We start from the raw sequence: 55446 nt of genomic DNA on the forward strand, positions 1-55446 counted from the left end.
AACTCGCCGCCACCGGCGAGTTCGTGCACGTCTACGTCGACACCCAGACCCGCAAGCCGGTGCCGATCCCCGAGGTGATCCGCACCGCGGCCGCGGAACTGGTGACCGGCTAGGACGCGGTCAGCATCGACTGGAACCGGCGCATGCCCGCGAGCCAGCGGTCGTAGTCGGCGCCCTTGTTGCGATACATGTGCAGCACCTCCGGGTGCGGCAGGATCAGGAAGTGCTCGGCGGCCATCGCCTCGATCACCGTCTCGGCGACCTCCTCGGTCGAGAGCACCTTGCCCGCGGTCTTGACCGCCTTGATCGCCAGCGCGGCGGCCTCGGGGTCCTCCGGGATCAGGTCGCCGCTGAGCAGGCGGGTGTCCACGCCCATCGGGCACAGACAGCTCACCCGCACGCCCCGGTCGCCGTAGGTCACCGAGAGCCATTCGGCGAAGCCGACCGCGGCGTGCTTGGTCACCGAGTACGGCGCCGACCCGATCTGGGTGAGCAGGCCCGCCGCCGACGCGGTCGAGACGAAATACCCGCTGCCGCGCTCGACCCAGCCGGGCACGAGCAGTTCGGCGGCGCGCACATGTGCCAGCACATTCACCTCGAGCGCGGCCGACCACTGCGCTTCGGTGCTGTCGAGGCCGGGGCCGCCGCCGATGCCCGCGTTCGCGAAATACATGTCCACCGGGCCGAATTCGCGTTCGGCCGCCGCGATCAGTTCCGCGATGACCTTCCGGTCGGCCACGTCACCGCCCACCGCGATCGCCTCGGTGCCCAGCTCGGCGGCCACCTTCGCCGCCGCGTCGGCGTCCAGATCCGCCACCACCACCCGCGCGCCACCGGCCACCAGCCGTCGCGCCAGCCCCGCGCCGATACCCCCGCCCGCACCCGTGACGATCGCGACCTTGCCCTCTGTCTCCATACCCGCACCCTAACCGCGGCCGTCGCGGCGAGGGAAGGATTCCGGCTCAGGACCGACCGGCCAGCCGGTCCAGCAGCGGCCCGGTGCGCGGGCCGACCAGCTCGCGCATGACCAGGGCCATGTTCGTGCGCTCGACGCCGGGGATCTTCAGGATCTGGCCGGCGATGCGGTACAGATCGTCGGCGTCGCGGGCGACCACGCGCACGGTGAGGTCGGTGGAACCGGTCATCCCGCACACCTCGGTGACCTCGGGGACCTCGGCGAGTTCGTCGACCACGGCGTCGAGCCGGTGCTGGTCGACGACCACCGCCACGAAGGCGGAGAGCGGATAGCCGAGCGCTCGCGGGTCCACCCGCCGCTCGAAACTGCCCAGCACGCCACCGCTGTCCCAGCGGGCCAGCCGGGCCTGCACGGTGTTGCGGGACAGGCCCAGGCGGGCCGCGAGTTCGACCCCGGTGGCGCGGGGGTTGGCGATCAGTTCGCGCAGTAGCCGCGCGTCGGTGGCGTCGAGTGTCACGGCGTCGGGTTCGCGACTGGTCATACAACGCAGTATGACAGTGCTCGACCCGTCCAGACCATGCATTCTGCTCATTCCCGTGTCGATCGCTTGCGCAGTCGGCGTAATCGTGGATGCTGAGTGATACACATCGCACTCAGCGATTGTCGTACCCGCATCGGGCCCACAAGGCGCGATGGAGAGGAGGCGATCTCGATGTCGGAGAAGCAGACCTACCCGGTCCAGCTGGTGCAGCCCGACGGCCGTCGCGTGTTCGATCGCGAGCACGCCGCGCTGGTCGCCGACGTGGATGCCGGGAAGTTGCGGCAGCTCTACGAGGACCTGGTGGTGACCCGCCGGATCGACGTCGAGGCGACCGCGCTGCAACGCCAGGGCCAGCTCGGCCTGTGGCCGCCGCTGCTGGGCCAGGAAGCCGCCCAGGTCGGCTCGGCGCACGCGCTGCACCCCGACGACTACGTGTTCGCCTCCTACCGCGAGACCGCGGTGGCCTACTGCCGCGGCGTCCCACCCGAGCAGCTCACCGCGCTGTGGCGCGGCGTGGCCCACCACTGCTGGGACCCCGAGTCGGTGCGGATGACCAACGCCAATATCGTGGTCGGCTCGCAGGGCCTGCACGCCACCGGCTACGCCTACGCCGCCCACCTCGACGGCGCCGACATCGCCACCATCGCCTACTTCGGCGACGGCGCGACCAGCCAGGGCGATATCGCCGAGGCGCTCGGTTTCGCGTCGGCCTGGACCGCGCCGGTGGTGTTCTTCTGCCAGAACAACCAGTGGGCGATCAGCGAGCCGGTGGCGGTGCAGAGTCATGTGCCGCTGGTGCGCCGCGCCGACGGGTACGGCATGGCCGGGGTGCAGGTCGACGGCAACGACGTGCTGGCGGTGCTGGCCGTCACCCGGCAGGCGATCGAGCGTGCCCGCGGCGGTGGCGGCCCCACCTTCATCGAGGCCATGACCTACCGGATGGGCCCGCACACCACCGCCGACGACCCCACCCGCTACCGCACCGCCGCCGACACCGAGTACTGGGCCCAGCGCGACCCCATCGAGCGGATGCGGCTGCTGCTCGAGCGCGAGGGCCTGCTCGATCCGGACTTCGCCCGGCAGGTGGCCGACACCGCCGACGATGTCGCCCGCCGGGTGCGCGCGGCGACCCTGGAGTTCCCCGACCCGGACCCGGCGAGCATGTTCGACCACGTCTACGCCACCGAGCACCCGCTGATCACCGAAGAGGCCCAAAGGTTCTCGGAGTATCTCGCCGAAGGAGCGCAGTCATGATCACCACCTTCGCCGCGGCGCTCAACACCGGGCTGCGCCGTTCGATGGAAGACGACGCCAAGGTCGTGCTGCTGGGCGAGGACATCGGCAGGCTCGGCGGGGTCTTCCGGGTCACCGACACGCTCCAGAAGGACTTCGGCGACAACCGGGTCATCGACACGCCGCTGGCCGAATCCGGCATCGTCGGAACGGCTTTCGGTATGGCGCTGCGCGGCTACCGGCCGGTGGTGGAGATCCAGTTCGACGGGTTCGTCTACCCGGCCTTCGACCAGATCGTCTCGCAGGTCGCCAAGATCCATTACCGCACCGGCGGCAAGGTCAAGGCGCCGTTGACGATTCGCATCCCCTTCGGCGGCGGGATCGGCGCGGTCGAACACCATTCCGAGTCGCCGGAGGTGTATTTCGCGCACACCGCCGGGCTGCGGGTGGTCTCGCCGAGTTCACCCGCCGACGCGTATTCGATGCTGCGCCAAGCCATCGCGCTCGACGATCCGGTGGTCTTCTTCGAGCCCAAGCGCCGCTACTGGGACAAGGCCGAGGTCGACTTCGACGGCGAACCCGACCTGCCGCTGCACCGGGCCCGGGTGTGCGTCAGCGGCACCGACGCCACGATCGTCGCCTACGGCGGCACCGTCGCCACCGCGCTCACCGCGGCGAAGATCGCTGCCGAGGAAGGGCATTCGCTCGAGGTGATCGACCTGCGCAGCCTCTCGCCGCTGGACGTCGACACCATCGCCGGTTCGGTGGACAAGACCGGCAGGCTGATCGTGGTGCACGAGGCGCCGGTGTTCGCCGGGCTCGGCGCCGAGATCGCCGCGCGGATCACCGAACGCTGCTTCTATCACCTGGAGGCGCCGGTGCTGCGCGTCGGTGGCTACGACATCCCCTACCCCCCGGCTAAGCTCGAAAAGCACCACCTGCCCGACCCCGACCGCATTCTGGCGGCCGTCGATCGCTGTCTCGCGTGATCAGAAAGGTGCCCTAGTGCCGGAACAAGCCGACGACGGTCATGTTCTCGAATTCCGCCTGCCCGATCTGGGCGAGGGCCTCGCCGACGGGGACCTGGTGTCCTGGGCGGTCGCGGTCGGCGACCGGGTGGAACTGAACCAGACCATCGCCGAGGTGGAGACGGCGAAGGCTGTGGTGGCGCTGCCCTCGCCGTTCTCCGGGATCGTCGTCGAGCTGCTGGCCCAGCCGGGCGACACGGTGCCGGTGGGCGCGCCGCTCATCCGCGTGCGCAACGACCTCGAGGTGGCGCCGCCGCCGACGGCCGACAGCGTCACCCGCAACGATGTGCTCGTCGGCTACGGCCCGGAGGCCGAAAGTACTTCGCGCAGAAGGAAAGCCGCGCCCGCCGCGATGGCGGCCAGCACGCCGAGTACGCACCGGGCCGCCGCGACCCCCGCGGCCCGCAAGCTGGCCAAGGAACTCGGCATCGACCTCTGGTACGTCGCGGGCTCGGGGCCAGAGGGCGCGGTGACCGTGGCGGACGTGCGCTCGGCGGTGCCGGTCACCACGCCGCGGACCCCCGCCCGCAACGGGGAGGCCGCACCCGTCCCGCACACCCGCGTCACCGACACCGACGGCGGCCTGATCGAGCCGACCGCGCGCGAGGAACGTACCCCCATCTCCGGCGTGCGCAAACGCACCGCCGCCGCCATGCAGGCCAGTTCCCGCACCATTCCGCAGGCCAGCACGTTCGTCACCGTCGACTGCACCGCCTCGATGGAACTGCTCGACCACCTGCGCACCACCAAATCCTTCGAGGACCTCACCCTCACGCCGCTGGCCCTGGTCGCCAAGGCCACCCTCGCCGCCATCGCCGAACACCCGGCCATCAATGCGGCCTGGGACGAGGCGAACCAGGAGATCGTCACCAAGCACTACGTGAATCTCGGCATCGCCGTCGCCGCCGAGCGCGGCCTGCTGGTCCCCAATCTCAAAGAAGCGCAGACCCTGAGCCTGCGCGAACTGTGCCGCGAGATCAGCTGGTCGGCCGAGACCGCCCGCTCCGGCAACGCCACTCCCGCCGACCTGCGCGGCGGCACCTTCACCATCACCAATGTGGGTGTCTTCGGCGTGGACTCCGGCGTCCCCCTGGTCAACCCCGGCGAAGCCGCCATCCTCTGCCTCGGCTCGATCCGCAAGCGCCCGTGGGTCTTCCGCGACGAACTGGCCGTGCGCTGGGTCACCACCCTCGGACTGAGCTTCGACCACCGCATGATCGACGGCGAACTCGGTGCCCGCTTCCTGGCCACCACGGCCGGTTTCCTCGAGGACCCCCTGACCCTGCTCAGCCGCGTGTGAGTCGTTGTCGGCGGGCAGCCGTATAGTTCGGGTCATTCGTCATCGGGCAGTGGTCTCGTTCGGCGGGTGACATCGGAAACGAGGGGGGTGTTGTGGGGTATCCGTTTGGGCCGCAGCAGGGTCAGGGTTATCCGCCGGTCGGTCAGCAGGGGTACGCGCCGCCGGTCTATGGCGGGTATCCGGCGCCCGGGTATGCGCAGCCGCAGCCGGGGTACGGTCCGCGTCCGGTCAGCGGGGGAACCGGTATCGCCGCGGCCTCGCTCGCGCTGCTGATCTCGTTGGTCGGCGGAATCGTGCTGGCGGTCAGCTACAGCATCCTGGCGGATGCCGAGACGGGCCGGGTGCTCCAGCAGCCCGATGGAACGTTCAAGCCGGAGATGACGGGCCTCGGCGAAGGCGTGATGGTCGGTCTCGCCATCGGTGGCATCGCCTGTCTGCTGTGGTTGCTCGGCGCAGTCTTGCTGTTCCGCCGTACGACCGCGGGGCGCGTCATCGTCATCGTGCTGGCGACGCTGGGAGTGCTCGGTGGTCTCGGATCACTGGTGGTAGCGGCCGGAACGGCCTCGCCGGCGACCGTGGCGATCGGGGTGGTTCAAGCCGGGTTCGCGGTCTTGGTCCTGTGCTTGGCGGCGGCACCGTCGACGGGCCGCTGGATCCAGGCCGCCCGCATCCCACCCGCCTACCCACACGGTCCCTACCAGCAGTACTGATCGCCCGCTGCGCGTTCTTCGCTAGATCTCGATGACCGCGACCCGCGGCCCGCACAGAGCGGTGAGATCGTCCGGGTCGGAGGTGAGGACGGTGGTCGGCCCCGGTGCCGCGAGCGCGGTAGCGGACAGCATCGCGTCGATGGCGTACTTGTGCCCGTGCAAGCCGGCGTCGCCGAGCAGAAGCGCTGCGCGGCGGGCGATCTGCTCGGTGATCGGTTCGACCACGAGCCGGGACAGCACCCAGTCGAGAGCCGCGCGATTGATGCGCGGATGCATCACCTCGACGAGTGTCGCCGCCGAAGTGATGACACGCAGGTCGTCGGCACGGGCGAGCGCGAGCCACCCGGTGACGGTGCGATCACGAAGCACTGCCTTGGCCAAGCCCTCGCTGTCCAAGACCAGCGTGCCACCGGGTGTCGCGCCACTCACGCGGCGCCCTGGCCACTCTGCGCCGCGCGAACCTGCTGGAGTCGCGCACGCAGTGCCTGGACCTCCTCGTCGGTGACCGGACCGTGCTCGGCCTCGGCGACCGCGATGATCTCATTGAGGTTGTCTCGTTCGATCTGGCGGGCGACCGCGGCGGAAACGTACGCGGACAACCCGGAAGGCCCACTGCGTGACCGGGCAGCCTCCGCGATATCACGCGGCATCGTGATCGAATACTTGCCGGTGTTCTCGGTCATGCTTCTTATCCTACCGTGAGTCCTACCCGCGGGGGAGGAAGCGGCGGAGGGCCAGGCCGGCGAGGAGGGCCCAGAAGGCGCCGCCGATGCCGAAGAGGGTGGTGCCGGAGGCGGCGACCAAGAAGGTGACCAGGGCGGGGAGGCGGTCGGCGGGGTCGGTGAGGGCGCTGGAGAGGGCGGCGGCGAGGGTGGCCAGCAGGGCCAGGCCGGCGACGGTTTCGAGGGTGCCTGCGGGGGCGGCGGCGATGAGGGTGACCAGGGCGGCGGAGGCCAGGCCGAGGACGAGGTAGGTGGCGCCCGCGGTGGCCGCGGCGATCCAGCGGCGTTTCGGGTCGGGGCTCGCGCTGGGGGCGGCCGAGAGGGCGGCGCTGATGGCGGCGAGGTTGATCGCGTGGCCGCCCGCCGCGGCGCCCGCGAGCGTGCCGATGCCGGTGACCAGCATGGACGCGCGCCACTGCACCTGGAAGTCGAAGGAGCGCATCACGGCGACGCCGGGGATGTTCTGCGAGGCCATGGTGACGATGTAGAGCGGCACGGCGATACCGACCACCGCCTGCCACTGCCAGTGCGGGGCGGTCCATTCCACCGTCGGGACCATGGCCGCGAGGTCGAGGTGGCGATGGCTGACGGCGATGTCGATCCCGGTGCCGATCGCCGCGGTGGCGAAGGCGACCAGCACCGCCCACTTCGGCGCGAACCGCTGGAGCACCAGCCAGACCACGATCACCGGCACCACCACCGCGGGCGAGGTCCGCAGCGCCTGCACCGGCGCCAGGCACAGCGGCACCAGCACACCCGCGAGCATGGCCTGCGCCAGCGGCACCGGAATCGCGCCGACCAGCGCGCCCAGCCGCTGCCACAGGCCCGTGATCACGATCAGCACACCCGTCACCACGAAGGCCCCGACCGCACCGGCCCATCCCCCCGCGACCAGCCCGGTACTCGCCAGCAGCGCCGCGCCCGGCGTCGACCAGGCCAGCGTGATCGGAATCCGGTACCGGAAACTCAGTAGCAGAATGCCGATGCCCTGGGTCAGGCACAGCACGAGCAGTCCCGACGCCGCCTGCGCCGGACTGGCCCCCACCGCCCGCAACCCGCTCAACACCACCGCGAACGAACTGGTGAACCCCACCAGCGCCGTGATCGCTCCCGCCCCGAGGGGTTGCGCGACCCCCGCCCGCTCGGCGGGGACCTCGGGTTCGGCGGTGGAGACCTGCGACATTGTCCAGATCCTGCCGCTCTGCCATGTCGCCGTCGCAGTCCAGTGCCCAGAAACTGGCCTGTTCGCCGGTCCCGGCTGGGTCGCCTGCCCGGCGCGGGGCGGTGTTCGCTCCTCGAGGCGGATCGTCGGCGCCGGAATCGATGGCCGCCGGATTCGGTTCCGGTGAGCGGGACGGGGTGCGTAGGCTGGCGCTACGGGGGCTCGATCCGGCTAGGAGGAGTGGCGTGGGCGCGGTGGTGGTTTCGGCGGAACAGCTGCGGGAAGAGTTGGCGGACAAGCGGATTCATCTGCTCGATGTGCGCTGGGCGCTGGGTGATCCGGACGGCCCGCAGCACTATCTGGACGGGCACATCCCCGGCGCGGTGTTCGTCGACCTGGAGACCGAACTGGCCGCCGCTCCCGCCCCGGCGCGCGGCAGACACCCCCTGCCAGACCCGGGCACCTTCGAGAAGTGCGCCCGCAGCTGGGGACTCGGCGAGGGCGACGCGGTGGTCGTCTACGACGCGACCGGCGGCATGGCCGCGGCCCGCGCCTGGTGGCTGCTGCGCTGGGCGGGCGTGGCCGATGTGCGCATCCTCGACGGCGGCCTGCCCGCCTGGACCGCCGCGGGCGGCGAGCTCGCCACCGGCGCCGAACCCGACCCGGCCCCCGGCGACCTCATCGTGCGCCCCGGCGGCCTGCCCGTCATCGACGCCGACGCCGCCGCGACCTGGTCCGGCCTGCTCCTCGACGCCAGAGCCCCCGAGCGCTACCGCGGCGAGGTCGAACCCGTCGACCCCCGCGCCGGTCACATCCCCGGCGCCGTCAGCGCCCCCACGGCCGAAAACCTGGACGCCACCGGCCATTTCCGCGCCCCCGAAGAACTCCGCGCCCGCTTCACCGCCCTCGGCTCCGGCCCTGTCGCCGTCTACTGCGGCTCCGGCGTCACCGCCGCCCACCAGATCGCCGCCCTGGCCCTCGCTGGTATCCCGGCGACTCTCTACCCGGGCTCGTGGTCCCAGTGGTCCAACAACCCCAAACGCCCGGTCGCCACGGGCGGATAACACCCCGTCCCGATCGACCCGGCGTCGCCGCATCGCGATCCACCCGACCTGAACCTGCCCGTCCTTCGGGCACGCCCGCGGCCCGCGGACGGCAGGGTTCGCGCGATGACCACACCCGCGGCCGCAATCGGACGACGCGGGGGCCGGTCACCTACGCACACGTTCGGGCGACATCGGACAGGACCGTGTGGTCGGCGCGGGTGATCGGCAGGGCGTAGGTCACGGCGACGGTCAGGTACTTGGCGGCGTAGAAGCAGTGGTTGGCGGCGGCGGGCGGGAGCCAACTGCCCGGGGTGCTGTCGCCTTTGGCCTGGTTGGCGGCCGTGCCGGTGGCCAGCAGGTTGACGGTGAGGTCGTTGGCGAAGCGGTGGCGGAGTTCGGCGGGCCAGGTGGCGGCGCCCATGTCCCAGGCGGCGGCCAGCGGGTAGACGTGGTCGATCTGGATGCGGCCGCCCTCGGCCTTGCGGAAGGTGATCTCGGTGCCGGTGTAGGGATCGGCGAGGACGCCCTCGACGACCACGCAGCGGCCGCGCCGCACCACCTCGCGCAGCTGTGCGGCCAGCACATTGTTGCGGGTGTCGCAGCCGTCGTGGCCGCCCGGCGCGTCGGTGTCGTCGGACCAGGCGGGCCCGAAGACACAGCCCTGCCCGGCCTTGCAGCCGCGCTCGTACCCGCCGGGGTGGGGACGGCTGGGGACGACGCGCACCTGGCCGAGCAGCGCGGTGATCTCCGCCCGGGTCGGACTGCCCGGCGCGGGCCGCACCGGATCGGCGGTGAGCACGGCGCAACCCGCGGTCGCGAGCACCGTCACGAGCAACCACGTCAGTTTCGCCATACCCGCAGGTTGTAGCCGGTGGTACCGACAGATTCCGCTACAGCCAGGCGCGGGCCAGGATGTCGTCGGCGGCGACCTCGCTGGCGCGCGGCGGGAACCGGGTCGCCGCGATCGAGGCGAGGTGCGTGCCGTCGTGGCCGATCAACCAGGACCCACCGCGGTCCTCGCATTCGGCGATCTTGGCGAACACGGTGAGCAGGAAGGTGATGGACTCGCCCGGGTCGGCGGTGTGCGCCAGCCGCTGGGACTCGCCGGGACGGGACAGATCGAGCCACACGCCGGACTGCCCGTCCAACCGCATGCCGACGATCTTCCCGGCGTCGACGAAAGTGAATTTGCGCCGCTCCCACGGGGTTGCCGGGGTATAGCTCTGCTCGAGTACCTGGAGCAGAATCGTCATCGCTGCCCTCCGCACAGTACTGTCGGGCTGGTTCGGCGCCGGTGGGTTGTCCGGCCCGTGACCAGGGGATATCCCAGTATGTTCCGGACTCGGTGAGAAATCCAGGGGCCCGGCCCGCGGCGGTGGTGTCGGTGCTGCCTGCTTGGATGGACCCCATGCTGCACGCACTGTGGTCACCCGGCTCGGGGCTGCTGCTGTGGCACGACGGGGAACCGGTCGCGGTGGGGTCGGTGCTGGGCGACATCCTGGACCGCGCCCGGTTCCGGCATCGCGCGCAGGTGCTCGTCGTGGATGCCGCGGGGCAGCCCGGCACCGCCGAGGTGCGCGCGCACGCGCTCGCGCCACCCACGGCGGCCGTCGTGCTGCGCAGCCGGCTGCCGCGCGAGAACATCGCCGGTGACCTGCGCTTTCTCGCCCATGTCGCCCGGGGGATCGAACGCTGGGTGCGGGCCGGTCGGGTGGTGCCGCAGGTCGAGCGCGCCGACGGGCAGTGGTGGATGCGCTGGCGGCTGGTGGGCGGGCAGCGGCAGCGCGCCTGGCTGGCCGAACTGTCCGCCGCCATGCCACAGGCCCTGCGCGTGGCCGGAGCACCCGCCGCCGTGCTGGACGACCTGGTCGCCGAGCTCACCGACCCGATCGCCCGCGAATACGTCACCCACCGCACCCTCACCCACCCGCTGCTCACCGCCCTGGTCGAGGACACCCCCCTCGACGCGGGCTCCTACCGGGTGGCCGAGACCCTCACCCAGTGGCGCGAGGGCTACGCCGCCGACGAACCCGAACTCGTGCTGCGGCTGTGCGAGCCCGACGGCGAGTTCGGCAGCGATGACGAGGCGGTGGCCCTGTGGCGATTGCAGGTCTGCCTGCGCCCGGTCGACGACGCGCCCCGGCCGGTCGCCCTCGACGACGATCCCGTCCTCGTCCGCACGGCAGCGGAGAAACTGGCCCAGGCCCGCAAGTCCTATCCCCGCCTGCGCGACCTGCCCACCGACCCGCGCGGCCTTGACCTGCTGCTGCCCACCGAGGTCGTCGCCGACCTGGTCGCGCACGGTGCCCACGCCCTCCAGGAGGCAGGCATCCGCCTGCTGCTGCCGCGCGCCTGGAATATCGCCGAACCGAGCATGCGGCTGCGGGTGAGCAGCCCGGCCGCCGCCGAATCGACCGTCGGCCTGAGCGGATTGCTGTCCTACCGTTGGGAATTGGCGCTGGGCGATCTGGTGCTGACTCCCGCCGAGATGGAACGGCTGGTGCGCAGCAAGTCCGATCTGGTGCAGTTGCGCGGGGAATGGGTGCAGGCCGATCACCGGGCGCTGGCCGCGGCCGCGCGGTATGTGGCCCTGCACGCCGACGACTCACCGATCACCCTGGCCGACATGATCGGGCAGTTGGCCGCCGAACGGGTCGACAATGTGCCGGTCACCGAGGTCACCGCGGTGGGCTGGGCGGCCGAATTGTTCGCGCGCGAGGGCGACCCCGAGCCCGTCCCGGTGCCGGTCGGCCTGAAGGCCCAGCTGCGTCCGTATCAGGAACGCGGCCTGAGCTGGCTGGCCACCATGAACCGGCTGAACTGTGGCGCGATCCTGGCCGACGACATGGGCCTGGGCAAGACCGTGCAGGTCTTGGCGCTGCTGGTCCACGAACGCGAAACGGTCCACACCGAGGCCGGGTCCGCGCCGGGGACACCATCCGCTGCGGTCGCGTCAGGCCGGAACGGGCAACGGGTCGGCCCGACCCTGCTGGTGTGCCCGATGTCGGTGGTCGGCAACTGGCAGCGCGAGGCGGAGCGTTTCGCACCGGACCTGCGCGTCCTGGTTCATCATGGCGCGGCCCGGCGCAAGGGCGCGGAATTCGCGGCGGCGGTGGATGATTCGGATCTGGTGATCACCACCTACGCGCTGCTGGCCCGCGATGTCACCCTGCTGGCCGAGCAGCGCTGGGAACGCATCGTGCTCGACGAGGCCCAGCACATCAAGAACGCCGTCACCCGGCAGGCCCGCGCCGCCAGAGCCGTCCCGGCTCGGCATCGCCTGGCGCTCACCGGAACTCCGGTCGAGAACCGGCTCGAGGAGTTGCGCGCGCTGTTCGACTTCGCCATGCCGAAACTGCTCGGCAGCCCGCAGTCGTTCCGTGCCCGTTTCGCGGTGCCGATCGAACGCGAACGCGACCAGCACGCCATCGACCGGCTGCGCCTGATCACCGACCCGTTCGTGCTGCGCAGACTCAAGACCGACCCGGCGGTGATCAGCGACCTGCCCGAGAAACTGGAGATGACGGTGCGGGCCAACCTCACCGTCGAACAGGCCGCGCTGTATCAGGCGGTGGTCGACGACATGCTGGAGAAACTGAAAGACGCCAAGGGCATGGCCCGCAAGGGCGCGGTACTCGGCGCGCTGACCAGGCTCAAGCAGGTCTGTAACCATCCCGCCCACTACCTGGGCGACGGTTCGCCGATCCTGCGGCGCGGTGCGCACCGCTCCGGCAAACTCGCCCTGGTCGAGGACATCCTGGAAGCCGTGCTCGCCGACGGCGAGAAAGCCCTGCTGTTCACCCAGTTCCGCGAGTTCGGTGACCTGGTGCTGCCGTATCTCATCGAGCGCTTCGGCAACCCGATCCCGTTCCTGCACGGCGGCGTGAGCAAACAGCGCCGCGACGACATGGTGACCGCTTTCCAGCGCGGCGGCGGGCCACCGCTGATGCTGCTCTCGCTCAAGGCGGGCGGCACCGGCCTGAATCTCACCGCCGCCAATCATGTCGTCCACCTGGATCGCTGGTGGAATCCGGCGGTGGAGAACCAGGCCACCGACCGCGCCTACCGGATCGGGCAGCAGCGCGCGGTGCAGGTGCGCAAGCTGGTGTGTGTCGACACCATCGAGGAACGCATCGACGAGATGATCAGCGGGAAACGGCAATTGGCGGAGCTGGCGGTGGGTGCCGGGGAGAACTGGATCACCGAACTGAGCACCGAGGAACTGCGCGACCTGTTCACCCTGGGCGCCGAGGCGGTGGGGGAGTGATGGCCGACTTCAGTCAGTTCGGACCGCGCAAGCCGGTGACCGGTGGCGCGCGCTCGCGCGGCGGCTTCGGCCGGACCTGGTGGGGCAAGGCCCTGCTGGACGCGGTCGAGCAGGTGGCCGACGCGGGCAGGCTCTCACGCGGGCGCACCTACGCCCGGGTCGGGCAGGTGGTGAACTACCGCATCGAACGCGGTGCCGTCACCGCCGAGGTGCAGGGCAGCCAGCCCAGCCCGTTCACCTCGGTACTGAGCATCCGGCCGCTGCGTGACGAGGAGATCGACCTGCTGCTGGCCGAGATCCGCGAGGCGCCGGGCATGCTCGCCGAGATCGCCTCCGGCGCGCTGCCGCCCGCGCTGGGCCCGCACCTGCTGCCCAGTACCGCCTCCGAGCTGGACTTCTCCTGTAGCTGCCCGGATATGGGCTGGCCGTGCAAGCACGTCGCGGCGGTCTGCTACCTGCTCGCCGAACGCCTCGACGAGCAGCCCGGCGAGATCCTCACCCTGCGCGGACTGAACCTCGACACCCTGATCGGCGGGGTGGCCGAGGCCGCGCGCGCCGACGACTCCGGCGACCCCTACGGCGACGCGCTGACCCTGCCCGAGCTGCCCCGCATCGAATTCCACGCCGTGATCGAGGATCTCGACCCGGTGCCGCTGCGCCGTGCCCTGCGGATGACCGCCGAGGACGAGCAGATCGCGGCCACCGGCCTGCGCGAATTGCGCTCGCTCTACCAGGAATTCGACAGCTAGCCCAGGTCGTACTCGAACCAGATGTGGTGGCCACCGCGCTCGTCGACGTAGAGGGCGCCGGTGCCGGTGATGCCGGTGAGTTCGCCGGTGCCGCTGGCGGGCACGATGTGGAAGAACTCGTCGGTGCGATCGGTGCCGCCGGTGGTAGCCGAGTGCACGAAGTTGAACGCGCCCGCCTTGCCGTTGAGCGCGCCCTCGAACGACTCCATCGCGACATAGGTGCCCGCGCCGCTGGCGATATCGAAGGCGGCGGTGAACAGCGTGGCCGACTGTCCCTCGATCTCGCCCGCGTACTGCTTGGTCATGGTGGTGACCCCGACCGGCAGCCCGGTGGTGATGGGCGGCCGCGGTAGCAGGTCGGTGGGATCGAACGCGGTGATCTCGAATGTGCCGGTTGCCTTCATGGCGGCGATGCTAGACCCGGTCACCGACACCGCGGGCCACTCAGGTGGTCGTGTCGATCCGGTAGACGCGCAGGGCGTTGTCCCGGAAGACTTTTCGCAGGTCGTCGGGGGTGGCGCCGGCCGCGGTGAGGCCGGTGGCCACCGTCTCGACCGCGCCGGTGAAGCTGGTGATGGGCTTGTCCACCGGGAAGTTGGAGCCCCAGATCAGCCGGTCGGCGCCGAAGACCGCCAGCGCGTGCGCCAGCAGCGGGCCGGTCCGCTCGACCAGTTCGGGGACCGGGGTGGCCGTGCCGCGCGGCGGTACCGGATGACCGAGCACCGGCATCATCAGCCCGCTCACCTTCGCCATCACATTCGGCCGCGTGGCCAGCTCGCTGAGGTCGTCACGCCAGCGGTCCAGCAGGGCCCGTCGCTGGGCCGGGGTGTGACCGGTGTGTTTGCCGACCGGGCCGAACGCCCCCGCCGGGGTGGCCAGGTGGTCGAGCACGATCGGCACCTCGGGAAAGCGTCCGGCCAGGGCGGTGACCTCGGGTAGCTGCCCTGAATAGACCCAGGCCTCGAAGGAGAGTCCGCGCTGGGCCAGCTGGGCGAAACCGTGCAGGAAGGCCGGTGCGGTGAGGGCGCCGTCGACCGGGGTGAAGGACTTGACGGCGGGATCGGGATGGTGGGCGACCATGGCGCGGACGCCGCGGAACAGCGGCGAGGCGGTCTGGTGCGCGTCGAGCACCGCGCCGATATCGACGGCGGCGGGGTCGGCCGCGCCGAGCACCGCCGCCAGTGCCGGGGTGTCGACACCGAACGGCAGGCTGGCCACCCAGCGGGTCTCGTCGGGTTTCCAGCCCGCCCACTCGGCTTCGACGTGCGCGATCGACGCGACGGCCGTGGTGCCGAGATCGGCCCGGTAGTTCGCGGGCAGATACGGCCCAAGATAGGCGGTCGGGTCACCGACGAACTCGCGATCACGACGGGGCGCCAGCTTGACGGCCAGGTCGACCGGCAGCGGCAGGTAGCGCATGAGTTTCGCGAGACCGCTGAACTCGCGCGGGGTCGCGTGCGGATCCCACTGGTGGATGTGCGCATCGATGATGTCGAGCCCGGTCAGATCCATGCTGTGCGTCCCATCGCCGCCGAATGCCCCCGGCGCATTGTCACACGGCCCGATCCGGCCGGGACCTGTTCGCCGCACGCGCCGGGGATTCGGCGGCCCTACCCGGCGACCTCGGCCGGGGTGCCGAACCGGTAGTCGCCGAGGTCGAAGTGACCGCTGCGCCAGGCCGACTCCACCGTCGAGGACGGGCGCAGCGGCACGTCACCGTGCGCGTCGAAGTAATAGCTGTTGGCCAGCGCGCAACTGTCCTGCCAGAACACCTGCCCACCCCGACGGGCCAGCATCTCCCGGAAGAACCGGTCGTTGGCCTCCCCGGTGACCTCCACCCGCGCCGCGCCGAGCCCGCGCGCGTGCCGCAGCACCCGCAGGATATGGCGGGTCTGGTTCTCGATCAGCGTGAAATACGAGGCGCCGTTGTAGCCGTAGGGCCCGATGATGGAGAAGTAGTTGGGAAAGCCCGGCACGCTCACGCCCTCGTAGGCTTGCAGCCGGTTCTCGTCCCACCATTTCTCCAGGTCACGCCCGCCCACGCCGTGCAGATCGTAGGTCGGCATATTGCCCGACTCCATCACCTTGAACCCGGTGGCCAGGATGAGCACATCGGCCGGATGCTCGACGCCCGCGGCGGTGCGCACGCCGGTGGCGGTGACCTCGGCGATGGCGTCGGTCTCCAGGGTGACGTTCGGCCGGTTGAAGGTGGCCAGGTAGTCGTTGGAGAAACTCGGGCGCTTGCAGCCCAGGGCGTAGTCCGGGGTGAGCGCGGCCCGGACCGCCGGGTCCTTCACCTGCCGTTTCAGATGCGCCAGCCCCGCGCGTTCGCCGATCGCCGCGGTGGGCAGCGAGGTGTAGTAGTGCGCGGCCAGCGGGAAGGTGAACTCGACATAGGTCTGGCTGAGCAAGCGGGTCAGCGTGCGGCCGCCGGGGACCTTCAGTGCCAGGCGGGCGGCGGTGGGCAGCGGCAGATCGGGGCGGGGCAGGCACCAGATGGGGGTGCGCTGGAATACGGTCAGCCGTTCGACGTGCGGGGCGATCTCCGGGACGACCTGCACCGCCGACGCGCCCGTCCCGATGATCGCCACCCGCTTACCCCGCAGGTCCTGGGTGTGGTCCCAGCGGGAGGTGTGCATGGTGATGCCCGCGAAGTCCTCGATGCCCGCGATCTCGGGCAGTTTGGGCCGGGTGAGCACCCCGGTCGCGCTGATCACGAACCGCGCCGACAGTTCGGTGCCGTCACCGGTGCGCAGCACCCAGCGCTCACCCGCCTCGTCGAAATCGGCCGACAGCACCGTGGTGCCGAACCGGATGCGCGGGCGCAGTCCGTACTTGTCCACACACGATTCGGCGTAGGCCTTGAGCTCGCGGCCCGGCGCGTACACTCGCGACCAGTCGGTGCGCTGCTCGAAGGAGAACTGATAGCTGAACGACGGGATGTCCACGGCGACACCGGGATAGGTGTTCCAGTGCCAGGTCCCGCCGACGCCGTCGGCCTCGTCGACGATCAGGAAGTCCTCGAAGCCGGCCTTGCGCAGCTCGATGGCCGCGCCGATACCGGAGAACCCGGCGCCGACGATGACGATCTCGTGATCGATTCCGGTGGTCATGCAGTCTCCTTCATACGGATGGCCGAGGCGGGCAGGCGGCCCGCGCGGGTCAGCCTGCGGACGACGTGGCCCGCGTCGTCGGCGTAGACGACACTGTCCACCCGGTGTTCGATCCCGTCGACGGTGCGCACACCCCGCGGCGCGAGCCGGGCGATCGGCCAGGTGACCAGCGTGCAGTGGGGGCGCAGCAGGGTGCGGTAGTAGCTGTTGTGCAGGGCCAGGCCCGCGGCGTCGTCGGGGGTGAGCCGGTGGCGCAGCCACGAATCGCGCACCTGGACACGCAGATTCGCGCGCGCGGCGGTGCGCAGCAGCGGTTGTGGCAGCCGCCGCAGCAGCGCGTCGGGCAGGGGCGTGCGGGGCAGGATCCACACCGCGTCGGTCTGGAAGACCGTCACGCGAGCGGCCTCGGCGGCGATGCCCGGCAGCAGCCGGGCGGCCGCCGCGCCGGAACCGATGATCGCGACGCGCTCGCCGGTGAACTCGTGCCGGGGCCGGAACGCCGTGCGGTGCAGTTGCCGTCCGGTGAAGGTGTCGGCGTGCGGTGGAATCATTTCGCCACCGGTTCGTAGGTGAGTTCCTTCGACCAGGACGGCCGGTGCCCGAGAATCCGGACGGGGAAGCGGTCGATGCAGGCATTGGACACATCGGCGAGCAGCTGGAACGGCTGACGCCGGTGGATCGTGGCCTTCCCGTGCATCTTTACCACGTGATACAGCGGCAGCCTGCGGATATCGGGGCTGCGTTCGCCCACGTTCTCGTAGCGGCGCACCGCCTGCCACAGCTTCTCCTCGTCGAGGCCGAGCGCGATGATCGTGGTCGACATGCGCGAGAGCAGCGGGGCGTAGAGCAGGGCGCCGAGCACGAACGACGGGCGCACCGCGAAACCCGCTGTCTCGATGGCGATCTTGCGCAGCGGCCCCGCGCCGAGCTGTTCGAGCACCTGGAAACCGACGGCCAGGTGGCGGGATTCGTCGTTGTTGATGTGCCGGAACACCTGGTGGCACACCGGATCGTCGACCTCGTCGAGCAGGAACTTGACCAGCGCGCCGTCCAGGGCGGTCTCCAGCGACGGGATGACGGTGCCGAGCACCGGCAGGCTCAGGCTCTCGGCGTAGCGGTCCAGCCAGCTGATCACCAGGCGGATGTTCTTGTTGGGCACCGGCATCGCGTCGCCCTCGAGCATGCCCCAGCGCCGCATCAGCGCCAGCTCGGCATTGGCGTGCTTCTGTTCCTCGGCGTGGAAGTGGCGGTAGATCTCGCGCAGCGCGCCGGGTGGCGCCTGCCGCACGAGCGCCGCGAAGCCACGGGCACCCACGTGCTCGATCCACACCAGATCGGACATGAAGGCAGCCAGCCGGGGGCGTTGTTCGTCGGTGATGGTCTCGGCGCCGGGTGCGTCCCAGTCGATATCGGCCAGTGCCCATTGCCGGGCGCGGACGGTGGCGAGCATGTCCGGATACGCGAACGTCATTGTTCGACCTCCTCGGGGGGTGGTGGATCAGCGCACGACCCGCTCCAGCAGGCCCGCCGAACGGGTGTAGGTGGTGGGCATCCAGCGTTTGGCCTGCCAGAGCAGCTTGGCCTCGAGCTGGGGGACGACGTAGAGCTCGCCGCGGTCGACGGCGTCGAGGGTGGCGCGGGCGATGGTGTCGGGTGAGCGGCCGGTCCAGCGCAGCAGCAGCCCGCCGAGGCGCTCGGCGGTCTCGTCCATCGGCGAATCCGCCTGCATGATCCCGGTTTTCACGCCGGTGGGGCACAGCACCGTGACCCCGACACCGGTGCCGGCGAGTTCGGCGGCCATCGTCTCCGAGAGCGCGAGCACGCCCGCCTTGCTGACGTTGTAGGCGGCCATCCGAGGCGCGGCGCCGAACGCGGCGGCCGAGGCCACATTGACCAGCGCGCCGCGCCCCGCCGCGCGCAGGATCGGCGCGAAGACGTGACAGCCGTGGATGACGCCCCACAGGTTCACTCCGAGCGTGCGCTGCCAGTCGTCGAGGGTGAACTCGCCGACCGGCGGGCCGCCCGCGCCGATCCCGGCATTGTTGATCACCACCGTTGGCGCGTCGCCGAACCAGTCGCGCGCGGTCTCGGCCAGCCCGCTGACCTCCCCGATCACGGTGACATCGCAGCCGGCGCCGATGGCCTTGCCGCCTGCGGCCTCGACCAGGTCGGCGGTGTCGGCGGCGCGTCCGGAGTCGATGTCGGAGCAGAGCACCCGGCCGCCGCGCCTGCCCAGTTCCACCGCGAAGGCGCGGCCGATGCCGCTGCCCGCGCCGGTGACCACGGCGTCGGCGCGGGTGGTCCGGCGGGGACCGCCGAAGGGAAACAGTCGCATGGCAACTCCCGGTTCGCCCGGTGCCGGTCCACAACTGGTGGCGTCTGCCACCATTGGCCGCACCTGACACCAATTAGGCGCGTGACGGGGTACTTTGTCAACCATGGATGTACGTGCACCGGCCCGCACCTGGGGTGGGCGGACCGCCGACGAGCGCAGGGCGCAGCGGCGCGAGGCGCTGGTGTCCGCGGCGCTGGACATCTGGCTCGACAGCGGCTGGGCCGCGGTGACCATGCGCGGAGTGTGTCAGCGGGCCGGGCTCAACGACCGGTACTTCTACGAGAACTTCGCCGACCGCGACGAGTTGCTCGGGGTCGCCTGGGACGAGGTGTGCGCCGAAGTCTTCGCCGATCTCGCCGTGGTGGTGGCGGAGAACAGCGAGCGCACTCCGCTGGAGATCCTGCACGCGGCGATCACGCGGGCGGTGGCCCTGCAGACCGATCAGCGCGGCCGGGCCCGCATCCTGCTGGCCGAGCACGCCGGCAGCGCGGTGCTCGAACGGCGCCGCCAGAGCATGCTCACCGACTCCACCGACCTGCTGACCGCGGTCGCCTGGCCCTACCTGCGCGACGGCATCGACGAGACGGCGTTCCGGATGAGCACGCTGGCAGGCATCGGCGGCTTCATCGAGCTGCTCACCGCCTGGCGCAGCGGCGCCCTCGACGTGGACGCCGAGCGCCTGGTCGAACACACCGCCGCCATCGCCGTGCAGCTCGGCGGGGCGTTCCTGCCGCCGGAGGTGATCGGCGGCTAGACGGTGCGCCGGTACTGCCCGCCCACCGCGAAGAAGGCGTCGGTGACCTGCTGCAAGGTGCACACCCGTGCGGCCTCCATCAGCACCTCGAAGATATTGCCGTCGGTATGGGCCACCTCGGTCAGCCGGGCCAGCGCGCGATGGGCCTGCTCGCTGTGCTCGTCGCGGAACTCGCGCAGCCGGGTGAGCTGGGACTGACGTTCGGCCTCGGTGCCGCGGGCCAGTTCGATCGGGCCGTGCGCGGCGGCGTCGTCGGGTCCGCGGAAGGTGTTCACCCCGACGATCGGCAGGGTGCCGTCGTGTTTGCGCTGTTCGTAGCGCAGGGACTCGTCCTGGATGCGGCCGCGCTGATAGCCGGTCTCCATGGCGCCGAGCACCCCGCCGCGTTCACTGATCCGCTCGAATTCGAGTAGTACCGCCTCTTCGACCAGATCGGTGAGTTCGTCGACGACGAAACTGCCCTGGAGCGGATTCTCGTTCATCGCCAGACCCCATTCCTTGGCGATGATCAGCTGGATCGCCAGCGCGCGGCGCACCGAATCCTCGGTGGGCGTGGTGACGGCCTCGTCGAAGGCGTTGGTGTGCAGGCTGTTGCAGTTGTCGTAGACCGCGATCAGCGCCTGCAGGGTGGTGCGGATGTCGTTGAACTGCATTTCCTGGGCGTGCAGCGAGCGACCCGAGGTCTGCACGTGGTACTTGAGTTTCTGCGCGCGTTCGCTCGCGCCGTAGCGCTCGCGCAGCGCGATCGCCCAGATCCGGCGGGCGACCCGGCCGATCACGGTGTACTCGGGGTCCATGCCGTTGGAGAAGAAGAACGACAGATTCGGCGCGAAATCATCGATCGCCAGACCGCGCGCCAGATACGTCTCCACATAGGTGAAGCCGTTGGCCAGGGTGAAGGCGAGCTGGCTGATCGGGTTCGCGCCCGCCTCGGCGATGTGATAGCCGGAAATGGACACCGAATAGAAATTGCGGACAGTGTTGCGCACGAACCATTCCTGGACGTCGGCCATCATGCGCAGGCTGAATTCGGTGGAGAACAGGCAGGTGTTCTGGCCCTGGTCCTCCTTGAGAATGTCGGCCTGCACGGTGCCGCGCACGGTCGACAGGGTGCGCGCCCGGATCTCGGCGGCCTCCTGCGCGGTGGGCGCGCGGCCCTCGGCCTCGGTGAAGCGGTCGCGCGCCTGGTCGATCGCGGCATTGAGGAAGAAGGCCAGGATGGTCGGGGCGGGGCCGTTGATGGTCATCGAGACCGAGGTGGTGGGCGCGCAGAGGTCGAAACCGTCGAACAGGGTGCGCATGTCCTCGATGGTGGCCACCGAGACGCCCGAGGTGCCGACCTTGCCGTAGATGTCCGGGCGCTCGGCGGGGTCGTGACCGTAGAGGGTCACCGAATCGAAGGCGGTGGACAGGCGGGTGGCCTCGGCGTGCGCGCTGAGAACCTTGAAGCGGCGATTGGTGCGGGCCGGATCGCCCTCACCGGCGAACATGCGCGCGGGGTCCTCGTTGTCGCGCTTGAACGGGAAAACACCCGCGGTGAACGGGAATCGGCCCGGCAGGTTCTCCGCGCGCAGGAAACGCAGCAGTTCGCCGTGGTCGGTGTACTGCGGCAGGGCGACGCGCGGAATGCTGGAGCCGGACAGGGATTCGCGGCGCAGCGGGGTGCGCAGTTCGCGGTCACGCACGCGGACCACCTGTTCCTCGCCGCGATAGCTCTCGGCCAGGGCGGGCCAGTCGGCCAGCAGGGCGGCGGATTCGAGGGACAGGGCGGCGCGGGCGCGGTCGAGCAGTTCGGTGACGGCGGTGTCGTCGGGCAGTTCGTCGTGTACCAGGCTCAGTCGTTGAATCCGTTGTGCCGCAGTGCACTCCGTGACCGTCGTGGCGTGGTAGGCGCGGACGGTCTCGGCGATCTCGGCCAGGTAGCGGACCCGGGCGGGCGGAACGAGCTGGGCGAAGCGGGTGGAGACCCTGGTGTCCACCCGGGGCAGCGCGCCGGGTTCGAGGTGCAGGCCGTGGCCGGTGAGCAGGCCGGTCAGGTGCTGATAGAGGGCCGTGACGCCGTCGTCGTCGAAGGTGGCGGCACTGGTGCCGAAGACCGGCATGTCGGCGGGGGTGGCGCCGAATTCCGCACGGTTGCGGATCAATTGGCGTGCCACATCGCGCACCGCGTCGGCCGCGCCCCGGCGCTCGTACTTGTTGACCGCGACCACGTCGGCGTAGTCGAGCATGTCGATCTTCTCGAGCTGGGAGGCGGCGCCGAACTCGGGCGTCATCACGTACAGCGCCACGTCGACGTGGTCGACGATGCCCGCGTCGCCCTGGCCGATGCCCGGGGTCTCCAGCACGACCAGGTCGTAGCCCGCGGCCTTGCAGGCGGCGATCATGGTGTCGATGCCGTCGGGCAGTTCGTGATTGCCGCGGGTGGCCAGGGAACGGAAGTAGACGTGTTCGCCGTCCAGGGCGTTCATCCGGATGCGGTCGCCGAGCAGGGCGCCGCCCGCGCGCCTGCGGGTCGGGTCGACGGCCAGTACCGCGACGCGCAGCTTGTCCTGCTGGTCGGTGCGGAGCCTGCGCACCAATTCGTCGGTGAGCGAGGACTTTCCGGAGCCGCCGGTGCCGGTGATCCCGAGCACGGGCACGCGGCGCTTGGCCGCGGCGGCCAGGATCGCCGTGCGGTCCGAGTCGTTCAGCGCGCCCTGCTGGAGGCAGGTGAGGGTGCGGGCCAGGGCGTTGCGGTCGCCGGTGTAGAGGGCGTCCAGGTCGGGTGGTTCGGCGGCCGGGTCCACATCGCACTCGCGGATCAGCTCGTTGATCATGCCGGGCAGGCCGAGGCGCTGACCGTCCTCGGGGGAGAAGATCCGCACCCCACTGCGAGCCAGCCGCTCGATCTCCTCGGCGACGATCACCCCGCCACCCCCGCCGAAGATCCGCACATGGCCCGCGCCCGCCTCGCGCAGCGACCGGGCGAGGTACTCGAAGAACTCGATGTGGCCGCCCTGATACGAGCTCACCGCCACGCCCTGCGCGTCTTCTTCGCGCACCGCGTCGACGATTTCGCGGACCGAGCGGTTGTGGCCCAGGTGGATCACCTCGGCGCCCTGGCTCTGCAGGATCCGCCGCATGATGTTGATCGCGGCGTCGTGGCCGTCGAACAGCGCCGCCGACGTCACGAACCGCACCGGATGAACAGGTACATGCAGTGCGCTGGACTCGCCCATGGGATTCCTCCGCCGACTGGTCGCACGCCCGATACTCGGACATCAAACTAATTCTAGTGTGAACGGCGTCACTGTGTCGGGAAACGCTCCGCCGTGCTGGGCCGGGATTCGGCCCCCGCTCGACATACTGCACGGATGGTTCGCGAGCACAGGGTGGGTGTGGCGCTGGAACGGCTGGTGGCGTCGGGGGTGATCAGCGGCGAGCAGCGCGCGGCGGTCCTGCGCGCGGTCGACGAGCAGGAACGGGCGGGCCGGGCGCCCGCGGGACGGGTCGCCGCGGAGATCGTCGCCTATCTCGGGGCCGGGCTGGTCGCGGCGGGGTTGGCCCTGTTCCTCGGGCGGGCGTGGAGCGAGGTGGCGCAGTCGGGGCGGGTGGTGCTGCTGGCGGTCGTGGCCGGGTGCGCGGTCGGCGGGGCGGTGATCCTGGCGGGCGGGTGCCGCGGGGTGTTCCGGCGGGTGCCGATCGCCGGGGCCGGGCGGGTGCGGCTGGCGGCGGTGCTGCTGGTGCTCGCGGCCGGGGCGACGGCCGGGGCGGTGGCGACGGCGTTCGGCGAGCACGGTACCGCCGGGCATCCGGCCGTGCTCGCCGGACTGCTGGTCGCGGTGCTCGGGTATCTGCTGGTGCCGACCGTGCTGGGCATGGTCGCGGTGGCCGGGTTCGGGGTCGCGGCGGTGTACGCGGTGAGCGATGCCGTCGCCGTCCGTTCGCCGGGGCAGGGGATCGCGCTACTGGTGTTCGGTGGGATGTGGTTCGGCCTGGCCTGGGCGCGGCTGCTGGTCGCGGAATGGGCCGGATACCTGCTCGGCGGGGTGATCGCGGTGCTCGGCGCGCAGTCGGTGACCTTCGGGGATTCGCTGTGGCGGCCGCTGCTCACCGGGCTGATCGGGCTGGGCTGCCTGGGGCTCTACGCGCTGCGGCGCGAGCCGGTGCTGGTGGTGGGCGGGGCGGCGACGGTGGCGATCGCGGTGGGTCAGCTGGTCGCCGAGCAGACCGGCGGCGGTCCGGCGGTGGCGAGCCTGGTGCTGGCGATCGGGGCGGTGGTGCTCACGGTGGGACTGATCGTGCTGGTGCTGCGTCCGAGGTAGCCGTGGATGCGCCGAATGGGTCCGGTGCCCGTCGAAGCCGCGTGCGGGTGCTCAGCGCAGCAGCGTGGTCTGCTGGGCGCGGATCGTGCGGAAGAAGCGCGGGCCCACATCGCTGCCGTCGTGGTTGTAGCTGTCGATGATCTCGGCCAGCTCCTCGGCGAAACCGCGCAGGTCGGCGGTCGCGGTGGTGCGCTCGAACTCGTCGGCCTCCCAGCCCCACTCCGGCGGGATGTCGTCGATGGTGACGACGATCTGGTCGGCGAACGGCGTGCTCACCCGCACGGTGACCTCGGCGGGCGCGGCCGCCAGCGGACTGTGCACGCGCACCTCACCGGGTTCGCCCGCGACCGAGAACAGCCGGGCGAAGGTGATGTCCTCGCGCACCGACTCCACGATCGAGGACGTACTGGCGTGCCTGCCGGGCCGGTCGTGCCGGGCGCCGTAGACCCGGTCCGGATGCGTGGCCGCGGGCCCGGCTGGGGACTTGCGCAGGATGCGGTCGAGCATGCGCTGAGCGGTGGCCCGCTCGCCCGCGCCGGTGTTCTCATGATCGATGAGTGCCCGCAGGCGGCTGATCCGCACGAAGTGGTCGGTGCCCATGTCCCGATTGTGCCGCAGCGAGGCGCGAACGGAAGGCCGCGCACGGGGCGTGCCGCGAGTGCCGTCGCGGCTCGGTATCGTTCGGGCATCCGTGACCACTGAGGAACAAGAGGGTGCCGTGACCGAATTCGAGACGATTCTGCTGGAGCGCAAGGGCGGCGCGGACGGGAAGGGCGGGGTCGGCTGGATCACGCTGAACCGGCCCAAGGCCCTCAACGCCCTCAACGCCCAGGTCCTCGACGACGTCGTCGCCGCGCTCGACGAACTCGAGAACGACGACTCCATCGGCGCCGTGGTGATCACCGGCTCGGAGAAGGCCTTCGCGGCGGGCGCCGACATCAAGGAGATGGCGCCCAAGTCGTACATGGACATGTTCATGGCCGATTTCTTCGCCCGCTGGGACCGCCTGGCGAACTTCCGCAAGCCCACCATCGCCGCCGTGGCGGGCTACGCCCTCGGCGGTGGCTGTGAGCTGGCCATGCTGTGCGACATCCTCATCGCCGCCGACAACGCCAAGTTCGGTCAGCCCGAGATCAAGCTCGGCGTGATCCCCGGCATCGGCGGCTCGCAGCGGCTGACCCGCGCCGTCGGCAAGGCCAAGGCCATGGACCTGATCCTGACCGGCCGCAACATGGGCGCCGAGGAAGCCGAGCGGGCCGGTCTGGTCTCGCGCATCGTGCCCGCCGACCAGCTGCTCGACACCGCGCTCGAGACCGCCCAGACCATCGCCTCGATGTCGCTGCCGGTGGCCATGATCGCCAAGGAGGCGGTGAACCGCTCCTTCGAGACCACCCTGGGCGAGGGCCTGCGGTTCGAGCGCCGGGTGTTCCACTCGCTGTTCGCCACCGACGACCAGAAGGAAGGCATGGCCGCCTTCGTCGAGAAGCGGCCCGCGAACTTCACCAACAGCTAGTTCGGTTTCCAGCGCGGCGAACCGTCGAGGAACTGCGCGGTGGGCGGCGCGGTCCCCTTCTCGGGGGACCGCGGCGCGCTGTCGGTGCCGATCAGCCCGGCCACCGCACCGCCCAGGGTGGCCGTGACCGCCACCGCGGCGAGCAGTCTGCGCCGGGCCGGGCGAAGCTGTCCGGCCCGGGCGGCCTCGGCCGCGCCCGCGCGCAGGCGGGTCATCCGCAGGCGGGCCGAGGGCCGTCGGGCGGCCAGCAGCACCGCGCCCCTGGCCGAGACGAACTCCGGTTCCGGGTCGTAGACCAGCGGCAGACCCACCAGCCCGGCCAGATCCGCGCGCAGGGTCGGATTGCGGGTGCATCCGCCCAGCAGCACCAGCGCACCGGGCCGCACCCCGGTCTCGGCGATCAGCTGCCGCACGAAACCGGCCGAATGCCGCAACCCCTCGTCACACAGTCCGGCCAGGTCGCTGCGGGTGAGCACCGCGCGCTCGCCGGTGTAGGCGTCGGTGGCCGTGACCACTCGCTCCCGGCTCAGCGATTCGCGATGCGCGCGGCTGGTGCGCGCGTCGGTGGCGACGCCGTCGCGGGCCAGTTGCCAGCGCAGCAGCGCGTCGTAGCCGTCGCCGCTCAGGACGGTGCTGCGCCTGCTCGCCAGGATGGTGTCGGTGCGGCAGTCGGCGTGGGTGATGGTCAGGCCCGAGCAGCCCAGGTCGTAGAGGATCACCGAGTCGGAGGCGGGTAGCTGACCGGTGAAGCGCAGGTAGCGCAGCTGGGCGAGGGGTTCGTCGACGATGGCCAGTGACTGTCCGGCGGCGGCGCGCACGGCGTCGGCGTGCAGTTCCGACCGGCAGGTGACCACCGTGTCGGTGACGCATTCGTCGCGGGCCAGCGCGGCCACCCGCATCCGGCGCACCGCCGTGAGCACCGATTCGGCGACCGAGGCGCCGGGCCTGCGCGGCACCCTGATCCGGTCCAGGGGCGGGAGCTGGGGTTGATCGGAGTGGGTCAGCACGGCGCGAGCACCGCCCGCACCCGCCGAGACCCCCAGGACCAGCACCATGCGGTCCATGGTGACCGCTTTTGCCCCGGCTGCCAAGGGTGCCGGGAGGTTATTCCGGGTCGAGCCGCCAGGTCGCGTGGAATGCGAGGTTTTCCGGGTCGCCGGTCTCGAAGTCGCCCGCGTCGTGGCGGAACTGCGCCAGCAGTCGCAGCAGTTCGCGCCCGCTTTCCGGTGGCAGACCGGGCTCGGCGAAGACCTGCGCGTTGAGTGCCTCCGTCGCCGCTGCCACGGATTCCCTTCCGGCAGTGGTGATCTCGATCAGGGTCGCCCGGCGATCGGTGGGATGGGGCACCCGGTTCACCAGGCCGGCCGCCTCCAACCGGTCGACGGTATTGGTCACGCTGGTCGGATGCACCTGTAACCGGGCGCTGGCCTTGGCCATCGGCAGGGCGCCGGTCTTGCTGAAACTGAGCAGTTGCAGCAGCTCATAGCGGGAAAAGGTGAGTCCGGAGGGCTTGAGTGCCACGTCGACCCGGGCCATCACGATCTGCTGGGCGCGCACCAGGGAGGTCACCAGCGCCATCCCGTCGGCCACCGAACCCCAGCCGTGTTCGATCCACTGCCGGTACGCCTCGGCGATGGGGTCCTGGGAAAGCGGTCCGGGTCGTGACATGAATCCGATCATTTCACGACCCGGACCGCTTTCCCCGTTGGAGCGAGCGGCGGGAATTGAACCCGCGTTAACGGCTTTGCAGACCGTTGCCTAAACCACTCAGCCACGCCCGCCTCGCCATTGATAGTGCCGTGCGCGGGCGCCGCGGACGAGAGTTGCGATCAGCGTGATCCGAACCCATCTCAGCGCAACCCGGCCTCGGTGAGCAGCGCGTCGGCGCGCACCGCGTCGAGCCGGGCGGGGTCGACGACCGGCGCCGTGAGCCCGGCCTGCGGCGGCAGGGCGGGGTCGGCGCCGATATCGGCCGCGACCGGATACTGCATCGAACCGCCGTCGCGAACGATTTCCTGACCCACCCGCCCCGTGACGAATGCGAGGAATTTCCGGGCCTGTTCGTGTTTCGTGCTCGACCGCAGCACGGCCCCACCGCCGACACTGAGGAATGCGCCCGGGTCCTGGCCGGGAAAGGTGTGCAGCGCGGTCGTGGCCTGCTGTCCGGTGGCCCGGTACCAGGCATTCTGGAAGACCAGCCCGGACGCTGGACGGCCCGTGCTCACCGCCGCGACGACCGCGGCACCGTCGGGCAGCGTCACCGCGTTCGCCCGCACCCCGCGCAACCAGGCCCTGGTCGCGTCCTCGCCGCGCTGCGCCAGCAGACCCGCCACGATCGCCTGGAAATCCGAACTCGCCGCCGCCGCGGCCCACCGGCCCTGCCACCTCGGCTGGGCCAGATCCAACATCGAGGCGGGCAGTTCCCCGACCGGCAGACCCGTGAGGTTGTAGACGAATCCTGTTGTGCGCACGGTGGTTCCGACCCAGGTGTCGGTGGCGGGTCGATACCGCCGCGGCACCTGCTCCACGGTGGCGCGGTCGAGTTCGGCGAACAATCCTGCGTCGTCGACGAGGGTCATCACCGGCGCGTTCGCGCTGAGGAAGGCGTCGGCGGGGGAGTCGGCCCCTTCGGCGAGCAGCTGATCACCCAGCGCGGCATCACCCCCGGATCGCACGATCACCTCGATCCCCGTCTGCTCGGTGAACGCCGCCGCCCACTCGGCCACCAACCCCACGTCCTGCCCGCTGTACACGGTGATCTCGTCACGCCCCGCCGACGACCCACACCCCCCGAGCCCGAACACCACCACCAGCGTCGCCGCCACCAGCCACCGGCCGCGCACGATCATCGACGTCCTTCCCGCCCCGGGGTTGTGAGGCTTCCTCCAGCAAAATACCCCGGGCGGCAAGGAGGTTCGGTCAGTGTTTGGTGGCCGGGACCGAGCAGATCTTCCAGGTGCCGTCTTCCTTGGCGAGGTGTTCCTCGGTGCTGGACTCGGTGTTGGGTTCCTCGCCCTCGACCGAGAGGGTGAGCTGGCCGGTGACGGTGGCCTTGGCGGTGTCGCCGGTGACGACGATGTCCTTGACCTCGTCGATGGTCACCTGGACGGTGGCCGCGTCGAACTGCTTGCGCTGTTCGTCGGAGAGGTTGTCGATCTCGGTGCGGTCGGCGGTGCAGGCCAGCGCGGCGGCGGCGATGAAGCCCTCGGAGTCGAGGGTGTCGTAGAAGTCGCGGATGGCGACCTCGATCTTCTTCTCGTCCGAGGACAGCGGCGTGCGGCCCTGCAGGGTGAGCACGACACCGGTGATCACCGCGCCGATCACCACCAGGGCGAGAACGCCGAGCCCGACGAACAGGCCGGTCCGCTTCTTCTTCGGCGGCTGCGGCGGCGGGAACACATCGGGATTGCCCGGTGCGCCGGGAACCGGGTTCGCGCCGCCCTCGAAACCGGCGTGCGGATATCCCGGCGGCCCGGAAGGAATGTTCGGTGGCTGCTGCCCCTCGGGGGGATTGGTCATGGCCCGCTCCTGATGTCATCGGGGGCCTGGCCCCCGCAACCGCTGTGGAACCGAACTCAAAGCAAACGAGGCCCCGACCGAACGGACGGGACCTCGAACTGCTGTGCCCTCGGCAGGATTCGAACCTGCGGCCTTCTGCTCCGGAGGCAGACGCTCTATCCCCTGAGCTACGAGGGCGGGATAGTGGCCGGTCGCTGTGGGGCGATCGGGCAGCGACAGCGTATCGCATGGAGTGCGGTGCGCCAAAAACGGTGCCGGGCCGGGTGGTTGACCCGGTCCGGCACCGGGGTCAGTTCAGCGGCAGCGGGGTGGCGCCGCGGGCGGCGAGCATGCTCGTCATCAGCGCGGATTCGCTGGCCTGGGCCTTGGCCATCTGCTGGGCCAGCAGCCGCACCGCGGCGACGTCGGCGTGTTCGGCCGCGTACTCGGCCATCGGCGCGCCGCCCTGATGGTGGCGCAGCATCAGCTGCAGGAACATGGTGTCCAGCGCCGGGCCGGTGGCCTGGCGCAGGGCGGTCATCTCCTCTTGACTGGCCATGCCGGGCATGGTGGTCATCGGGCCCGACATCTCGTGCTCGGTGGCGCCGCCGTGGCCGTGCGCGCCGTCGCCGTGCTCGCTCATCCAGCCCATGAACCCGTCGACGTTCTGGTTGGTCTCGCCCCACAGCTGCAACCAGGCCTGCATGCGGCCGATCTGGTTCTGCTGGGTGGTGAGGATGTCGTAGGCGAGCCTGCGCACGTCGTTGTCGGTCGAGGCGATCAGCGCCACGCCTGCCATGTCGACGGCCTGGGCGTGGTGGGCGGCCATGTCCTGGCTGAAGCCGATGTCGACCGGGCCGGGGGCGGGGTCGTCGGCCTTGTCCAGCGGCATCCGCAGCAGCACGCCCGCCACCGCGCCGAGCAGCAGCAGCCCGATGGCGCCGAGTACCAGGATCGCCCCGGCCGGGCGGCGGGTGCCCGGCTCGGGTGCGGTCTCCTCGGGTTCGACCTCGGTGCTCACTACTGACCCGAGGGCAGGCCGCCGGGCATCGGGATGCTCGGGACGCCGGGGATGCCCCCGCCGCCCGCGCCGGCGAGTTCGGACTGGTCCTGGGTCAGGCCCGCGCCGTCCATCGGCACCGCTTCGGGGCCGTAGGGCGAGGAGTCGAACGGCGGCGGGTTGTTCGCGTCGAAGATCGGGTTCGAGCAGCTCGCGCCGACCTCGGGGTAGGCGTAGGGGTTCTCGCGCAGGGCGGAGATGAACTGCTTGATGCGCGCGTCGTCGGCGGAGTCGAGCTTGAGCTGGTGACCCCAGGACTGCAGCGAGATGGCCGAGTCCAGGCCCGGGTACGGCGACATCAGGCTGAACTGACGGCCCTTGACGAAGTTCGACAGCTTCTCCACGCCCGCGGCGTCGACCTTGTCGGGGTTGTAGGCGATCCAGACCGCACCGTGCTCGAGCGAGTGCACCGCGTTCTCCATGCGGATCGGCTTGGCGTAGACGGTGCCGGTGCAGTTGGCCCAGGCGCCGTCGTGCGGGCCGCCGTAGGCGGGGGACTTGTCATAGGCCACCCGCTGCTCCGGGGTAACGTGCAGCCCGGCGGGGTAGTCCTGCTTGACGACGCCCTCGATCTTGGCCGACGGGTCCTGGTTGTCCTTGGAGGGCACCCATTCCTTGAGGTCGGTCTGCGCCTCGCGGATCGCGGCCTGGTCCAGGTACTTGGGCACCAGGCTGTAGGCCAGCAGGCCGATCAGCGCCACGATGGCGACACCCGCGCCGAGCAGCGCCCACGGGACCTCCCGCTTCTTCCCGGGAAGCTTTCCCTTTCCGGGTTTGCGCGACGGAGACGATTTCCCCGCGGCCCGGACGGCCTTGGCTGATGTGGCGCTGGTCCTGCTCGGCATCGCTGGATGTGCTCTTTCGACGTGTGGATCGGGACGTTCGTACCGGGCGGTCGTGGTTGCGAGGCGCCCAGCCAATAGGATAGAGACTCGTGACTCCAGCTGACCTTGCAGATCTCCTTCGCACCACCGCCGCGAAGGTGCTTGTCGAACGTGGACTGGACTCGTCGGTCCTGCCCGAGCAGGTCACAGTGGAGCGTCCGCGCAACCCCGAACACGGCGACTATGCCACGAATGTGGCCATGCAGGTGGCCAAGAAGGTGGGAACCAATCCGCGCGAGCTGGCCGGCTGGCTGGCCGAGGCGCTCGCGGCCACCGACGCCATCGATGTGGCCGATGTCGCAGGACCCGGCTTCCTGAACATCCGCCTGGCCGCCTCCGCGCAGGGCGCGATCGTCACCCAGATCCTGACCGCGGGGCAGGCGTACGGCACCGCCGCCGCGCTGACCGGCACCGCGATCAACCTCGAGTTCGTCTCCGCCAACCCCACCGGCCCGGTGCACCTCGGTGGCACCCGCTGGGCCGCCGTCGGTGACGCGCTGGGCCGCATCCTGGCCGCGCAGGGCGCCGAGGTGACGCGCGAGTACTACTTCAACGACCACGGCGCGCAGATCGACCGCTTCGCCAAGTCGCTGGTCGCCGCCGCCCTCGGCGAGCCGACCCCGGCGGACGGCTACGCGGGCGAGTACATCCAGGAGATCAGCTCCGGCATCGTCGCCGCGCACCCCGAGGTGCTGAGCCTGCCCGCCGACGAGCGCCACGAGCTGTTCCGGCGCGAGGGCGTGCAGCAGATGTTCGCCCAGATCAAGCAGGATCTGCACGACTTCGGCACCGACTTCGACGTGTACTTCAACGAGAGTGAACTGTTCGCCTCCGGTGCCGTCGAGCGGGCCGTCGAGCAGCTCAAGAACTCCGGCAACCTGTACGAGAAGGACGGCGCCTGGTGGATCGCCTCCACCGAGTTCGGCGACGACAAGGACCGCGTGGTCCTCAAGAGCGACGGCAACGCCGCCTACATCGCCGGTGACATCGCCTACTTCCAGAACAAGCGCGCCCGTGGCTTCGACCTGGCCATCTACATGCTCGGCGCCGACCACCACGGCTACATCGGCCGGTTGAAGGCCGCCGCGGCCGCCTTCGGTGACGACCCCGACACCGTCGAGGTGCTGATCGGCCAGATGGTGAACCTGGTCAAGGACGGCCAGGCGGTGAAGATGAGCAAGCGCGCGGGCACCGTGGTGACGCTCAACGACCTGGTCGAGCAGATCGGTGTCGACGCCGCCCGCTACTCGCTGGTGCGCTCCTCGGTGAACTCGAGCATCGACATCGACCTGGACCTGTGGACCAAGGCCAGCAGCGAGAACCCGGTCTACTACGTGCAGTACGCCCACTCGCGCACCAACAGCATCCTGGGCAACGCCGCCAAGTACGCCGAGTTCGCGAGCATCGAACCCGACTTCGCGCTGCTGAACTCGGCCCGCGAAGGCGACCTGATCCGCACCCTCGGCGATTTCCCGCGCGTGGTCGCCACCGCTGCCGAGACCCGCGAACCGCACCGCATCGCCCGTTACCTGGAGGAACTGGCGGGGGTCTACCACCCGTTCCAGTCCGACGACGACATGCGCGTGCTGCCCAAGGGCGACGACGCGGTCACCCCCCTCAACGCCGCCCGGCTGGAACTGGTCAAGGCCACCCGCCAGGTGCTGGCCAACGGCCTCGCCCTGCTCGGCGTCAGCGCACCGGAGCGCATGTGAACACCGGCAAGCCTGTCAGGAAGGACGCACCGCGATGAGTGCACACCCCGCCGGTCCCCGGCACGCTGAGATCCCGCACGCGCCGAGCCTGGCCGAGCGCCCCAGCGACCCCGCGGAGATGATCGATCTCCCGGCCAACGTCTGGCCGCGCAACGCCACCCGTGGCGACGACGGCGTGGTCCGGCTGGCCGGCGTGCCGGTCACCGAGCTGGCCCAGCAGTACGGCACGCCGCTGTTCGTCATCGACGAGGACGACTTCCGCACCCGCTGCCGCGACATGGTGGCCGCCTTCGGCCCCAACGCCCGCGTGCACTACGCCTCCAAGGCGTTCCTGTGCGGGGAGATCGCGCGCTGGATCCGCGACGAGGGCCTGTCGCTGGACGTGTGTTCCGGTGGTGAGCTGGCCGTCGCGCTCAACGCCGGTTTCCCGGCCGAGCGCATCGCCCTGCACGGCAACAACAAGTCGGTGCCCGAGCTCGAGACCGCCGTCGCGGCCGGTGTCGGGCACGTGGTGGTCGACTCGCTCTACGAGATCGACCGGCTCGAGGCGGTCGCCGGTGCGGCGGGTGTGGTCCAGGACGTGCTGGTCCGGGTCACCGTCGGCGTCGAGGCGCACACCCACGAGTACATCTCCACCGCGCACGAGGACCAGAAGTTCGGTTTCTCGATCGCCGGTGGCGACGCCATGGAGGCGCTGGCCCGGGTCTTCGAGACCGACAACCTGCGTCTGGTCGGCCTGCACAGCCACATCGGCTCGCAGATCTTCGAGATCGACGGCTTCGAGATCGCCGCGCGCCGCATGCTCGGCCTGCTGCGCGAGGCGATCGACAAGTTCGGCATCGAGCGCACCGCGCAGATCGCCACCCTGGACCTGGGCGGCGGCCTCGGCATCTCCTACCTGCCCGCCGACAACCCGCCGCCGCTGGACGAGTTCGCCGCCAGCCTGCGCGAGCTGGTCGCCGCGGAGGCCGAGCGGGCCGGGCTGCCCGAGCCGGTCATCGCCGTGGAGCCGGGCCGCGCCATCGCGGGCCCCGGCACCGTCACCCTCTACGAGGTGGGCACCATCAAGGACGTCGAGCTCGACGGGGGCGCGCGGCGCCGCTACGTCAGCGTCGACGGTGGGATGAGCGACAATATCCGCCCCGCGCTCTACCAGGCCGACTACGATTGCCGTCTGGTCTCGCGCTCCTCCGAGGCGCACGCGGTGGTCGCGCGCGTGGTCGGAAAGCATTGCGAGAGCGGCGATATCGTCATCCGGGACACCTGGATGCCGGCCGACGTGGCCCCCGACGACCTGGTGGCCGTCGCGGCGACCGGCGCGTACTGCTACTCGATGTCGAGCCGCTACAACCAGCTCACCCGGCCCGCCGTGGTCGTGGTGCGTGATGGGGAGTCGCGGCTGATACTGCGCCGGGAAACGGTGGCGGACCTGCTGAGCCTGGAGGTATGACAATGAGCGCGAACAACGGGGACGCGGGGCGTCCGCTGGGTGTGGCCGTGCTCGGCATGGGCACGGTCGGCACCGAGGTCGTGCGCGTGCTGCGCGACAACGGCGAGGACCTGCGCTCGCGCGTCGGTGCGCCGCTGGTGCTGCGCGGCGTGGCCGTGCGTGACGTGACCAAGGACCGCGGCCTGCCCGCCGAGTTGCTCACCACCGACGCCGAGGCGCTGGTCACCCGTGACGACGTCGACCTGGTGGTCGAGGTCATGGGCGGGATCGACCCGGCCCGCGCGCTGATCGGTGCCGCGCTGAGCGCGGGCAAGTCCGTGGTCACCGCCAACAAGGCGCTGCTGGCCGACTACACCGGCGAGCTCGCCGCCGCCGCCGAGGCCAGCCGGGCCGACCTGTACTTCGAGGCCGCCGTCGCCGGTGCCATCCCGGTGGTGCGGCCGCTGATCCAGTCGCTCTCGGGTGACCGGGTGAACAAGGTGGTCGGCATCGTCAACGGCACCACCAACTTCATCCTCTCCGCCATGGACGAGACCGGCGCCGCCTACGACGACGTGCTCGCCGAGGCCACCGCGCTGGGTTACGCCGAGGCAGACCCCACCGCCGACGTGGAGGGCTTCGACGCCGCCGCCAAGGCCGCCATCCTGGCCTCGCTGGCCTTCCACACCCGCGTGACCGCGGCCGATGTGTACCGCGAGGGCATCACCAAGATCACCGCCGAGGATCTGGAGACCGCCTCGGCCGTAGGCTGCACGGTGAAGCTGCTCGCCATCTGCGAGCGTGTGCCGTCCGGTCCGGGTGAGCCAGGGGCCGCCGAGGGCGGCAAGGATCGGGTGTCGGTACGCGTCTACCCGGCGCTCATCCCGCGCAAGCACCCGCTGGCCTCGGTCAACGGCGCGTTCAACGCCGTGGTCGTCGAGGCCGACAACGCGGGCCGGCTGATGTTCTACGGTCAGGGCGCCGGTGGCGCGCCGACCGCCTCGGCCGTGCTGGGCGATCTGGTGATGGCCGCGCGCAACAAGTTCTACGGCGGCCGGGCACCGGGCGAATCGGTCTACGCCGAGCTGCCCATCGCCCCGATCGGCGACACCCCCACCCGCTACCACGTGAACCTGCAGGTGGCCGACCGTCCCGGCGTGCTCGCCGCGGTCGCCGACACCTTCGCCCAGCACGGCGTGAGCATCTCCACCGTGCGTCAGCAGGGCCATGGCGAAGGCGCCAGGCTCGTGGTCGTGACCCACCATGCGGTGGAGTCCTCGCTGGCCGATACTGTCGCGGTACTGGCGGAGATGGATTCCGTCACCTCTGTGACCAGCGTTCTCAGACTGGAAGGCACCGAAGAATCATGAGTACCACTGGCATCGCCCCCCAGCTCGGCGTGCACTCGCGCTGGCCGGGTCTGATCGCGGCCTACCGTGATCGGCTCGAAGGTGCCGCGAACTGGGAGCCGGTCACCCTGTTCGAGGGTGGTACCCCGCTGGTCCCCGCGACGCATCTGTCGGAGCTGACCGGTTGCGAGGTCTACCTCAAGGTCGAGGGCGCCAACCCGACCGGTTCGTTCAAGGACCGTGGCATGACCATGGCGATGACCGACGCCAAGTACCGCGGTCAGAAGGCCGTGCTGTGCGCCTCCACCGGCAACACCTCGGCCTCGGCCGCCGCCTACGCCACCCGCGCGGGTATGGAGTGCGCGGTGCTGATCCCGCAGGGCAAGATCGCGATGGGCAAGCTGGCCCAGGCCGTGATGCTCGGCGCCAAGATCATCCAGGTCGAGGGCAACTTCGACGACTGTCTCGAGCTGGCCCGCAAGGTCACCTCCGACTTCCCCGAGGTCGGTCTGGTGAACTCGGTGAACCCGGCGCGCATCGAGGGTCAGAAGACCGCGTCGTTCGAGATCTGCGACGTCCTGGGCAAGGCGCCCGACGTGCACGTGCTGCCGGTGGGTAACGCGGGCAACATCACCGCCTACTGGCGTGGCTACCGTGAGTACCACGCCGACGGCATCACCTCGGGCCTGCCGCGCATGCTCGGCGTGCAGGCTGCCGGTGCGGCGCCGCTGGTCAACGGTGCGCCGGTGAAGGACCCCGAGACCGTGGCCACCGCGATCCGCATCGGTGCTCCGGCGTCGTGGAACGGTGCGATGGAGGCCAAGGAGCAGTCCGGTGGCGCGTTCCGCGCGGCCACCGACGAGGAGATCCTGGCCGCCTACCGCCTGGTCGCGGCGACCGAGGGTGTGTTCGTCGAGCCCGCCTCGGCCGCGAGCGTGGCCGGTCTGCTGGCCGCCCGCAAGGAGGGCTGGCTGGATTCGGGCCTGACCGTGGTCTGCACCGTGACCGGCAACGGTCTCAAGGACCCCGACAACGCACTGGCCGGGATGCCCGAGGTCAAGCCGGTGGCCGTCGACTCCGTGGCGATCGCCCGCGAACTCGAGCTGGCCTGAGTTGAGCGCACGCGAGAGCAGGCTGATGACAGCGACCCTGCCCGCCGGTCTCGAAGTGACCGTGCGTGTTCCCGCGTCCACCGCCAACCTCGGCCCCGGATTCGATTGCCTGGGAATGGCATTGGGCCTCTACGACGAGATCGTGGTGCGCACGGCCGAATCGGGTCTGCAGATCCGGGTCGAGGGTGAAGGCGCCGACGACGTGCCGTGGGGCCCAACGCATCTGGTCGTGCGCGCGATCGAGCGCGGCCTGGAGTCGCTGGGCGTCTGGGCCGACGGCCTCGACGTGGTGTGCCGCAACGTGATCCCGCACTCGCGCGGGCTCGGCTCCAGCGCCTCGGCCGTGGTCGGTGGCCTGGCCGCGGGCGCGGGCCTGGCCGCGAAGTTCGATCCCGAGCTGCGCCTGGACGCCGACCGCATGGTGCAGCTGGCCTCGGAGTTCGAGGGTCATCCCGACAACGCCGCGGCCAGCGTGCTCGGCGGAATCGTGGTGTCGTGGACCGAGACCGAGGACGCCGACATCACCCGGTCCTACCGGGCCGTGCGCCTGGACCCGGCCGCCACGCTGCGGCCGGTGGTGCTGATCCCGCAGGAGCGCTCCTCCACCGCGCACACCCGCGGGCTGCTGCCCGAGCTGGTGCCGCACGGGGACGCGGCGTTCAATGTCAGCCGGGCGGCGCTGGCCGTGGTGGCGCTGACCGAGCGCCCCGACCTGCTGATGGCGGCCACCGCCGACCGGCTGCACCAGACCCAGCGTGCGCCCGCGCTACCGCTGACCACCGCCTGGATCGAGCGGCTGCGCGCCGCGGGCATCCCGGCCACGGTCTCGGGAGCGGGCCCCACCATTCTCGCGCTGACCACCGAGGATTTCCCCGATGAGCTGCGCAAAGAGGCCGAATCCGACGGGCTCCGGGTCGTCGAGCCGGGTATCGCGGACGGCGTGCTGATCGACTGACGGCGTGCCTGCCTTGCCGTTGTTCGCAATGGGCAGCTATTCTGTGCAAGTCCGTACATCGTGCGCATCAGACGCCGGTGCTTCATCAGGGCAATCGCTCCCCTTACCACTTTCCTCTGGTGGCGAAGCCTCCGGTCCGGCGGGGCGGGTAGTACGGCACAGGCGTCCTGCTGGACGCGTAATCCGAGCTCGGCAGGTATTGCCGGGTCTACGGAACGAACCCTCGACTCAGCACACGGCATTCGAGGGAAGGAAAGGACTTCCGTGACAGAAACGGACCTGCTCGCGACACCCGGGGTGGATTCAGACCCTACGAACTCGGGCGGCCGCGAAAGTGAATCCGGACAGATTTCGACAATGAGCGAACACACCGACGTCGCACGATCGGGGCTGACTGGAATGCTGTTGCCGCAGTTGCGCGCATTGGCGGGGGAGCTCGGTATCCGAGGCACCTCCGGGATGCGCAAGGGCGATCTCATCGCCGCCATCAAGGAGAACCAGGCCGGTGCGCCGGCGAAAGCTGACAAGCCCGCCAAGGCCGCCGCCGTGACGGCCGACGCGCCCGCGAAATCCGAGGCTCCGGCCAAGCGTGAGGCGCCCGCCGCGAGCGAGGCTCCGCGCAGCGAAGCGCCCGCCAAGTCCGCGCCCGCCAAGTCCGCGCCCGCCAAGTCGGAGCGCGCCGCGCGGGCCGACAAGGCCGCCGCGAAGCAGGCCGTGACCGAGCAGGCCCCGGCCGAGCAGGCTCCCGCCGAGCAGGCCAAGCCCGAGCAGGCCAAGGCCGACGCGTCCGCCGAGTCCGGTGACGACACCGCCCGCGAGGGCGGTCAGCGTGGCCGTGGACGGCAGCGTCGTGGTCGTGACCAGGCACGTTCCGGTGGCGGCGAGAACGCTCCCGCCGAGAACCGCGCCGAGGAGACCAAGCAGGCTCCGGCCGACAAGCCCGAGGCCGGTGAGCAGGGCGAACGCCGTCGCGACCGCCAGGGCGGCGAGCGCGGCGAACGCCAGGGCGGCGACCGTGCCGAGCGCAACCAGAACCAGAATCAGAACCAGAACGGCAATCGCGGCCCCCGCGACGACCGTGGCGGTGACGACGAGGAAGGCGGCCGTGGCCGCCGTGGCCGCCGGTTCCGTGAGCGTCGCCGCGGGCGTGACCGCGACGGTGGCGCGGGCGGCGGTGGCGGCGAGGCCCGCGACTTCGAGATCCGCGAGGACGACGTCCTGCAGCCGGTCGCCGGCATCCTCGACGTCCTTGACAACTACGCGTTCGTGCGGACCTCCGGCTACCTGGCCGGCCCGAACGACGTGTACGTCTCGATGAACCTGGTCCGCAAGAACGGCCTGCGCCGCGGTGACGCGATCACCGGTGCGGTGCGTGCCCCGCGCGACGGCGAGCAGAGCAACCAGCGCCAGAAGTTCGACCCGCTGGTGCGTCTGGACACGGTCAACGGCGGCGAGGTGGAGGCGGCCAAGCGCCGTCCCGATTTCACCAAGCTCACCCCGCTGTACCCGAACCAGCGGCTGCGCCTGGAGACCACGCCCAACAAGCTGAGCACCCGCGTGATCGACCTGATCATGCCGATCGGCAAGGGCCAGCGCGCGCTGATCGTCTCCCCGCCCAAGGCGGGTAAGACCACCGTCGTGCAGGACATCGCCAACGCGATCGCGACCAACAACCCCGAGTGCTACCTGATGGTGGTGCTGGTCGACGAGCGTCCCGAAGAAGTCACCGACATGCAGCGTTCGGTGCGCGGTGAGGTCATCGCCTCCACCTTCGACCGGCCGCCGGCCGACCACACCTCGGTCGCCGAGCTCGCCATCGAGCGGGCCAAGCGCCTGGTGGAGATGGGCAAAGACGTTGTGGTGCTGCTGGATTCGATCACCCGACTCGGCCGCGCGTACAACAACTCCTCGCCCGCCTCGGGCCGCATCCTCTCCGGTGGTGTCGACTCGACCGCGCTGTACCCGCCCAAGCGGTTCCTCGGCGCGGCGCGCAACATCGAGAACGGCGGCTCGCTCACCATCATCGCCACGGCGCTGGTGGAGACCGGCTCCACCGGTGACACGGTGATCTTCGAGGAGTTCAAGGGCACCGGCAACGCCGAGCTCAAGCTCGACCGCAAGATCGCCGAGCGCCGGGTGTTCCCCGCGGTCGACGTGAACCTGTCGAGTACCCGCAAGGACGAGCTGCTGATGTCCCCGGACGAGGCCGCGGTGCTGCACAAGCTGCGCCGGGTGCTCTCGGGCCTGGACTCGCATCAGGCCATCGATCTGCTGATCGACCGCCTGAAGAAGTCCAAGAACAACCTGGAATTCCTGATGCAGGTCTCCAAGACCGCACCGGGCGCTCTGGACGAGTGACGAGAAGGCCCCGCTCCGGCGGGGCCTTTTCCGTTCCCGGAACAAATCGGTGGTCGGGGGCGTTTTCGGAGGCAGTGAGCAGATCTGGCATACTGGCTCGCTGTGTGTCTGCGCGTTCGCAGACATCCCGCCTAGTCGGTTCCGGTTCACGTATCCCGCGCTCCAGCGGTGTACGACCCGGCGACCATTATCGAGAGGACGCCCATGAAGGCAGGAATCCACCCCACGTATGTCGACACCACCGTCGTGTGTGGTTGCGGCAACACCTTCCAGACTCGCTCCACCAAGGAGTCCGGCCAGATCACCGTCGAGGTCTGCTCGCAGTGCCACCCGTTCTACACCGGCAAGCAGAAGATCCTCGACACCGGCGGTCGCGTCGCCCGCTTCGAGGCGCGCTACGGCAAGCGCGCGGGCAAGAAGGCCGACGCCTCCTAGTTGCCTCCTCCGACGCCCGGTTCTGCATCGCAGACCGGGCGTCGGTGGTTTCTGTTCCAGCTCACGCCACGCACACCCGAAGGAACCCCACCGTGACCCAGCCGTCCGCCATCGACGACATTCTGGCCGAGTACCAGGGCCTGGAAACGCAGCTGGCCGATCCGTCGTTGCACAACGACGCGGGCGCCGCGCGCCGGGTGGGTAAGCGTTTCGCCGAGCTGGCCCCGGTCATGAGCACCTACCGCAAGCTCGAAACGGTGCGCGACGATCTCGAGGCCGCCCGTGAGCTGGCCGCCGACGACTCCGCCTTCGCCGCCGAGGTCCCGGGGCTCGAGGCCCAGCTGGTGGAGCTGGAGCAGACCCTGGCCGACCTGCTGGCCCCGCGCGACGCGCACGACGGCGACGACGTGGTGCTCGAGGTGAAGTCCGGCGAGGGTGGCGAGGAATCGGCGCTGTTCGCCGCCGACCTGGCGCGCATGTACATCCGCTACGCCGAGCGGCACGGCTGGAAGGTGGAGACGCTCGACGTCACCTATTCCGACCTGGGCGGCTACAAGGACGCGACGCTGTCGATCAAGAGCCGCGACGCCGCTCGCGACGGGGTGTGGTCGCGCTTCAAGTTCGAGGGTGGCGTGCACCGGGTGCAGCGTGTGCCGGTGACCGAATCGCAGGGCCGCATCCACACCTCGGCGGCGGGCGTGCTGATCTACCCCGAGCCCGACGAGGTCGAGCAGGTGCAGATCGACGAGACCGACCTGCGCATCGATGTCTACCGGTCCTCGGGCAAGGGCGGGCAGGGCGTCAACACCACCGACTCCGCCGTCCGCATCACCCACCTGCCCTCCGGCATCGTGGTGACCTGCCAGAACGAGCGCTCGCAGCTACAGAACAAGGCCCGCGCCATGCAGGTGCTGGCCGCGCGGTTGCAGGCGCTGGCCGAGGAGCAGGCCGAGCAGGAGGCCGCCGCGGGCCGCGCGAGCCAGATCCGCACCGTGGACCGTTCCGAACGCATCCGCACCTACAACTTCCCGGAGAACCGGATCGCCGATCACCGCATCGGCTTCAAGGCCCACAACCTCGACGCCGTCCTCGACGGCGACATGGACGCGCTGCTCGACGCGCTCGGCAAGGCCGACCGCGACGCGCGCATGGCCGCCGAGTAGCACGGGACCCGCGCATGCCCGATGACGCCATGACCGACCGTGTACGCCTGCGCCCCTTGATCGTCGCGGCCGCCGACCGGCTCGCCGCGGCGGGGGTGGCCTCGCCGCTGCCCGACGCCGAGACCCTCGCGGCGCACATCCTGGGCACCGAGCGCATGCGCCTGGCGCTGGTACCGATGATCGAGCGGGCCGACGCCGACCGCTTCGAGCAGCTCGTCGACCGGCGGGTCGCGCGAATCCCGTTGCAGCACTTGACCGGAACCGCGGCGATGGGGGAGATCGAGCTCGCCGTGGGCCCCGGGGTCTTCGTGCCGCGCCCGGAGACCGAGCTGCTGTTCGCCTGGGCCCTGGCCCAGCTCGAGACGCTGCCGCACGATCACGCGCCGGTCGTGGTCGACCTGTGCACCGGCACCGGCGCGCTGGCGCTGGCGCTGGCGCACGCCCGCCCCGACGCCACCGTGCACGCCGTCGAACTCGATCCCGACGCGCTGAACTGGGCCCGCCGCAATGCCGACGCCCGCATCGCCGACGGTGACACCCCCATCACCCTGCACTCCGGTGATGTCACCGACCCGGACCTGCTCACCGACCTGTCCGGTCGCGTCGACCTGCTGGTCGCCAACCCGCCCTACATCCCCGACGGCGCCGTGCTCGACCCCGAGGTCACCGACCACGACCCGCACCGCGCGCTCTTCGGCGGCCCCGACGGTCTCGACGTCATCCGCGCGATGGTCCCCACCATCGCGCGCCTGCTGCGCCCCGGCGGCGCCACCGGTATCGAACACGACGACACCAACGGCGCGGGCGTCGCCGCCCTGCTCTCGGACGCCGGGTTCGCCGAGATCGTCGAACACCCGGACCTCGCGGGCAAGCCACGCTTCGTCGTCGGCACCGTGCCGGCTACTGCCTGACCGGTTGTCGGTCGGCAGCCGGGTCACCGGCAAACCGCGCGACTGTGGCCTTGTCCAGGCTGCATGGTGAATATCCGGAATGCAGCATTCACGCAGCACTTCCGCGACAACCGATCTCGCCGGAACACGGCCAACTCCCCGGGTACGCCCAAAACTCCCCCGGGACGAAGCCGTCAGCCCGAGAGCTAGACTCACCCCGCACCTACGACCGGAAAAAATACGCGGAGAGGCGGAACAGCATGAGCGTCTTCGACTGTGCGGATGCGGGGTCTCGGACTGCGGGGATCGCGGCCGCGACCAGCTCGCTCAAGTCCGGACGGCTCGTCGTGATGCCGACCGACACCGTCTACGGCCTGGCCGCCGACGCGTTCGACTCCTCGGCCGTCGCCGATCTGCTGGCCGCCAAGCGCCGCGGCCGCGACATGCCCGTCCCGGTGCTGGTCGGGTCGTGGAACACCATCGACGGTCTGGTGTTCTCGGTCCGCCCGCAGGCGCGCGACCTCATCCGCGCCTTCTGGCCCGGCGCGCTGAGCCTGGTCGTGCAGGCCGCGCCCTCGCTGGCCTGGGACCTGGGTGACACCCGCGGCACGGTGATGCTGCGCATGCCGTTGCACCCGGTGGCGCTGGAATTGCTGCGCGAGGTCGGCCCGCTGGCGGTGTCGAGCGCGAACGTCTCGGGTCAGCCGCCCGCCACCACCGTCGAGCAGGCGCGCGAGCAGCTCGGTTCGCTGGCCAGTGTCTATCTCGACGGCGGTCCGGCCACCCACGCGGTGCCCTCCACCATCGTCGACCTCACCGCCGACCAGCCGCGCGTGCTGCGCGAGGGCGCGGTGCCGATCGCCGAGATCGCCGAGGTGCTCGGGATGCTCCCCGAGGCGCTGACCAGCTCCGCGCCTCGGTGATCGCACGCATCCGATGAGCTCTGTCGTTCCCCTGCGCGAGCTGCTGCTCGTGCTGCTCGTCTCGGCCACCGTCACCTTCCTGGCGACCGGTGGCGTCCGGATGCTCGCGATCGGCTTCGGCGCCGTCGCGGTGCCCCGGGAACGCGACGTGCACGTCAAGCCGATTCCGCGGATGGGCGGCGTCGGCATGTACGTCGGCGTCGTGGCCGCGGTGCTGTTCGCGCACCAATTGCCCGCGCTGCGCCGCGGCTTCGATTACGCGCCCGATATTCCCGCCGTGCTGGTGGCGGCGACGATCATCGTGCTGGTCGGCATCGTGGACGACCGCTGGGGCCTGGACGCGCTCACCAAATTCGTCGGCCAGGTCACCGCGGCGGGCGTGATGGCGGTGATGGGCCTGAGCTGGTACGTCATCTACGACCCGTTCAACGACACCACGGTGGTCCTCGACGCGTTGCAGGGCGGCCTGGTGACCGTCGGTATCACCGTCACCCTGGTGAACGCGATGAATTTCGTGGACGGTCTCGACGGCCTGGCCGCCGGGCTCGGTTTGATCTGCGCGGTCGCGGTTTTCGCGTTCTCCATCGGTTTGCTCTACGACCAGGGCGGCTCGGTGGACACCTATCCGCCCGCGTTGCTGGCCGCCGCGCTGGCCGGTGCCTGCCTCGGATTTCTTCCGCACAATTTCTCACCGGCCCGGATATTCATGGGCGACACCGGATCGATGATGATCGGTTTGATGCTGGCCGCCGTTTCCACCGGCGCCTCCGGCCGAATTCCGCTGCAGGGCTACGGCCCGCGCGACATTGTGGGTTTGCTCTCGCCGCTGTTGCTGGTGGGCGCGGTGATGTTCATTCCGGTGCTCGATCTTCTGCTCGCGATCGTGCGCCGGGTGCGCGCCGGCGTGAGTTTCTCCACACCGGACAAAATGCATCTTCATCACCGATTGCTACAGATCGGGCATTCTCAGCGCCGCGTGGTTCTGCTGATCTATTTGTGGGTGGGCGTGCTGGCCTTCGGCGCGGTGGGCACTTCGCTGATGGATCGGCGGCTGGTGGTGCTGCTGGTGGCGGGCGGATTGGTGTTCGCGCTGGTAGTGACCGCGATCCCGTCGATGCGCCGGGTGGAGTCGGCCAACCGGTGAGCTCGGCCCGCAAGGTAAAGTGCGGGCCGTGAGCTTTACACCGGAAACCGTGCCCGGCCCCGACGCCCCGCTGCGCGCCGCGCTGCGCTACGGCCTGATCGGCCTGGGCGTCCTCGTGGTCGCCTCGGTGGTGATCGCCACCCTCGTCGCCGGGACACCCGGCCTGTGGGGCGCCCTGCTCGGCGCGGCCATCGGCGGGGGGTTCATCCTCACCACCGTGGTCGCCGTGCTGCTCGGCGCCAAGCTGCCGCCGAGCACGGCAGGCCTGGTCATGCTGGTCAGCTGGGTGGGAAAACTGCTGGTGGCGCTGGTCGTGGTGGGTGTGCTCAACCAGTTCGACTTCTACAGCAGGCCCGCGCTGTTCTTCACCGTGGTCGGGGCCCTGCTGGTGGTGCTCGGCGCGGAGACGTATGGCGTTGTGAGCGTGAAGGTTCCGTACGTCACGACACGCGCGGGGGACGGCGAAACGGCTTCCGAGCAGGAATAATCCCACCCAGCTACACAACGTCGTAGATAGCTTGGTAAAGTGTTGGTAAGCAAGCACCCAAGCTGGAGGCGCCGCCCGGGAGGAATCGGGGTATCGCCTCGGGTTACCAGGGGGGATCGCCCAGATCCTGCCCGGTGCCGCTATGCTTACTGCCGATCCGGGTGGAATGTGCCCGGTTGAAGCATGTCGACGATGTCGCCGACGCCCGAACAGCAGCGATATGGGTTACACCGTATGAGCAGCTGTCGAATTTCGAGCCGACCAGAGTCGACCCCATTGATCGTCAATGTCCGATCGAACCGCGGGAATGACCGTCGTACCCGCGGCCCGAACACGGGAGAGAACGCTGAGCGTCATCACTTTGGCGGCGGGCGAGTTCCACGCGCCATCGCTGTCCGACTTCTTCCCTCCAGCAGTGCTGTTCGAGGGTACGCCGTTCGAACTCGATCGCCTGATGCTGATCCGGCTGCTGATGACCGCCGTTGTGGTGATCGTCTTCGCGCTGGCTTTCCGCTCGCCGAAGATCGTTCCGCGCGGCCTGCAGAACGTGATGGAAACCGCGGTGGTTTTCGTCAAGGAGCAGATCTGCGACGAGGTCCTCGGCAAGGAAACCGGTAAGAGGTTCCTCCCGCTGATCGCGACGATCTTCTTCACGGTGCTGTTCCTGAACTTCTCCAGTGTGGTGCCGTTCCTGAACATCTCCTCGAACGCGCGCGTCGGCATGCCGCTGGTGCTCGCGGCGATCGCCTACATCGCGTTCAACTACGTCGGTATCCGCAAGTACGGCTTCTTCAAGTACGTGCGCTCCTCGATCGTGGTTCCCGATGTGCCGCCGGCCCTGCACCTGCTGCTGATCCCGATCGAGTTCGTCTCGACCTTCATCCTGCGGCCCTTCACGCTCACCGTGCGACTCATGGCCAACATGCTCGCGGGCCACATCATGCTGGTGCTGTTCTTCAGCGCCACCTGGTTCTTCCTCTTCGATGCCACCGCGTGGATGAAGGTCTTCTCGCCCTTCTCGCTGCTCGCGGGCATCGGCTTCACGCTGTTCGAACTGTTGGTCATCTTCCTGCAGGCGTACGTGTTCGCCCTGCTGACCGCGGTGTACATCAGCCTCGCTCAGCACGCTGCCGACCACTGACCTGTTTCCACACCAGTACTGCCAAACCTGCTACACACGCCGACCGGCGGGTGAGCAACAGAAAGGGAAAGAAGACTCATGAGCCTCGCTTACCTGGCCCAGGAAGCCGCGAACACCGAGAGCACCTTCAAGGGCTTCGGCGCCATCGGCTACGGTCTCGCCGCGATCGGCCCCGGCATCGGCGTGGGTATCGTCGTCGGTAAGGCCATCGAGGGCTTCTCGCGTCAGCCCGAGCTGGCCGGCCAGATCCGTACCAACATGTTCCTCGGTATCGCGTTCACCGAGGCCCTGGCGCTGATCGGCCTCGTCGCCGGCTTCATCTTCTGATTCCGATGCGCGAACTCATCACGCTCGCTGCCGAAGGGGGAGAGGATGTGAATCCTCTCATCCCCGAAACGTACGACATCGTCTGGTCGATCGTCTGCGTCGCCATCATCGGTCTGCTGTTCTGGAAGTACGTGATCCCACGTGTGACCAAGACCCTCGATGAGCGTGCCGACAAGATCGAAGGCGGTATCGCCAGGGCCGAAGCCGCCCAGGAAGAAGCACAGCAGACGCTGCAGCAGTACCAGCAGCAGCTGGCCGACGCCCGGCTCGAGGCCGCGAAGATCCGCGAGGATGCTCGCACCCAGGGTCAGCAGATCCTCGCGCAGATGCGCACGGATGCCCAGGCCGAAAGCGACCGTATCGTCGCCGCCGGTCACTCCCAGCTGGAAGCCCAGCGCCAGCAGATCCTGACCGAGCTGCGTTCCGAGGTCGGCCGCACGGCCGTCGACCTGGCCGAGAAGATCATCGGCCAGTCTGTCTCGGACGAGGCCAAGCAGGCGGCGTCGATCGACAAGTTCCTCAGCGAACTCGACGACACCGATGCCATCGGGGTCGGAAGGTAACGACGCGAAAGTGAGAAGCATGTACGCAGCGAGCCGCGAGGCCAGCTCCCGGTCCCGGGAGGCGCTTCGGGCCGCTCTGACCGGAAGCGAAACTGTTGCGGCCACAACGGGGTCGGAACTGTTCGCCGTTGTCGCCGTGCTGGACGACCAGCGTTCGCTGCGTGTGGCGCTCGCGGACGTGTCGGTGCCGGGTTCGGCGCGCGCTGAACTCAGTGAGCGGATCTTCGGCGGCAAGGTCAGCGCTGCCACGCAGGCAGTGCTGACCACCGCGGTGGCGCAGAACTGGTCGCGCACCCGTGATCTGGTCGACACCCTGGTGCTGCTCGGGCAGGAAGCTCTGCTGGAGTCGGCCGCCGACGCGGGCCGGCTGGACGCGGTGGAGGACGAGCTGTTCCGGCTCGGCCGCATCATCGCCGACAACCCGCAGCTGGAGCAGGCACTGTCCGATCAGGGTAAGCCCGCCACGGCGCGGCGCGAGCTGATCGAGCGGCTGCTGACCGGCAAGGCCGAGCCGATCACCCTGGCGCTGGCCGAGCAGGCGGTGACCCGACTGCGGACCAACAACATCGGCGTCGCCTTCGGCGCCCTGTCCGATCTGGCGGCGGCCCGTCGTGACCAGATCGTCGCCCACGCGCACGCCGCGGTCGAGCTGACCGATCAGCAGAAGGCGAAGCTCTCGGCTTCCCTGCAGCGGATCTACGGCAAGGCGGTCACCGTGCACGTGCAGGTCGACCCGACGCTGCTGAGCGGCGTCGTCGTGCGCGTCGGAGACGACGTCATCGACGGCAGCGCCACCGGCCGACTGGAGAAGCTGCGCCGGGCACTGTCCTAGCCAGCAGCTCTACTCCAACCCCCGACATTCGAGACCACAGCGAGAGCAGGAACAACATGGCGGAGCTGACGATCTCCTCCGACGAGATCCGTAGCGCGATCGAGAGCTACACCCAGAGCTACACCCCGGAAACCTCCATCGAAGAAGTCGGCACCGTGACCGACACCGGTGACGGCATCGCGCACGTCAGCGGTCTGCCTTCGGCGATGGCCAACGAGCTGCTCGAGTTCCCGGGCGGCGTCCTGGGCGTCGCGCTGAACCTCGAGGACACCGAGATCGGTGCCGTCATCCTCGGCGAGTACGCCTCGCTGGAAGAGGGCCAGCAGGTCCGTCGCACCGGCGACGTGCTGTCGGTTCCCGTCGGCGACAAGTTCCTCGGTCGCGTGGTCAACCCGCTCGGCCAGCCGATCGACGGCCTCGGCGAGATCGAGGCCGACGACCGCCGCGTGCTCGAGCTGCAGGCCGCGACCGTGCTGGAGCGCCAGCCGGTCGAGGAGCCGCTGGCCACCGGTATCACCGCGATCGACGCGCTGACCGCCATCGGCCGCGGCCAGCGTCAGCTGATCATCGGCGACCGCAAGACCGGCAAGACCGCCGTCGCCGTCGACGCGATCCTGAACCAGAAGGCGAACTGGGAGTCGGGCGACCCCAGCAAGCAGGTTCGCTGCATCTACGTCGCGATCGGCCAGAAGGGCTCCACCATCGCGGGCGTCAAGACCGCGCTCGAGGAGCACGGCGCGATGGAGTACACCACCATCGTCGCCGCCCCCGCCTCGGATTCCGCCGGCTTCAAGTGGCTGGCCCCATACACCGGTTCGGCCATCGGCCAGCACTGGATGTACCAGGGCAAGCACGTCCTGATCGTGTTCGACGACCTGACCAAGCAGGCCGAGGCCTACCGCGCCATCTCGCTGCTGCTGCGCCGCCCGCCGGGCCGCGAGGCGTACCCGGGTGACGTCTTCTACCTGCACTCCCGCCTGCTGGAGCGTTGCGCGAAGCTGTCCGACGAGATGGGCGCGGGCTCGATGACCGGTCTGCCGATCATCGAGACCAAGGCCAACGACGTCTCGGCGTTCATCCCGACCAACGTCATCTCCATCACCGACGGCCAGGTCTTCCTCGAGTCCGACCTGTTCAACAAGGGTGTCCGTCCGGCGATCAACGTCGGTACCTCGGTCTCCCGTGTCGGTGGCGCCGCCCAGACCAAGGCCATGAAGAAGGTCGCCGGTTCGCTGCGTCTGGAAATGGCCCAGTACCGCGAGCTGGAGGCGTTCTCCGCCTTCGCCTCCGACCTGGACGCCGCTTCGCTGGCCCAGCTCGAGCGTGGTGCCCGCTGGGTGGAGCTGCTCAAGCAGAACCAGTACTCCCCGGTCGCGGTCGAGGATCAGGTCGTCTCGATCTACCTGGTCGACGCCGGCTACTACGACTCGGTTCCGGTCGGCGACGTGCGTCGCTTCACCGCCGAGCTGCTCGAGTACCTGCACAGCTCGACCCAGTCGTCCTTCGACGCCCTCGAGGGTGGCCGCAAGCCGCTCGACGGTGAGGCCGCCGACGCGATCAAGTCCGAGACCGACAAGTTCAAGCAGGGCTTCCTGGCTTCCGACGGCAGCCGCGTCGTGAACGAGGCCGCCGCGGGCGACCTGGAGCACGAAGAGGTCGAGTCGCTGTCGGTCACCCGCAAGCACGTCGAGAAGTAAGCCGGGTCAGAACTGATGTCGGCAATTTCCGATCTGGCGAATGAAGGGAGTGTGAACCGCTAGTGGCAAGTTTGCGCGAATTGCGCTCCCGTATTCGTGGTGTGAATTCGATCAAGAAGATCACCAAGGCTCAGGAACTGATCGCGACCTCGCGAATTTCCAAGGCCCAGGCCAGGGTCGCCGCGGCCAAGCCGTACGCCGAGGAGATCACCAAGGTCCTCGGCGAGCTGGCGAGCGCGTCGAAGAACCTGGCGCACCCGCTGCTCAACGAGCGTCCGAACCCGAAGCGGGCCGCGGTCCTGGTGATCACCAGTGACAGCGGTATGTGCGGTGGCTACAACTCCAACGTGCTCAAGCGCGCCGAGGAGCTCATGACCACCCTGCGTGGCGACGGCAAGGAGCCGGTGCTGTACGTGATGGGCAACAAGGGCCTCACGTACTACAAGTTCCGCAACCGTCCCTTCCAGGCGTCGTGGACCGGCTTCTCGCAGCAGCCGAAGTACACCGATGCGTCGGCCGCCTGCGGTCACCTGGTCGAGGCCTTCATGGCCGGCTCCGAGGGCGAGGTCGCCTCGCTCGACGGCACCGGAACCATCGCGGGCGTCGACGAGCTGCACATCGTGTACACCAAGTTCGTCTCGATGCTGACCCAGAACCCGGAGGTGCGCCGCCTGGCGCCGATCCAGGTCAGCTTCGTCGACGAGAACTTCGCACTCGGTGACGACATGCTGTCGGACTCGCCGAACGCGGTGGTGACGGCGCAGTACGAATTCGAGCCGGACGCCGATGTGCTGCTGGGCGCACTGCTGCCCAAGTACATCAACACGCGTATCTACTCATCGTTGCTCGAGGCAGCGGCATCCGAGTCCGCGGCTCGGCGCACCGCAATGAAGGCGGCCACCGACAACGCCAACGAGCTGGCCAGTGTGCTCCAGCGCGAGGCGAACTCGGTGCGTCAGGCCCAGATCACGCAGGAAATCAGCGAAATCGTCGGCGGCGTGAACGCGCTGGCGTCGAGCTCGGACCGCGACTAGAAGCGCAGGAAGAGAACCAATCTAATGACCGCAGCTGTCACTCAGGACAACGCGAGCAAGGCGGGCGCAACCGCCGGTCGCGTCGTCCGTGTCATCGGCCCCGTCGTGGACGTCGAGTTCCCGCGTGGCGCCATCCCCGAGCTGTTCAACGCTCTGCACGCCGACATCAAGCTGGCGTCGGTGGCCAAGACCCTGACCCTCGAGGTCGCCCAGCACCTCGGCGACAACATCGTGCGCACCATCTCGATGCAGCCGACCGACGGCCTGGTCCGTGGCGCGAGCGTCACCGACTCGGGCAAGCCGATCTCGGTGCCCGTCGGCGACATCGTCAAGGGCCACGTGTTCAACGCCCTGGGCGACTGCCTCGACTCGCCCGGCCTCGGCCGCGACGGCGAGCAGTGGGGCATCCACCGCAAGCCCCCGAGCTTCGACCAGCTCGAGGGTAAGACCGAGATGCTCGAGACCGGCGTCAAGGTCATCGACCTGCTGACCCCGTACGTCAAGGGCGGCAAGATCGGTCTGTTCGGTGGTGCCGGTGTCGGCAAGACCGTGCTGATCCAGGAGATGATCACCCGTATCGCTCGCGAGTTCTCCGGCACCTCGGTGTTCGCGGGCGTCGGTGAGCGTACCCGTGAGGGCACCGACCTCCACCTGGAAATGGAAGAGATGGGCGTCCTGCAGGACACCGCCCTCGTCTTCGGCCAGATGGACGAGCCGCCGGGCACGCGTATGCGCGTGGCCCTGTCCGCGCTGACCATGGCGGAGTACTTCCGCGATGTGCAGCACCAGGACGTGCTGCTGTTCATCGACAACATCTTCCGGTTCACCCAGGCCGGTTCCGAGGTCTCGACCCTGCTGGGTCGTATGCCTTCGGCCGTGGGTTACCAGCCGACGCTGGCCGACGAGATGGGTGAGCTCCAGGAGCGCATCACCTCGACCCGTGGTCGCTCGATCACCTCGCTGCAGGCGATCTACGTCCCCGCCGACGACTACACCGACCCGGCGCCTGCGACCACCTTCGCCCACCTGGACGCGACGACCGAGCTCTCCCGCCCGATCTCGCAGAAGGGCATCTACCCGGCCGTCGACCCGCTGACCTCGACCTCTCGTATTCTCGAGGCCTCGATCGTCGGCGAGCGTCACTTCCGCGTGGCCAACGAGGTGAAGCGGATCCTGCAGAAGTACAAGGAACTGCAGGACATCATCGCCATCCTCGGTATGGACGAGCTCTCCGAAGAGGACAAGGTCCTCGTCGGCCGCGCCCGTCGTCTGGAGAAGTTCCTCGGCCAGAACTTCATCGTGGCCGAGAAGTTCACCGGTCAGCCGGGCTCGGTCGTGCCGCTGGAGCAGACCATCGACGACTTCGATCGCGTCTGCAAGGGCGAGTTCGACCACTTCCCGGAGCAGGCGTTCAACTCCTGCGGTGGTCTCGACGACGTCGAGGCGGCCGCCAAGAAGATCGCCGGAAAGTAGTCATCCATGGCGGAAATGACAGTCGATCTGGTCGCGGTCGAACGTAAGCTCTGGTCCGGCCAGGCCAAGTTCGTCAGCGCGCAGACCACCGAGGGGCAGATCGGCATCATGGCCGGTCACGAGCCGCTGCTCGGTCAGCTCGTCGAGGGCGGCACGGTCAAGATCGTGTCGACCGACGGTGAGACGATCGTCGCCGCGGTGCACGGCGGCTTCTTCTCGGTGACCGCCGACACCGTGCGGGTGCTGGCCGAGTCCGCGGATCTCGCGGGCGAGGTCGACATCGAGGAGGCCCGCCGGGTCCTCTCCGACGACAGCGCCACCGAGGTGGAACTGCGCGTCGCGCAGGGCCAGGTGCGCGCGGTGGAAGCCACCGCGTCCGCCTGACCGTACGAGCACTACCCGCTGCCGGCGGCGAACTTCGGTTCGCCGCCGGCAGTGCTGTATCCGCCGGGATTCCGCGAACCCGGCGAAGGCGGTCGTTTCCGGCGTGATTGAATGTCGGTTGGGGGTGTCTTCCGGCACCGGGTAGAGCGAAAGGGCGTACGGCATTGCAAACCGGGATGGTTCTCCTGATCATTCTGGTGCTGACGCTCGTGTTCGTCGCCGGTGCTTCGACCTACCGCCTGGTCATGCTGCGCCGCGGCGGGACGGCCGCGCTGCTGCGGGGATTGCCCGCGCGCGGCGGCCAGGGCTGGCGACACGGCCTCATCCGCTACGAGGAGGACCGGTTGGTCTTCTTCAAGCTGACCAGCCTGAAGTTCGGCCCCGACAGCACCGTGCACCGGCAGGGACTCGAGATCGTCGAACGCCGCGCCCCGCAAGGCGATGAATTCGACATCATGACCGAGGACCTGGTCGTCGTAGCCGTCACCGACCCGCACAACAGTTTCGAGCTCGCGCTCGACCGCGGATCGATGGCGGCTTTTCTGTCCTGGATGGAGTCGCGGCCCTCCGACCGCGCCCGCCGTACCCGAGGAGGCCCGGCGTGAGCGTCCACCTGACCAGGATCTATACCCGCACCGGTGACGACGGGACCACCGGCCTGAGCGATTTCTCCCGGGTGCCCAAGAACGACCCGCGCCTGATCGCCTACGCCGACTGCGACGAAGCCAACGCCGCGCTCGGCGTCGCGGTGGCACTCGGCGCGCCGGAACCGGCCGTGCTCGCGGTGCTGCGCCAGATCCAGAACGACCTGTTCGACGCGGGCGCCGATCTGTCCACCCCGGTCGTCGCCGAACCGAAGTACCCGCCGCTGCGGATCACCCAGCCCTACATCGACCGCCTCGAGGCGTGGTGCGACGAATTCAACGACGGTCTGGCACCGCTGAATTCGTTCATCCTGCCCGGCGGCACCCCGCTCGCTGCGTTGTTGCACACAGCCCGCACCGTGGTGCGACGCGCCGAGCGCGCCGCCTGGGCCGCCGTCGAGGCGCACCCCGACGACACCAGCGTGCTGCCCGCCAAGTACCTCAATCGGCTCTCCGACCTGCTGTTCATCCTCAGTCGCGCGACCAATCCCGAGGGCGATGTGCTCTGGCAGCCCGGTGGCGGACGCGAGCGCTGAAAGCGATTCGCCACCGCCGGGATCGGCCGGTTTGGCGTCGGGGGCGTGTCGGCACCCAACGGTCGATAAGCTGGCGGGGTGAGCGAACGGTTTCTGGTCTCCGGCGGTAATCAGCTCGTCGGCGAGGTCGCGGTCGGCGGCGCGAAGAACAGCGTGCTGAAGCTGATGGCCGCCGCTTTGCTGGCCGAGGGTACGACCACCATCACCAACTGCCCGGACATCCTCGATGTCCCGCTGATGGCCGATGTGCTGCGTGGCCTCGGTTGCGACGTGACCATCTCCGACGACGAGAGCGGCGACCGCTCGGTCTGCACGATCGTCACCCCGCCCGAGCCCAAGTACCACGCCGACTTCCCGGCGGTCACCCAGTTCCGCGCCTCGGTGTGTGTGCTCGGTCCGCTGATGGCGCGCTGTAAGCGCGCGGTCGTGGCGCTGCCCGGCGGCGACGCGATCGGCTCGCGCCCGCTGGACATGCACCAGCAGGGCCTGCGGCTGCTCGGCGCGACCAGCGAGATCGAGCACGGCTGCGTCGTGGCCAAGGCCGACGAGCTGCAGGGCGCGCGCATCCGGCTGGACTTCCCGTCGGTCGGCGCGACCGAGAACATCCTGATGGCCGCGGTGCTGGCCGAGGGGGAGACGGTCATCGACAACGCGGCCCGCGAGCCCGACATCGTCGACCTGTGCCAGATGCTGGTGCAGATGGGCGCGCGGATCGAGGGCGCGGGCTCCTCGGTGCTCACCGTCCAGGGCGTCAAGAGCCTCTCGCCCACCACCCATCGCGTGATCGGCGACCGGATCGTCGCCGCCACCTGGGGGATCGCGGCCGCGATGACCACCGGCGACGTGCGCGTCACCGGGGTGAACCCCAAGCACCTGGCCCTCGTGCTGGACAAGCTGCGCGCCGCCGGCGCCCGGATCTCCTACGAGCCCAACGGTTTCCGCGTCGTGCAGCCCGAGCGGCCGCGCGCGGTGAACTTCGCGACCCTGCCGTTCCCCGGGTTCCCCACCGACCTGCAGCCGATGGCGATCGGCCTGGCCGCCATCGCCGACGGCACCTCGATGATCACCGAGAACGTCTTCGAGGCACGGTTCCGTTTCGTCGAGGAGATGATCCGGCTCGGCGCCGACGCCCGCACCGACGGCCACCACGCCGTGGTCCGCGGCATCCCGCGCCTGTCCAGCGCGCCGGTCTGGTCCTCCGACATCCGCGCCGGCGCGGGCCTGGTGCTGGCCGGCCTCGTCGCCGATGGCGTCACCGAGGTGCACGACGTCTTCCACATCGACCGCGGCTACCCCAACTTCGTCGAGCAGATGCAGGCGCTGGGTGGACGGGTCGAGCGCGTCGGTGCGGCGAAATAGCCTCCTGACCAGGCGATTTGACTTCGCGTTAGTCGCCACGTAACTTTATTCGAGTCAGAGCGACACGGACTCCCCCGGAGTCACGATGAGCGCCTGATTGATCGTCTGGCCAGACTCACTCCTTCCGAACTTGCTTCGGTCGGGTTGTCTGCGCTAGGTTGGAACAGTTGCCCTGCCGAAGCCCCTCTGAAAATGTTGCGGGTAGAGGCTTGTGCGTGTGTTCTTTGAGAACTCAATAGTGTGTCGATGAATGTCAGTGCCAATATTATTATTGGTTCCGCTTCTCATACCCCCCGGTTGAGGAGTGGACATTTTGAATGTCAGCAAACTTTTGCTGGTGTTCGGCATTGCTAGGTTTTCGGAC

General features: G+C 69.7%; 54 protein-coding genes, 2 tRNA genes and 1 pseudogene. 34 read left to right on the plus strand and 23 right to left on the minus strand.

Annotation, left to right across the window (positions count from 1 at the left end; translation table 11 throughout):
• Nucleotides 1-113 (plus strand): annotated as a pseudogene (locus tag ACWEMY_RS19420) (acyl-CoA thioesterase); the annotation flags it as partial.
• Here ACWEMY_RS19420 and ACWEMY_RS19425 read toward each other — a convergent pair.
• On the minus strand, nucleotides 110-916 hold the full coding sequence (locus ACWEMY_RS19425; RefSeq protein ID WP_452391146.1) for an SDR family oxidoreductase: 807 nt from the start codon (nucleotides 914-916) through the stop codon (nucleotides 110-112). The pseudogene ACWEMY_RS19420 and the gene ACWEMY_RS19425 overlap by 4 nt on opposite strands.
• Nucleotides 917-962: 46 nt before the next feature.
• Nucleotides 963-1457 (minus strand): Lrp/AsnC family transcriptional regulator, encoded by a 495-nt coding sequence (locus ACWEMY_RS19430; RefSeq protein ID WP_375934957.1) that lies wholly within the window; start codon nucleotides 1455-1457, stop codon nucleotides 963-965.
• A gap of 171 nt (nucleotides 1458-1628) precedes the next feature.
• On the opposite strand from ACWEMY_RS19430, the gene pdhA reads away from it, so the two are divergent.
• The 4 genes from pdhA (at nucleotide 1629) to ACWEMY_RS19450 (ending at nucleotide 5728) form a co-directional block, all read left to right on the plus strand.
• The gene (pdhA, locus tag ACWEMY_RS19435; protein WP_452391147.1) at nucleotides 1629-2711 is read left to right on the plus strand and encodes a pyruvate dehydrogenase (acetyl-transferring) E1 component subunit alpha; all 1083 of its coding nucleotides are present in this window, start codon (nucleotides 1629-1631) and stop codon (nucleotides 2709-2711) included.
• Nucleotides 2708-3679 (plus strand): alpha-ketoacid dehydrogenase subunit beta, encoded by a 972-nt coding sequence (locus tag ACWEMY_RS19440; RefSeq protein WP_452391148.1) that lies wholly within the window; start codon nucleotides 2708-2710, stop codon nucleotides 3677-3679. Before pdhA ends, ACWEMY_RS19440 begins: the two co-directional genes overlap by 4 nt.
• A gap of 16 nt (nucleotides 3680-3695) precedes the next feature.
• Entirely contained in the window at nucleotides 3696-5018 is a 1323-nt protein-coding gene (locus ACWEMY_RS19445) for a dihydrolipoamide acetyltransferase family protein (RefSeq protein WP_452391149.1), read from the plus strand.
• A 92-nt stretch (nucleotides 5019-5110) separates the two neighbouring features.
• On the plus strand, nucleotides 5111-5728 hold the full coding sequence (locus ACWEMY_RS19450) for a hypothetical protein (protein WP_452391150.1): 618 nt from the start codon (nucleotides 5111-5113) through the stop codon (nucleotides 5726-5728).
• A 21-nt stretch (nucleotides 5729-5749) separates the two neighbouring features.
• Here the strand turns inward: ACWEMY_RS19450 and ACWEMY_RS19455 are convergent, their stop codons facing one another.
• Genes ACWEMY_RS19455 through ACWEMY_RS19465 form a run of 3 tightly spaced genes read right to left on the minus strand, consistent with a single transcriptional unit; the run spans nucleotide 5750 to nucleotide 7633 of the window.
• A complete protein-coding gene (locus tag ACWEMY_RS19455; RefSeq protein WP_452391151.1) occupies nucleotides 5750-6157 on the minus strand; it encodes a PIN domain-containing protein in 408 nt (135 codons plus the stop codon).
• Nucleotides 6154-6411: a hypothetical protein gene (locus ACWEMY_RS19460; protein ID WP_452391152.1), complete on the minus strand. Its 258-nt coding sequence runs from the start codon at nucleotides 6409-6411 to the stop codon at nucleotides 6154-6156. The genes ACWEMY_RS19455 and ACWEMY_RS19460 overlap by 4 nt, the downstream gene beginning before the upstream one ends.
• Nucleotides 6412-6433: 22 nt before the next feature.
• Nucleotides 6434-7633, minus strand: a complete 1200-nt coding sequence (locus ACWEMY_RS19465; RefSeq protein ID WP_452391153.1) for a benzoate/H(+) symporter BenE family transporter — start codon at nucleotides 7631-7633, stop codon at nucleotides 6434-6436.
• Between the two features lie 236 nt (nucleotides 7634-7869).
• Between ACWEMY_RS19465 and ACWEMY_RS19470 the strand changes: the two genes are divergently transcribed.
• The gene (locus tag ACWEMY_RS19470; RefSeq protein ID WP_452391179.1) at nucleotides 7870-8676 is read left to right on the plus strand and encodes a sulfurtransferase; all 807 of its coding nucleotides are present in this window, start codon (nucleotides 7870-7872) and stop codon (nucleotides 8674-8676) included.
• A gap of 151 nt (nucleotides 8677-8827) precedes the next feature.
• Here the strand turns inward: ACWEMY_RS19470 and ACWEMY_RS19475 are convergent, their stop codons facing one another.
• Nucleotides 8828-9511, minus strand: coding sequence for an HNH endonuclease family protein (locus ACWEMY_RS19475; protein WP_452391154.1), 684 nt, complete (start codon nucleotides 9509-9511; stop codon nucleotides 8828-8830).
• A gap of 37 nt (nucleotides 9512-9548) precedes the next feature.
• A complete protein-coding gene (locus ACWEMY_RS19480) occupies nucleotides 9549-9911 on the minus strand; it encodes a hypothetical protein (RefSeq protein WP_375934978.1) in 363 nt (120 codons plus the stop codon).
• A gap of 155 nt (nucleotides 9912-10066) precedes the next feature.
• Here ACWEMY_RS19480 and ACWEMY_RS19485 point away from each other — a divergent pair, with 155 nt between their 5' ends.
• The gene (locus ACWEMY_RS19485; RefSeq protein ID WP_452391155.1) at nucleotides 10067-12925 is read left to right on the plus strand and encodes a DEAD/DEAH box helicase; all 2859 of its coding nucleotides are present in this window, start codon (nucleotides 10067-10069) and stop codon (nucleotides 12923-12925) included.
• Nucleotides 12925-13674: an SWIM zinc finger family protein gene (locus tag ACWEMY_RS19490; protein WP_452391156.1), complete on the plus strand. Its 750-nt coding sequence runs from the start codon at nucleotides 12925-12927 to the stop codon at nucleotides 13672-13674. Before ACWEMY_RS19485 ends, ACWEMY_RS19490 begins: the two co-directional genes overlap by 1 nt.
• Here the strand turns inward: ACWEMY_RS19490 and ACWEMY_RS19495 are convergent.
• From ACWEMY_RS19495 to ACWEMY_RS19520, 6 genes are all read right to left on the minus strand, one after another.
• A complete protein-coding gene (locus ACWEMY_RS19495) occupies nucleotides 13671-14078 on the minus strand; it encodes a DUF3224 domain-containing protein (RefSeq protein ID WP_452391157.1) in 408 nt (135 codons plus the stop codon). The genes ACWEMY_RS19490 and ACWEMY_RS19495 overlap by 4 nt on opposite strands.
• 40 nt (nucleotides 14079-14118) lie before the next feature.
• Nucleotides 14119-15186, minus strand: a complete 1068-nt coding sequence (locus ACWEMY_RS19500) for an amidohydrolase family protein (protein WP_452391158.1) — start codon at nucleotides 15184-15186, stop codon at nucleotides 14119-14121.
• A gap of 98 nt (nucleotides 15187-15284) precedes the next feature.
• Nucleotides 15285-16787, minus strand: a complete 1503-nt coding sequence (locus ACWEMY_RS19505) for a flavin-containing monooxygenase (protein ID WP_452391159.1) — start codon at nucleotides 16785-16787, stop codon at nucleotides 15285-15287.
• The gene (locus ACWEMY_RS19510; RefSeq protein ID WP_452391160.1) at nucleotides 16784-17338 is read right to left on the minus strand and encodes an NAD(P)/FAD-dependent oxidoreductase; all 555 of its coding nucleotides are present in this window, start codon (nucleotides 17336-17338) and stop codon (nucleotides 16784-16786) included. The genes ACWEMY_RS19505 and ACWEMY_RS19510 overlap by 4 nt, the downstream gene beginning before the upstream one ends.
• Nucleotides 17335-18258 (minus strand): ferritin-like domain-containing protein, encoded by a 924-nt coding sequence (locus ACWEMY_RS19515; protein WP_452391161.1) that lies wholly within the window; start codon nucleotides 18256-18258, stop codon nucleotides 17335-17337. The genes ACWEMY_RS19510 and ACWEMY_RS19515 overlap by 4 nt, the downstream gene beginning before the upstream one ends.
• Before the next feature lie 27 nt (nucleotides 18259-18285).
• Nucleotides 18286-19122, minus strand: coding sequence for an SDR family NAD(P)-dependent oxidoreductase (locus ACWEMY_RS19520; RefSeq protein WP_452391162.1), 837 nt, complete (start codon nucleotides 19120-19122; stop codon nucleotides 18286-18288).
• A gap of 103 nt (nucleotides 19123-19225) precedes the next feature.
• Between ACWEMY_RS19520 and ACWEMY_RS19525 the strand changes: the two genes are divergently transcribed.
• Complete coding sequence (locus tag ACWEMY_RS19525; RefSeq protein ID WP_452391163.1) at nucleotides 19226-19876, plus strand: TetR/AcrR family transcriptional regulator; 651 nt, start codon at nucleotides 19226-19228, stop codon at nucleotides 19874-19876.
• On the opposite strand, the gene icmF is transcribed toward ACWEMY_RS19525, so the two are convergent.
• Nucleotides 19873-23094: a fused isobutyryl-CoA mutase/GTPase IcmF gene (gene icmF / locus ACWEMY_RS19530; RefSeq protein ID WP_452391164.1), complete on the minus strand. Its 3222-nt coding sequence runs from the start codon at nucleotides 23092-23094 to the stop codon at nucleotides 19873-19875. The genes ACWEMY_RS19525 and icmF overlap by 4 nt on opposite strands.
• 135 nt (nucleotides 23095-23229) lie before the next feature.
• Here icmF and ACWEMY_RS19535 point away from each other — a divergent pair, with 135 nt between their 5' ends.
• Nucleotides 23230-24180 carry a DUF2157 domain-containing protein gene (locus ACWEMY_RS19535; protein WP_452391165.1) on the plus strand — a complete coding sequence of 317 codons (951 nt, stop codon included), beginning with the start codon at nucleotides 23230-23232 and terminating at the stop codon, nucleotides 24178-24180.
• A gap of 51 nt (nucleotides 24181-24231) precedes the next feature.
• Here ACWEMY_RS19535 and ACWEMY_RS19540 read toward each other — a convergent pair whose 3' ends face one another.
• Nucleotides 24232-24780 carry a hypothetical protein gene (locus ACWEMY_RS19540; protein ID WP_375935011.1) on the minus strand — a complete coding sequence of 183 codons (549 nt, stop codon included), beginning with the start codon at nucleotides 24778-24780 and terminating at the stop codon, nucleotides 24232-24234.
• A gap of 118 nt (nucleotides 24781-24898) precedes the next feature.
• Between ACWEMY_RS19540 and ACWEMY_RS19545 the strand changes: the two genes are divergently transcribed.
• Complete coding sequence (locus ACWEMY_RS19545) at nucleotides 24899-25693, plus strand: enoyl-CoA hydratase (protein ID WP_375935013.1); 795 nt, start codon at nucleotides 24899-24901, stop codon at nucleotides 25691-25693.
• On the opposite strand, the gene ACWEMY_RS19550 is transcribed toward ACWEMY_RS19545, so the two are convergent.
• The 8 genes from ACWEMY_RS19550 to ACWEMY_RS19585 all read right to left on the minus strand — a co-directional run bounded on the left by ACWEMY_RS19550 (nucleotide 25690) and on the right by ACWEMY_RS19585 (nucleotide 31096).
• Nucleotides 25690-26748: a hypothetical protein gene (locus ACWEMY_RS19550; protein ID WP_452391166.1), complete on the minus strand. Its 1059-nt coding sequence runs from the start codon at nucleotides 26746-26748 to the stop codon at nucleotides 25690-25692. The genes ACWEMY_RS19545 and ACWEMY_RS19550 overlap by 4 nt on opposite strands.
• 49 nt (nucleotides 26749-26797) lie before the next feature.
• A complete protein-coding gene (locus ACWEMY_RS19555) occupies nucleotides 26798-27361 on the minus strand; it encodes a MarR family winged helix-turn-helix transcriptional regulator (protein WP_452391167.1) in 564 nt (187 codons plus the stop codon).
• Nucleotides 27362-27399: 38 nt separating this feature from the next.
• A tRNA-Cys gene (locus ACWEMY_RS19560) sits at nucleotides 27400-27474 on the minus strand.
• A 69-nt stretch (nucleotides 27475-27543) separates the two neighbouring features.
• A complete protein-coding gene (locus ACWEMY_RS19565) occupies nucleotides 27544-28542 on the minus strand; it encodes an extracellular solute-binding protein (RefSeq protein WP_452391168.1) in 999 nt (332 codons plus the stop codon).
• A gap of 70 nt (nucleotides 28543-28612) precedes the next feature.
• Nucleotides 28613-29212, minus strand: coding sequence for an Rv0361 family membrane protein (locus tag ACWEMY_RS19570; RefSeq protein ID WP_452391169.1), 600 nt, complete (start codon nucleotides 29210-29212; stop codon nucleotides 28613-28615).
• Nucleotides 29213-29316: 104 nt separating this feature from the next.
• A tRNA-Arg gene (locus ACWEMY_RS19575) sits at nucleotides 29317-29389 on the minus strand.
• 112 nt (nucleotides 29390-29501) lie between these two features.
• Nucleotides 29502-30212: a DUF305 domain-containing protein gene (locus ACWEMY_RS19580; protein WP_375935027.1), complete on the minus strand. Its 711-nt coding sequence runs from the start codon at nucleotides 30210-30212 to the stop codon at nucleotides 29502-29504.
• On the minus strand, nucleotides 30212-31096 hold the full coding sequence (locus ACWEMY_RS19585; protein ID WP_452391170.1) for a DUF3105 domain-containing protein: 885 nt from the start codon (nucleotides 31094-31096) through the stop codon (nucleotides 30212-30214). Before ACWEMY_RS19585 ends, ACWEMY_RS19580 begins: the two co-directional genes overlap by 1 nt.
• Before the next feature lie 89 nt (nucleotides 31097-31185).
• Here ACWEMY_RS19585 and argS point away from each other — a divergent pair, with 89 nt between their 5' ends.
• From argS to murA, 23 genes are all read left to right on the plus strand, one after another.
• Nucleotides 31186-32847: an arginine--tRNA ligase gene (argS, locus tag ACWEMY_RS19590; protein ID WP_452391171.1), complete on the plus strand. Its 1662-nt coding sequence runs from the start codon at nucleotides 31186-31188 to the stop codon at nucleotides 32845-32847.
• Nucleotides 32848-32881: 34 nt separating this feature from the next.
• Nucleotides 32882-34297 (plus strand): diaminopimelate decarboxylase, encoded by a 1416-nt coding sequence (gene lysA, locus ACWEMY_RS19595; RefSeq protein WP_375935036.1) that lies wholly within the window; start codon nucleotides 32882-32884, stop codon nucleotides 34295-34297.
• Complete coding sequence (locus tag ACWEMY_RS19600) at nucleotides 34294-35646, plus strand: homoserine dehydrogenase (protein ID WP_452391172.1); 1353 nt, start codon at nucleotides 34294-34296, stop codon at nucleotides 35644-35646. Before lysA ends, ACWEMY_RS19600 begins: the two co-directional genes overlap by 4 nt.
• Nucleotides 35643-36737 (plus strand): threonine synthase, encoded by a 1095-nt coding sequence (thrC, locus tag ACWEMY_RS19605; protein WP_452391173.1) that lies wholly within the window; start codon nucleotides 35643-35645, stop codon nucleotides 36735-36737. Before ACWEMY_RS19600 ends, thrC begins: the two co-directional genes overlap by 4 nt.
• Nucleotides 36738-36762: 25 nt before the next feature.
• Nucleotides 36763-37692 (plus strand): homoserine kinase, encoded by a 930-nt coding sequence (gene thrB, locus ACWEMY_RS19610; protein ID WP_375935045.1) that lies wholly within the window; start codon nucleotides 36763-36765, stop codon nucleotides 37690-37692.
• Between the two features lie 264 nt (nucleotides 37693-37956).
• Nucleotides 37957-40050 (plus strand): transcription termination factor Rho, encoded by a 2094-nt coding sequence (gene rho, locus ACWEMY_RS19615; RefSeq protein ID WP_452391174.1) that lies wholly within the window; start codon nucleotides 37957-37959, stop codon nucleotides 40048-40050.
• 204 nt (nucleotides 40051-40254) lie between these two features.
• Nucleotides 40255-40485 (plus strand): 50S ribosomal protein L31, encoded by a 231-nt coding sequence (gene rpmE, locus ACWEMY_RS19620; RefSeq protein WP_022567395.1) that lies wholly within the window; start codon nucleotides 40255-40257, stop codon nucleotides 40483-40485.
• A gap of 92 nt (nucleotides 40486-40577) precedes the next feature.
• Entirely contained in the window at nucleotides 40578-41648 is a 1071-nt protein-coding gene (gene prfA / locus ACWEMY_RS19625) for a peptide chain release factor 1 (RefSeq protein ID WP_375935052.1), read from the plus strand.
• A gap of 29 nt (nucleotides 41649-41677) precedes the next feature.
• Nucleotides 41678-42559 (plus strand): peptide chain release factor N(5)-glutamine methyltransferase, encoded by an 882-nt coding sequence (gene prmC, locus ACWEMY_RS19630; RefSeq protein ID WP_452391175.1) that lies wholly within the window; start codon nucleotides 41678-41680, stop codon nucleotides 42557-42559.
• A 239-nt stretch (nucleotides 42560-42798) separates the two neighbouring features.
• Nucleotides 42799-43461, plus strand: a complete 663-nt coding sequence (locus ACWEMY_RS19635) for an L-threonylcarbamoyladenylate synthase (protein WP_452391176.1) — start codon at nucleotides 42799-42801, stop codon at nucleotides 43459-43461.
• Nucleotides 43462-43474: 13 nt separating this feature from the next.
• Entirely contained in the window at nucleotides 43475-44605 is a 1131-nt protein-coding gene (locus ACWEMY_RS19640; protein WP_375935061.1) for an MraY family glycosyltransferase, read from the plus strand.
• A 19-nt stretch (nucleotides 44606-44624) separates the two neighbouring features.
• Entirely contained in the window at nucleotides 44625-45092 is a 468-nt protein-coding gene (locus ACWEMY_RS19645) for a hypothetical protein (RefSeq protein WP_375935064.1), read from the plus strand.
• 286 nt (nucleotides 45093-45378) lie between these two features.
• A complete protein-coding gene (gene atpB / locus ACWEMY_RS19650) occupies nucleotides 45379-46233 on the plus strand; it encodes a F0F1 ATP synthase subunit A (protein WP_375935067.1) in 855 nt (284 codons plus the stop codon).
• Nucleotides 46234-46311: 78 nt separating this feature from the next.
• Nucleotides 46312-46560 (plus strand): ATP synthase F0 subunit C, encoded by a 249-nt coding sequence (locus ACWEMY_RS19655; RefSeq protein WP_278265169.1) that lies wholly within the window; start codon nucleotides 46312-46314, stop codon nucleotides 46558-46560.
• A gap of 5 nt (nucleotides 46561-46565) precedes the next feature.
• A complete protein-coding gene (locus tag ACWEMY_RS19660; protein ID WP_336088090.1) occupies nucleotides 46566-47123 on the plus strand; it encodes a F0F1 ATP synthase subunit B in 558 nt (185 codons plus the stop codon).
• Nucleotides 47124-47142: 19 nt separating this feature from the next.
• Nucleotides 47143-47955: a F0F1 ATP synthase subunit delta gene (locus ACWEMY_RS19665; protein ID WP_375935072.1), complete on the plus strand. Its 813-nt coding sequence runs from the start codon at nucleotides 47143-47145 to the stop codon at nucleotides 47953-47955.
• 56 nt (nucleotides 47956-48011) lie between these two features.
• Nucleotides 48012-49652: a F0F1 ATP synthase subunit alpha gene (atpA, locus tag ACWEMY_RS19670; protein WP_278265172.1), complete on the plus strand. Its 1641-nt coding sequence runs from the start codon at nucleotides 48012-48014 to the stop codon at nucleotides 49650-49652.
• A gap of 62 nt (nucleotides 49653-49714) precedes the next feature.
• On the plus strand, nucleotides 49715-50686 hold the full coding sequence (locus tag ACWEMY_RS19675) for a F0F1 ATP synthase subunit gamma (RefSeq protein WP_375935075.1): 972 nt from the start codon (nucleotides 49715-49717) through the stop codon (nucleotides 50684-50686).
• A gap of 24 nt (nucleotides 50687-50710) precedes the next feature.
• A complete protein-coding gene (gene atpD, locus ACWEMY_RS19680) occupies nucleotides 50711-52159 on the plus strand; it encodes a F0F1 ATP synthase subunit beta (protein WP_452391177.1) in 1449 nt (482 codons plus the stop codon).
• Between the two features lie 6 nt (nucleotides 52160-52165).
• A complete protein-coding gene (locus ACWEMY_RS19685; RefSeq protein ID WP_278265175.1) occupies nucleotides 52166-52543 on the plus strand; it encodes a F0F1 ATP synthase subunit epsilon in 378 nt (125 codons plus the stop codon).
• Between the two features lie 176 nt (nucleotides 52544-52719).
• Complete coding sequence (locus ACWEMY_RS19690) at nucleotides 52720-53148, plus strand: DUF2550 domain-containing protein (RefSeq protein ID WP_375935082.1); 429 nt, start codon at nucleotides 52720-52722, stop codon at nucleotides 53146-53148.
• The gene (locus tag ACWEMY_RS19695; protein WP_375935085.1) at nucleotides 53145-53723 is read left to right on the plus strand and encodes a cob(I)yrinic acid a,c-diamide adenosyltransferase; all 579 of its coding nucleotides are present in this window, start codon (nucleotides 53145-53147) and stop codon (nucleotides 53721-53723) included. Before ACWEMY_RS19690 ends, ACWEMY_RS19695 begins: the two co-directional genes overlap by 4 nt.
• A 78-nt stretch (nucleotides 53724-53801) precedes the next feature.
• Nucleotides 53802-55082: a UDP-N-acetylglucosamine 1-carboxyvinyltransferase gene (murA, locus tag ACWEMY_RS19700; protein ID WP_452391178.1), complete on the plus strand. Its 1281-nt coding sequence runs from the start codon at nucleotides 53802-53804 to the stop codon at nucleotides 55080-55082.
• Nucleotides 55083-55446 lie beyond the last annotated feature (364 nt).

The sequence above is a fragment of the Nocardia sp. NPDC004415 genome, from assembly GCF_053602435.1.

Excerpts from the sequence above, each read along its gene's own strand:
- ACWEMY_RS19425 (WP_452391146.1), bottom strand. The coding sequence starts at position 916 with ATGGAGACAGAGGGCAAGGTCGCGATCGTCACGGGTGCGGGCGGGGGT.
- ACWEMY_RS19430 (WP_375934957.1), bottom strand. The coding sequence starts at position 1,457 with ATGACCAGTCGCGAACCCGACGCCGTGACACTCGACGCCACCGACGCG.
- pdhA (WP_452391147.1), top strand. The coding sequence starts at position 1,629 with ATGTCGGAGAAGCAGACCTACCCGGTCCAGCTGGTGCAGCCCGACGGC.
- ACWEMY_RS19440 (WP_452391148.1), top strand. The coding sequence starts at position 2,708 with ATGATCACCACCTTCGCCGCGGCGCTCAACACCGGGCTGCGCCGTTCG.
- ACWEMY_RS19460 (WP_452391152.1), bottom strand. The coding sequence starts at position 6,411 with ATGACCGAGAACACCGGCAAGTATTCGATCACGATGCCGCGTGATATC.
- ACWEMY_RS19465 (WP_452391153.1), bottom strand. The coding sequence starts at position 7,633 with ATGTCGCAGGTCTCCACCGCCGAACCCGAGGTCCCCGCCGAGCGGGCG.
- ACWEMY_RS19475 (WP_452391154.1), bottom strand. The coding sequence starts at position 9,511 with ATGGCGAAACTGACGTGGTTGCTCGTGACGGTGCTCGCGACCGCGGGT.
- ACWEMY_RS19480 (WP_375934978.1), bottom strand. The coding sequence starts at position 9,911 with ATGACGATTCTGCTCCAGGTACTCGAGCAGAGCTATACCCCGGCAACC.
- ACWEMY_RS19485 (WP_452391155.1), top strand. The coding sequence starts at position 10,067 with ATGCTGCACGCACTGTGGTCACCCGGCTCGGGGCTGCTGCTGTGGCAC.
- ACWEMY_RS19490 (WP_452391156.1), top strand. The coding sequence starts at position 12,925 with ATGGCCGACTTCAGTCAGTTCGGACCGCGCAAGCCGGTGACCGGTGGC.
- ACWEMY_RS19495 (WP_452391157.1), bottom strand. The coding sequence starts at position 14,078 with ATGAAGGCAACCGGCACATTCGAGATCACCGCGTTCGATCCCACCGAC.
- ACWEMY_RS19500 (WP_452391158.1), bottom strand. The coding sequence starts at position 15,186 with ATGGATCTGACCGGGCTCGACATCATCGATGCGCACATCCACCAGTGG.
- ACWEMY_RS19505 (WP_452391159.1), bottom strand. The coding sequence starts at position 16,787 with ATGACCACCGGAATCGATCACGAGATCGTCATCGTCGGCGCCGGGTTC.
- ACWEMY_RS19510 (WP_452391160.1), bottom strand. The coding sequence starts at position 17,338 with ATGATTCCACCGCACGCCGACACCTTCACCGGACGGCAACTGCACCGC.
- ACWEMY_RS19515 (WP_452391161.1), bottom strand. The coding sequence starts at position 18,258 with ATGACGTTCGCGTATCCGGACATGCTCGCCACCGTCCGCGCCCGGCAA.
- ACWEMY_RS19520 (WP_452391162.1), bottom strand. The coding sequence starts at position 19,122 with ATGCGACTGTTTCCCTTCGGCGGTCCCCGCCGGACCACCCGCGCCGAC.
- ACWEMY_RS19525 (WP_452391163.1), top strand. The coding sequence starts at position 19,226 with ATGGATGTACGTGCACCGGCCCGCACCTGGGGTGGGCGGACCGCCGAC.
- icmF (WP_452391164.1), bottom strand. The coding sequence starts at position 23,094 with ATGGGCGAGTCCAGCGCACTGCATGTACCTGTTCATCCGGTGCGGTTC.
- ACWEMY_RS19535 (WP_452391165.1), top strand. The coding sequence starts at position 23,230 with ATGGTTCGCGAGCACAGGGTGGGTGTGGCGCTGGAACGGCTGGTGGCG.
- ACWEMY_RS19540 (WP_375935011.1), bottom strand. The coding sequence starts at position 24,780 with ATGGGCACCGACCACTTCGTGCGGATCAGCCGCCTGCGGGCACTCATC.
- ACWEMY_RS19550 (WP_452391166.1), bottom strand. The coding sequence starts at position 26,748 with ATGGTGCTGGTCCTGGGGGTCTCGGCGGGTGCGGGCGGTGCTCGCGCC.
- ACWEMY_RS19555 (WP_452391167.1), bottom strand. The coding sequence starts at position 27,361 with ATGTCACGACCCGGACCGCTTTCCCAGGACCCCATCGCCGAGGCGTAC.
- ACWEMY_RS19565 (WP_452391168.1), bottom strand. The coding sequence starts at position 28,542 with ATGATCGTGCGCGGCCGGTGGCTGGTGGCGGCGACGCTGGTGGTGGTG.
- ACWEMY_RS19570 (WP_452391169.1), bottom strand. The coding sequence starts at position 29,212 with ATGACCAATCCCCCCGAGGGGCAGCAGCCACCGAACATTCCTTCCGGG.
- ACWEMY_RS19585 (WP_452391170.1), bottom strand. The coding sequence starts at position 31,096 with ATGCCGAGCAGGACCAGCGCCACATCAGCCAAGGCCGTCCGGGCCGCG.
- lysA (WP_375935036.1), top strand. The coding sequence starts at position 32,882 with ATGAGTGCACACCCCGCCGGTCCCCGGCACGCTGAGATCCCGCACGCG.
- ACWEMY_RS19600 (WP_452391172.1), top strand. The coding sequence starts at position 34,294 with ATGACAATGAGCGCGAACAACGGGGACGCGGGGCGTCCGCTGGGTGTG.
- thrC (WP_452391173.1), top strand. The coding sequence starts at position 35,643 with ATGAGTACCACTGGCATCGCCCCCCAGCTCGGCGTGCACTCGCGCTGG.
- thrB (WP_375935045.1), top strand. The coding sequence starts at position 36,763 with ATGACAGCGACCCTGCCCGCCGGTCTCGAAGTGACCGTGCGTGTTCCC.
- rpmE (WP_022567395.1), top strand. The coding sequence starts at position 40,255 with ATGAAGGCAGGAATCCACCCCACGTATGTCGACACCACCGTCGTGTGT.
- prmC (WP_452391175.1), top strand. The coding sequence starts at position 41,678 with ATGACCGACCGTGTACGCCTGCGCCCCTTGATCGTCGCGGCCGCCGAC.
- ACWEMY_RS19635 (WP_452391176.1), top strand. The coding sequence starts at position 42,799 with ATGAGCGTCTTCGACTGTGCGGATGCGGGGTCTCGGACTGCGGGGATC.
- ACWEMY_RS19640 (WP_375935061.1), top strand. The coding sequence starts at position 43,475 with ATGAGCTCTGTCGTTCCCCTGCGCGAGCTGCTGCTCGTGCTGCTCGTC.
- atpB (WP_375935067.1), top strand. The coding sequence starts at position 45,379 with ATGTCCGATCGAACCGCGGGAATGACCGTCGTACCCGCGGCCCGAACA.
- ACWEMY_RS19655 (WP_278265169.1), top strand. The coding sequence starts at position 46,312 with ATGAGCCTCGCTTACCTGGCCCAGGAAGCCGCGAACACCGAGAGCACC.
- ACWEMY_RS19660 (WP_336088090.1), top strand. The coding sequence starts at position 46,566 with ATGCGCGAACTCATCACGCTCGCTGCCGAAGGGGGAGAGGATGTGAAT.
- ACWEMY_RS19665 (WP_375935072.1), top strand. The coding sequence starts at position 47,143 with ATGTACGCAGCGAGCCGCGAGGCCAGCTCCCGGTCCCGGGAGGCGCTT.
- atpA (WP_278265172.1), top strand. The coding sequence starts at position 48,012 with ATGGCGGAGCTGACGATCTCCTCCGACGAGATCCGTAGCGCGATCGAG.
- atpD (WP_452391177.1), top strand. The coding sequence starts at position 50,711 with ATGACCGCAGCTGTCACTCAGGACAACGCGAGCAAGGCGGGCGCAACC.
- ACWEMY_RS19685 (WP_278265175.1), top strand. The coding sequence starts at position 52,166 with ATGGCGGAAATGACAGTCGATCTGGTCGCGGTCGAACGTAAGCTCTGG.
- ACWEMY_RS19690 (WP_375935082.1), top strand. The coding sequence starts at position 52,720 with ATGGTTCTCCTGATCATTCTGGTGCTGACGCTCGTGTTCGTCGCCGGT.